Origin of the sequence: Flavobacterium sp. 3HN19-14, from assembly GCF_051373205.1 — a bacterium.
In the GTDB taxonomy this organism is placed as follows: domain Bacteria; phylum Bacteroidota; class Bacteroidia; order Flavobacteriales; family Flavobacteriaceae; genus Flavobacterium.
In genome coordinates this window covers 922,744-980,414 of record NZ_JBPPZT010000001.1, presented here as the reverse complement: position 1 = coordinate 980,414, position 57,671 = coordinate 922,744, and the positions used below count along the sequence as shown (strand labels likewise).

Genomic DNA, 57,671 nt, shown 5'->3' with positions numbered 1-57,671 from the left:
GTACAATCGGCCACGAACATATTTTCGTTGGCACATTGCTGCAAATAACGCTCCATTCTCGCTGATGAGTGTTCTGCACCCTGGCCTTCGTAACCGTGTGGCAATAGCATCACGAGTCCGTTTTGATTATTCCATTTGTCTTCGGCGGCAGAAATGTACTGGTCGATCATGATTTGTGCCCCGTTGGAGAAATCCCCAAATTGTGCTTCCCAGATCGTTAGTGTTTTCGGACTCGCCAAAGCATATCCGTAGTCGAAACCAACTACGCCGTATTCTGATAAAAGTGAATTATAGATATGGAATTTCCCTTTCGCTTCCGGCAATTGTTGTAATAAAATCACTTCTTCTTCTGAATCTTCGACTTTTACAACGGCGTGGCGGTGCGAGAAAGTACCTCTTTCAACGTCCTGTCCTGAAATCCTGACATCATAACCTTCGGTCAGGAGTGAGCCGTACGCCAGCAATTCGGCCATAGCCCAATCCAGTTTATCGGTATCGAAATACATCGTCTTCCTGTCATTGATCAGCTTTTCGATTTTGCTGATGAATTTTTTGTCGGAAGGCAATTTTGTGATGACTTCGGCGATTTTTGTCAAGCCATCTTTCGGAAAAGTTGTGTTGACTTTTTCAAGCATTTCTGCCTGATTTGCCTGTTTGAAACCTTGCCATTCATTTTGCATGAACGGCGTGATGATGGTCAGATCTTTCTTGCGCGACGCTTCAAGGTTATGCTCTAAATCGGCTTTATATTTTTCTTCGAGGCTTTTCACGAAAGTGTTGTCGATGATGCCTTCTGCGAGTAATTTCTCGGCATAAATATCTCTCGGATTTTTATGCTTCGCGATGAGTTTATATAATTTCGGCTGTGTAAAACGCGGTTCGTCACCTTCGTTGTGCCCGTATTTTCTGTAACCTAACAAGTCGATGAAAACGTCGCTTCCGAATTGCATCCTGAAATCGAGTGCGAATAACATCGCGTGAACGACTGCTTCTGTATCATCAGCGTTGACGTGCAATACCGGAGAAAGCGTCACTTTTGCAACATCTGTACAATAAGTTGATGAGCGTGCATCGAGGTAATTCGTCGTAAATCCAACCTGATTGTTGATGACGATATGAATCGTCCCACCGGTTCTGTAACCGTCAAGCTGCGCCATTTGCACAATCTCGTAAACGATTCCCTGTCCGGCCACGGCCGCATCTCCGTGAAGCGCAATCGGTAAAACTTTAGAAAAATCGTCCGGGAAATAGCGGTCTTGTTTGGCGCGTGTAATGCCTTCGATAACAGCTCCGACAGTTTCAAGGTGAGAAGGGTTCGGGGCTAAATTGATATTGATGCTTTTTCCTGATTTCGTCTGCCTGTCGGAAGTCAATCCCAGGTGATATTTCACGTCGCCATCGAATAAGGCATCGTCATCGTAATCTTTTCCGTCAAATTCGGAAAAAATATCCTGCGTTGATTTCTTGAAGATGTTCGCCAAAACGTTGAGACGACCACGATGCGCCATTCCCATTACGAATTGCTCTACGCCTTTCTCGGCTGCGGCTTCAATCAACGCGTCTAGCCCGGGGATAATAGATTCGCCGCCTTCAAGTGAGAAACGTTTTTGGCCGACATATTTGGTGTGAAGGAAGTTCTCGAAAGAAACCGCTTCGTTTAACTTTTCAAGGATGTTTTTCTTTTGTTCCGGATTGAATTTCGGGATGTTGTCGTTGTAGCCGATTTTGTCCTGAATCCACTGTATTACTTCGGGTTTACGGATGTACATATACTCTACTCCGATGGATTCGCAGTAAATTTTATCTAAGTGCCCTAAAATTTCCTGAAGCGTGCAAGGCGCAATTTTAATCGCTTTTGCCGCATCAAAAACCGTCGTTAAATCTTCTTTGGTAAGGCCGTAATTCTCGATATCGAGTGTCGGCGTATAAGTCCTTCTGTCGCGAACCGGATTGGTTTTGGTGAACAGATGCCCGCGCGTGCGATAGGCATCGATGAGTTTCAGGACGTTGAATTCCTTTTGCAGTTTTTCTGAAATCTTGCTGAAATCCTGGTTTGAAGTTGCGGCACCGGCCAATTGTGCTGCCTGATTTCCGTAACCATTCTCTTCATTATAAGTGGTCATTCCGAAGTCGAAACCCTGGAAAAAGCTTCTCCAGCTTGGTTCTACGCTATCGGGATTTTGTAAATATTGATCGTATAATTCGGCAAAAAATTCAGTGTGGGCTGCGTTTAAAAAGGAAAACCTATCCATAATATTGTTGAATGTCCTAATTTGTTAAAAATATTTTTGCAAAAGTACGACAATTACAACAATCTCGTAAATATTTTCTGCAATTATGACTTAAACTTATCATAAAATCAAGGGATTCAAAAATCAATGGCAAATTCAAAAATCAATCTCAATTGTAAAATTACAGAGGCCTAAAGTGTTCTATTTGACATTGAATTTTGAAATTGAAGTTGATTTTCAAAACTTGTTCCGAAACCACACTTTCTGCCATTCTCTTTTCAAAATCAAAAACGACACTTGGCCTGCCAATTCTGAGATATCGGAGCCGTCCAGTTTTTTGATTTCGTTTTCATTCACGTCAATGATGTAAAGCAAATTGAGGTATTCGGCAAATTTATACTGAATCAGGCGGTAAATTTTCTCATGCAATTGTACTTTCAGCTCTTCCGGATTGGTGCTCATCGGAAAGTCGACACCTTCGTTGGCCAGGTTGAAATCTTTGTTGAGCTGTTCGATGAGCTTGAGGTACAGGTTTTCGCTTTCGGCTTCGGAAAGTAGGTTGTCGGCGTTAAGTGGCGCGATGTAATTCATAGTAAGTTCAAAAAATCAATGGCAAAAATCAAGCTCAATTTCAAAATTCAACACAATTCATTTGATATTGATTTTTGAAATTGACATTGAAATTTCACACTTTTCTTCCCATCAGATTTTCCCCAAAAGACTTCAAGACAGCTTTCTTTTCATTGTCAATTCCAATTTTCTGAAGCGTCTCAAAAGCTTTAAAAGTGTAATCATGAATCGCCTGTTGTGTCTCATCAGACGCTCCGGTAGCATCAAAAATCTGTTTTACCATGTTGATTTTTTCAGTGTTGTCGTCAGGGCGGATGGAAAATAAATGCGTGAGTTGTTCTGCCTGCGTTTTATCGGCAAATTCAAAAGCCTTTAAATAAAGATACGTTTTTTTATTTTCGATGATGTCGCCGCCGACCTGTTTTCCGAAAGTAAGCGGATCCCCGAATGCATCAAGAAAATCATCCTGGAGCTGGAACGCGATGCCGAGATTCAATCCGAAATCATAAATCAACTTGCAATTCTCTTCGGAAGTTTCGGCAATAATGGCGCCCATTTTCATCGCTGCGGCTACCAAAACTGCCGTTTTATATTCAATCATTTTAAGGTATTCGGGAATCGTAACGTCGTCGCGATTTTCAAAATCAACATCCCATTGCTGGCCTTCGCAGACTTCGAGCGCGGTTTTACTGAAGACTTTCGCAAGGTCGCGGAAGACTTTCGGTTCGTATTGCTCAAAATATCTATATGCCAAAATCAGCATGGCGTCGCCTGACAGAATTCCGGTGTTGATGCTCCATTTTTCATGAACGGTTTCTTTGCCGCGGCGCAATGGTGCATCATCCATGATATCGTCGTGAACGAGTGAAAAGTTGTGAAAAACCTCAACCGCCAATGCTGCGGGAAGCGCTTTTTGGTAATCGGCATCGAAGATTTCTGCAGTCATCAGCGTTAGTGTCGGCCGCAATCTTTTTCCGCCATCCGACAAAACATAGTGGATCGGCTCGTAAAGATTTTTCGGTTCAGCAACTAAAATCTGCTCGTTAAGATAATTGGAAATCAGTTCCTGGTATCGATAAATAGACTGCATGAAAGTATTTTTCGGCTAAATTAAGTTAATTAGTCGAAAGTTTAAAGCCGAAAGGAAAAGCTATACCGCTTGATTATTACAAACTGCAGTCTTTCGACTTTTGACTTTCGCCTTTCGACTTCACCCAAATGTTAAATAAATGTAAATACTTTGGAAACTATTTTTGTATTCAAAGTTTCCAAAGTACTTTTGCAATGAAATTTTTAACATTTCGGAGATTACAACACAATGAAAGACAAAATTATAGCAAAAGCGACAGAGATGTTTTTAAAACTTGGTTTTAAGAGCATTACCATGGATGATATTGCCGGTGAAATGTGCATTTCGAAAAAAACGATTTACAAATATTTCATCAACAAAGAAGTTCTGATTGAGGAAAGCACTGAAACTTTGCATAAAACGGTTTACCAGATTATTGAAGAAATCATTAGCAAAGATTACAATGCGATAGAAGAAAATTTCGAAATCAAGAAGATGTTTAAAGGCGTATTCCAATCGGCAGAAACGTCACCGCTTTACCAATTGAAAAAGCATTATCCGGAAATTTACCAAAAAGTAATCAGCCAGGAATACGAGGAATGCAGCCGTTACATGAAGCACAATATCCAAAAGGGTATCGATCAGGGTTTGTTCAGAAAAAACATTGACATCGAAATGTACAGTCAGTTTCATTACATCCTGACTTTCAGCATTAATGAAAATACAAGGCTTGAAAAAGAAGCAGAGCGCCTTGAACTCGGCGCTATCGAATACCACATGCTGGGCCATGGGAACGCCCGAAGGCATTATAGAATTAGAGAAACAATTACTTAAAACCATCATATAATCCAACAATCAAATGAAACAGTTATTTTTAATCACATTGCTTGTCGCCGCAGTAACTGCGCGGTCTCAGGACACCAAGCAAAGCTATTCGATGAGCCTCAATGAAGCCATCAGCTATGCTTTGGAACACAATTATTCGGCAGTCAATTCGACGCGTGACATCGATATTGCAAAAGCCAAAAAATGGGAAACTACTGCTGCTGGTTTGCCACAAATTAACGGCGCTGTAGATTATACTTACAATTTTGTAATTCCGAAATCGGTTGTTCCGGCACAATTTGTAGACAGTACGGCTGCCCTGGCGAATTTGCGGCGGTTGAATTCAGTCCGAAGCAAAGCCTTGGCATCCGCGGGACTTTAAGCCAGCTCATTTTTGACGGTTCGTATTTAGTCGCTTTGAAAGCTTCTAAAACTTATCTTCAGTACTATCAGAATGCCAAAAGAAAAAACGCAGTCGAAGTGCGCGAAATGGTCATCAATGCTTATGGCAATGTTTTACTGACCGAAGAAAGCATCGCGATTCTCAAAAAAACAAAAGCGTTTTAGAAAAGACTTTATCCGACACGAACAAAACTTTTAAAAACGGTTTGATCGAAGAAGAAAATGTTGAGCAGCTTCAGATTACACTTGGAACAGTCAACATCAATCTTGCCAATTCCAGGAGATTACTCGACATCAATTACAAAATGCTGAAACTTACGCTGGGTTTAGAGATAGAATCGGATTTAAAACTTAATGACAAACTCGATGCACTTACAGTGAGCAATCTTGATGCGGCATTTTCGCAAAGCACCTTCAATGTCACAGAAAATATCGATTATCAGATGGCTGTGAATTTTACGGAACAACGCACTTTAGAGTACAAATTGCAAAGAAGCAAAGCACTTCCGACACTTTCTGCAAGCTTGAATATGGGAACGAATTCATTCGGCAAAGACTTCACTTTTTTTAACAGCACACAGAAGTATTATTACAATTCTGGTGTTGGTGTAAGTCTTAATATCCCAATCTTCAGCAGTTTCGGAAAGGCCGCCAAAACGCAACAAGCTAAAATTGCCATCGACCAGGCAAAAACCCAATTGACAGAAACCGAGCAAATGCTCAAACTGCAATATGAAAAAGCCAAAAGCGAATATGATTTCAGCATCGAGCAATTCGAAACAACAAAAAACAACCTGAATCTTGCCGAACGCATCGAAAGAAAGCAGCAGACCAAGTTTACCGAAGGTCTTTCGTCAAGTTTTGATTTCAGTGAAGCACAACGCCAACTTTACACTGCACAGCAGGATTACCTGCAATCGATGGTCAACATCATCAACAAAAAAGCCGCATTAGAAAAAATAATCAACACCAAATAATCACAATCAAATGAAGAAGATACTTTTATTATCCGCATTTTCACTGCTTTTGCTTTCGTGTTCGAAGGAAAAAAGCGTTGACGAATTAATCGCGTCGAAAGACCAAAAAGCCATGCAGGAAAAAAGAACCGCACTGCAGGCCGACATCGCAAAACTTGACGGAGCACTTGGCGCCGCCGACAACAAAAAACCGGAAGCATTGGTTTCAATCGCTGCCGTAAAAGACACGACCTTCAGCCATTATCTTGAAATTCAGGGGAATGTTGACACGAAAGACAACCTGATCATTTATCCGCAGTTCTCAGGAATCCTGACCACTTTGAACGTAAAAGCCGGTCAAAGTGTTACAAAAGGCCAGGTTTTAGGCAGAATTGACGATGGCGGATTGAGCCAGCAGGTTGCACAACTGGAAACCCAGGCGGCTTTGGCAAAAACGACTTTCGAACGCCAAAAAAGATTATGCGAACCAGAAAATTGGTTCTGAAATCCAGTATCTACAGGCACAAACCAATATGGTGAGCCAGCAGAAAGCCGTTTCACAACTGAAAGCGCAATTGGCAAAAACTGTCGTTACGGCTCCGATTTCAGGCGTAATTGATGAAGTTTTGACAGAACGTGGCGAAGTGGTTGCTCCGGGACAAGGTTTGATGAGAATCGTCAACCTTAATAATATGTACATTTCGACTTCTGTTCCTGAAACGTATATCGGAAAACTGAAAGTAGGCACAACTGTCGATGTTGAACTGGCTGCTTTAGGTAAAAATTATGTTGGAAAAGTACGCCAGGTGGGTAATAACATCAATCCGGCGAACAGGACTTTCTCCATAGAAGTCGCAGTTCCTAATCCTGACAATTTGTTGCGTCCGAATCAGGTAGCAAAACTGAAAGTAATCGATTACACCAGTAAAAATGCTGTAGTAGTTCCAACAAATGTAATCCAGGAAGACGGTGCCGGAAACAAATTTGTTTTCGTCGCTTCTCAAATCTCAGGAAAAACCGGAGTCGCTAAAAAAGCAGTTATAAAACCGGGACAATCATCAGGAAACGTAACTGAAATTTTAAGCGGATTGACGGATAAGGACATGATCGTTATTGAAGGCGCCAACGCGATTTCAGAAGGCATGAAACTGAATTTCTAAAATTATTTATGGTTAAGGTTCAGCACAAATCCTGAACCTTATACCCTAAACCCAATACCAAATAATATGAGTGAGAAAAAACAACACGAATTCAGTATCTCAAGCTGGGCGGTCGACAATCGCGTCACCGTTTACATATTCACAGTACTGATTGTCATCACGGGACTCATCGCCTACGTTACCATGCCGCGCGAGGATTTCCCTGAGGTCATCGAAAATAAAATTTACATCTCGTCGGTTTTCCCTGGAAACTCTGCCGAAGATGTTGAGAAACTGATTGTCAAGCCGCTTGAAAAGGAAATCAAGAACATTTCCGGCGTAGAAAAATCAGTTCGAGTTCCTTCCAGGATTACGGAATGATTGTCGTCGAATTTTCAGACGATGTAACGATTGAACAGGCGAAAGAGAAAACCAAAGATAAAGTCGATATCGTAAAAGCCGATACCGACTGGCCAAATCTTGACAACGGCGGAAAAGTAGAACCGAGCGTTTTCGAATTGAATATTTCGGAAGAAGTGCCGATCCTGAACATCAACCTGCAGGGAAATTACACCACACAGCAATTAAATGATTACGGAAAACTCATCGAAGACGACTTGGAGGAAATCCCGGAAGTCAAAGATGTGGTGATTTTGGGTGTCGATGATAAAGAAGTTGAAATCGCTGTCGATATCTTCAAAATGACCGCGGCACAAGTCACTTTCGACGACATTCAAAATGCCGTGAAATACGAAAACATGACGCTTTCGGGCGGAAATCTAATTTCGCAAGGCTCAAGAAATAACATCAGAATCATCGGTGAAATCAAAGACCCGAAAGAACTCGAAAATGTAATCGTGAAATCTTACGGCGGAACCGTTTACCTCAAAGACATCGCCACTGTAAGCTTTAAGGAAAAGGAAAAAACGACTTACGCCCGTGAAAGCGGCAAGGAAGTCGTGATGCTGAACGTAAAAAAACGTTCCAATACGAACATGATTTCGGCAATTGAACAGGTGAAGGAAAAACTCGAAAAAGCAAAACTGGCGTACCTTCCTGCCGATTTACAGATGAAACTGACCAACGACCAATCGTCGCGCGTCGAGCACCAGGTGGATGAATTATCAAACCACATCATCTTCGGGATTATCCTCGTAATGATCGTATTGATGTTTACGATGGGATTGCGAAATTCACTTTTCGTGGGCGCTGCGATTCCATTATCGATGATGATTGCATTTACAATTCTTTCAGCGTCGGGACTTACCTTAAATACAATGGTGCTTTTCGGACTTGTAATGGGTCTTGGGATGCTCGTCGATGACGGAATCGTGGTCGTCGATAACGTGTTTGCCAACATGAAAAAAGGCATAGACCGATACCACGCCTCGAAAATCGGTATTGGTGAAATCGCCTGGCCGGTAATTTCGTCGACAGCGACAACTTTGATGGCGTTCCTTCCGTTCCTGCTTTGGCCGGGAACAATGGGTAAATTCATGCGTTATTTCCCAATTACACTTACCGTAACCCTGACCGGTTCGTTATTTGTGGCGATGATTATCAACGCGGCGATGACGGGCGGTTCGATGGATATCGAAGACAAAAATGTGACCAAAAGATCAGCGAAACGCTATTCGATTATTTTTACGATAATTGCCGTGATTTTTGTAATTCTCGGAAACGTTTACGATTCAAAACTCATGCGCGCCATCGGGCATTTGGCCATCATTTCATTTGTATTTATGTGGGCTTACCGATTCAGAATATTCAAATGGACACAGGATTTCCAACACGGTTTCTTCCCGAGAATGGAACAACGTTACATGCGCTTCCTTTCAAGAATCCTTACCGGAAGAAATGCGTGGTTTGCATTGGTGGGCATTATCGGAATGTTGATATTCTCGTTTGTATTGCTCGGAATCTTCCCGAGAAAAGTCTGGTTCTTCCCGGATAATATCCCAACCAGGTAATCACTTACATCGAATATCCGCAAGGAACCGATATCAGCAAAACCAATAATGCGACTTCATTCGTTGAAAAACAAGTGATTGACATCATGAAAAAATATGTCGATCCGAAAACCAACGAAAATTTCATTGCCGAAAGTGTCGTTTCACAAGTTGGTGTAGGCGCTGGTAATCCTAACGTTGACGCTGGTTCTCAGGCCGAAACGCCATACAAAGGAAAAGTCACGGTGAACTTCCGTGAATTCAAATTCAGGCGCGGTATCAATACGGCCGACATTCTGGAAGAAATCCGCGGTAAAGTAAAAGGAATTCCGGGCGCGCTCGTAACCGTTGAAAAAGACGCAGCCGGGCCACCTTCAGGTTATCCGATTTCGGTACAGCTTACCGGTCTGGATTATGAGGCGATGTTAAAAGAAGCCGATAAAATGATTGCGTTTATCAATTCGAAAAACATTCCAGGAATCGAGCGTTTGCAAGTTGACGTGAATAAGGAAAGTCCGGAATTGGAAGTAAAAGTAGACCGCGTTAACGCCGGAAGTTTAGGCGTTTCGACAGGGCAACTCGGATTTAATCTGCGCCGTTCGGTTTACGGACAGGAAATTTCGACTTATAAAGAAGGCGACGACGATTACAACATCGTAGTGCGCATGCAGGACGACCAGCGCAAGAACGAAAGCGTGTTATTCAACCAATCACTTACTTTCCGCAACCAGAATAACGGGCAAATTGTGCAGGTGCCAATTTCGGTGTTTCGACAACACAAAAAACCGAGACCTATAACATGATCAAACGTAAAAACCAAAAACGCGTCATGACGGTTTACTCGAATGTGATTACCGGGTTCAACGCAGATGAAATCTCGAAACGCATCGCTACCGAACTTACGAGTTATAGAATGCCGAAAGACATTTCCTACTCATTTTCGGGTGAACAGGAAGAACAAGGAAAAAACCGAAAGTTTCCTGATGTATGCTTTGTTCCTTGCGCTTGCGGGCATCATGATCATCATCGTATTGCAATTCAACTCGGTTTCGAAAACGCTGGTGATTTTGTTCACGGTACTTTTAAGTTTCAGTGGTGTATTTTACGGATATGTCATTGCCGGAATGGATTTCGTTGTCCTCATGACGATGATGGGAATCATTTCGCTCGCGGGAATTGTAGTGAAGAACGGTATCGTATTGATGGACTTCTTCGTACTCCTACTCGATGAAAAAGTACATGAAAAAGGTGTAAAAACGCACGATGATCTAACTTTAGACGAAATCAAAGACGTCATCATCGAATCAGGAAAATCGCGTTTGCGCCCCGTATTGCTGACGGCATTGACAGCGGTTCTCGGATTGATTCCGCTTGCTATCGGTTTGAACTTCGACTTCTTCTCATTGATAACCGATTTGAATCCGCACGTATTTATCGGTGGTGACAACGTAATTTTCTGGGGACCTTTGGCATGGACAATCATCTTCGGATTGACTTATGCAACCGTATTGACGCTTGTCATGGTTCCGGTGATGTTCTTCCTTGTGAAACGCACCAAACACTGGCTTCGTGACAGAAGGAATGCAAGAGCGGAAGCTGAAATCGCTGAATAAATAATTAAATCTGGATATTTAAGCCGTTTCGTCATTTGGTTGACGGGACGGCTTTTTTTATATTGCAGAAAATTTCATTCGTATGAAAAAAAGCTTACTACTTTTAATTTTTTTAAGCATCATTTCGTGTCAGAACGACAAGGAATACCATACCGTCGTTACACAAAACCGGTTTTCGCTTGAAATTCCGTCAGATATGGTACGTGCTGAACACCTCAATGATTCGGCGTCATTGCAATATCAGAATGGTCGCAAAGAAATTTATGTTATTGTGATGGACAAAACGAAGAAAGAATTTAAAAAGGCGGCCACAAATCTAAATGTCAATGCTGACCTTGACGGTTTTATGAAAACGATGCGCGTAAATATTGAGAGCGCTGTTTCCTATCCTGACTTTTCTGCTGTTGAAAATGCAAAAATCAATGGCTTTAAAGCGCGGCAATTTTCTGTTTCGGGACAGGTGGATAATTTTAGCCTTTATTACAAATTTGCTTTTGTTGAAGGCAAGAATCATTACTACGAAATCGTGGTTTGGACTGAAAAAAGCAGAAAACAGGAAGCAAATGATAAGATGCAGCGTATCATTGATTCATTTAAAGAACTCAGGAAACGCGGGTGATTTATCTGTTGGCCCAAAGGCACGAAGTCACCAAGACACCAAGAAAATTTAAGCCCTGAAACTTAATAATCTTAATGGTTTAAAATAAGAAAGCTCCCGGATTGGGAGCTTTTTATTAAAAATCTAAAAAATTCTAATTCCTGTTTACAATGGCATCTTCTTTCCATGTTTTTACAGCAGCGACGCGGCTGTCAGAATAATCAACTTCGCTTAATTTAGCGTTGTTCCAGAAAAACCATTTGCCGGTTTTCATACCGTTGTTATATTCGCCGATAGCGGTTTTGTTGCCGTTTTGGTCGTAAGAGGTTCCATTGTCCGTGCACTTTGCCGTCTTTGTAGAAACCTTCCTGACTTACTTTACCATTTTCGTAGTAATAAGTCGACTTTACAAGATTACCAACAACTTCGTGTTTTGGCGCTATATTTTGGGCAGAAATGACTCCTGAAATTAGAACAGCTGCAATGAATAGGTACTTTTTCATGGTGCGGGGTGTTAATGATTAATAATTATATAACAAATGTATATAAATATTTACACTAAACAAACTTTCGCTTAACAATTTGGTAACATTGAATGAAAACTTAACATTGGAAGTTTTTTGAAAAGAAAAAAGCCACTGATTTCTCAATGGCTTTAACTGCAATGTTTTACGGTTTTATTTCAGTAAGCTATCAAATAAAGTTTGTAATGATGGGTCTGAAGGTCTTGCTGCATCTGCGTTTACTATTGTTCCTTTAGGGTCAATAAGGATAAATCTCGGAATTGAATTGATGCCATAAGCTGTTACAAAACTTGACATCCAGTTATTATCAGCGATAAGCTGAATACCGCCTAAAGATTTGTCAGTTATCATTTTTCTCCATTTTTCGTAATCTTTTTTCTCATCTACGGAAAGGCTTACGAATTCAATATTCTTTCCTTTGTATTTTTCCTCCACTGCCTGAAGATGCGGGATTTCGGCACGACATTGCCCGCGCCAGGTAGCCCATACATCGATATAAACATATTTACCGCGCAAATCTTCGAGTTTGGTTTTTCCGCCTTTAAAGTTTTCAAAATCAAAAGAAGGCGAAGCGCTGCCGTTCATTTTTTGCTTTTGCTTGTCGGCTTCTGCTTGTGCTGCAATGGCTTCTGCCTCTTCTTTCATTGATTGCTGGATAGCGGCTTTGAAATCAGGATCAAGGCCTTTTGCGTTGAGCTTTTCAACAACTTTTGCGTTGTGTGCAGCAACCGCTTTATTGAAATCGTCCTGCTTTTGATATTCACCATTCCATTCTGGAATTCTTCTTCCATCAATGTTTTTTGCGCAAGGAAATTATTTTCCTGTTCTCCTTTACCTTTATATACGATTGATTCGTCGAATTGCCTGGCATCCATGGTAAGGGTGAGGTCGTAGCCCGGTTTCAGGTAAAGCGATGTGAACTCGGTGCCGTCGGTCATTTCGTAGAGTCCGGCCGGAGCAGCGAAAGTCGCGGTGAAGACATTATCTTTATTGATGGCGATTTCCTGTTTGAATTTCTTCGGCCCGGAAATGGTTAATTTATCGCCGTTGCGGTTGGCAATTTTTGCCGCGAATTTCACATCCTGTGCGGAAACGCCGCAAAAAACAAGGAGTAAGAGCAAGCTTAGTTTTTTCATTGTTTTGATTTTTAGTTATTGTAAATGTAAAATTATAAACGATACCATTGTTTAATTTGAAGTAAATATTTGTCTATTGCCATGGTTTCTGAAACAGAAAGCTTTGCGTCTTTGCGTGGTAGTCGCTCGCAAAGACGCTAAGACGCAAAGCCATGTGTTTTTCAATATTTAAAAATAAATGTTGTCGGACTACTTCTTCCGCGTTAGCGATGGAGGCGGTATCCTTTTTGCCTCGTTTTTTAACGAGACGAAAAGATTGAGCCGAGAGCGCGACCCGCAGGGAAACGCCCAATTGAATAAAACATCATTTATATTTCGGTGAAAATTGACAATTATGATTAAATTTGCAGCTTAAATTTTTGATATGTACAGAAGTCACAATTGCGGCGAGCTCAACGCCTCGCACATCAATTCGGAAGTAACCCTGGCCGGCTGGGCTCAGAAATCACGCGATAAAGGTTTTATGAACTGGGTCGATCTGCGCGACCGCTATGGCATCACGCAGTTGGTTTTTGACGAAAGCCGCACCGATAAAGCCGTTTTTGAACTGGCGAAAACCCTCGGGCGCGAATTTGTGATCCAGGCGAAAGGCACCGTAATTGAGCGTGAAGCCAAGAATAAGAACATCTCTACAGGCGACATTGAGATTCTGGTGACGGAACTGACGATTCTGAACGCTGCGCTGACGCCTCCGTTTACGATTGAAGATGAGACTGACGGCGGAGAAGACATCAGGATGAAATACCGTTATCTCGATATCAGGAGAAATCCCGTAAAAAATTCACTTTTGTTCCGTCATAAAGTAGCGATGGAAGTGAGGAAATACCTTTCTGATCAGGATTTTTGTGAAATAGAAACGCCGGTTCTGATCAAATCTACTCCGGAAGGCGCGCGCGATTTTGTCGTGCCAAGCCGTATGAATCCCGGACAGTTTTATGCGTTGCCGCAATCACCTCAGACCTTCAAGCAATTGCTGATGGTGGGCGGAATGGATAAATATTTCCAGATTGTGAAATGTTTCCGAGATGAGGATTTGAGGGCTGACCGTCAACCGGAATTTACGCAAATCGATTGCGAAATGGCATTTGTGGAGCAGGAAGATATCCTGAATGTTTTTGAAGGACTGACGCGTCATTTGCTGAAAGAAATTAAAGGCATTGAAGTCGATAAATTCCCAAGAATGACTTACGACCATGCGATGAAAACGTATGGCAATGACAAACCGGACATTCGTTTCGGGATGGAATTTGGCGAACTGAACGCTGTGGCGCAACATAAAGATTTCGGTGTATTCAACTCAGCAGAATTGATTGTTGCGATTGCAGCCCCGAAATGCGGCGACTATACGCGTAAGGAAATCGATGCGTTGATTGACTGGGTAAAACGCCGCAAAGTCGGCGCCAGCGGCATGGTATACGTGAAATGCAATGAAGACGGGACTTATAAATCGTCTGTAGATAAATTTTACGATCAGGAAGATTTGAAAAAATGGGCTGATGCTACAGGCGCAAAAGCCGGCGATATGATTTTTGTACTTTCGGTTCGGAACACAAGACGAGAACGCAATTGAGTGCGCTTCGTATGGAACTCGCCACAAGATTAGGCTTGAGAAATCCTGCGGAATTCGCACCGCTTTGGGTGGTTGATTTCCCGTTATTGGAACTCGATGAAGAATCAGGAAGATGGCACGCAATGCACCACCCGTTTACTTCGCCGAAGCCGGAAGATATGGCTTTATTGGCGAGTGATCCGGGAAAAGTGCGCGCGAATGCTTATGATATGGTTTTGAATGGTAATGAAATCGGCGGCGGTTCGATTCGTATACACGATAAGGAAACACAGCAGCTGATGTTTAAATATTTAGGTTTTTCGGAAGAAGAAGCGAGAAACCAATTTGGATTTTTGATGGATGCATTCCAGTTTGGCGCGCCTCCGCATGGCGGATTGGCATTTGGTCTTGACCGCCTCGTAGCGATTTTGGGCGGACAGGAAACGATTCGTGATTTTATTGCTTTCCCGAAAATAATTCGGGCCGTGATGTGATGATTGATGCGCCTTCGGTGATTGATGAGAAGCAATTGGAGGAGTTGAGTATTAAATTGAGATAAAACATTTATTTTTAGATATCGGATCCCCGAATGTATTTGCGTTCGGGGATTTTTTGTTCAACTACACATCCCCAACATTCCGTCATTTGAAGTTTTGAAAATTATTATGTTAGCTTTGTTTATGGATTTGAAAACAGCACCCTTGATTTCCGTGGAAGCGTTACTAAAAAAACGCCACGATGAAAACTTGATCATAATAAATGCCGGCAATGGGAAAAGCGCTCGCGAAAACTACGTCAAAAAACATCTCGACAAAGCCCTGTTTGTTGATTTAAATACACAATTGGCCGATATAAAAGAAGATGCAGCAAACGGTGGCCGTCATCCTTTACCGAAAATCCCGGAATTTGCGCAGACTTTAGGAAATCTTGGCATTTCGAAAAACAGCCACATCGTAATCTATGATGATAAAAACGGCGCCAATGCCGCTGCAAGATTTTGGTGGATGCTGAGGGCAATCGGGCACGAAAATGTTCAGGTGCTTGATGGCGGATTGCAACAGGCAGAGCAAATCGGGTTTCCAATGAACGATAAGATTGAAACTCCGATTGCTACCAAATTCTATCCATTTGACAGCTGGAAATTACCGACTGCAGACATCAACGAAGTTGAAGAAAATTCTCTCAGTGAAAATTATGTCGTGGTTGATGTAAGGGAAAACAGCCGTTACCGTGGCATAAACGAACCAATAGATTTGACTGCCGGGCATATTCCGGGCGCTGTCAATATCCCTTTTTCGACAAATCTGGATGGCGTCGGAAAATTTTTACATCCTGATATATTAAGGTCAAAATATGAAACGGCCATTTCCAATCACAATCCTGAAAACATCATCGTACACTGCGGCTCTGGTGTAACAGCCTGCCACACTATTTTAGCAATGGATTATGCGGGATTATCCATTCCGAAACTATATGTAGGTTCGTGGAGTGAATGGTCAAGGAATAATAAAACCATTGCGACGGAAATTTAAAGGATTTTAAACTTCAAAAGTTGATGTTTCCCGTGTATCCTTCATCAATCCGTAAACAATTAACGACACAAAAATGCATGCGGTCACATACCAGTAAAACCAGTTTTCATGACCGGCTTCTTTGAACCAAAGCGCAATATATTCTGCTGTGCCTCCGAAAATGGCAACGGTAATCGAATACGGAAATCCAACACCCAGTGCGCGGATTGCCGTCGGGAATAATTCTGCTTTCACAACTGCATTGATGGATGTGTAGCCGCTTACAATCAGCAATGCCACCATGATCAATCCGAACGCTTCCCATTTTCCCGATGCGCTGGAAACGGCGGTTAGTAGTGGATAAGTGCCGACAGTTCCCAAAATCCCGAATGCCATTAATAGTGGTTTTCTTCCGATTTTATCAGACAACAATCCGAAAAGCGGCTGAACGCATGCAAAAATCAATAATGATAAAAACGTAATTAATGTCGATTCGTCTTTAGTTAATTTCACAGTATTGACAAGGAATTTCTGCATATAAGTGCTGTAAGTATAAAATGCCAACGTCCCGCCCATTGTGAGTCCGACGACAGTTGCCAACGCTTTCGGATGCCGAAATAATTCTTTTAAAGAACCGCTTTTCTTTTTGCAACTCCGTTATATTCTGCTTTTTTAAAATCTGCCGTTTCATCCATGTGACTCCTTAAATACAAGGCCACAATCGACAATGCCGCACCGATAAAAAACGGAACCCGCCAACCCCATTGATGCATTTGTTCATCAGTCAGGAATAATTTTTGCATGGCCAATTGTATTCCCAACGCAATGAGCTGTCCTCCGATAAGCGTGACATATTGAAAACTCGAGAAGAATCCGCGGCGTTTGTCAGTTGCCATTTCGCTCAGATAAGTTGCCGATGTGCCGTATTCGCCGCCAACGCTTAATCCCTGGAGCAATCGCGCAACCAATAATAAAACCGGGGCCAGGACACCAATGGAATTGTAGGACGGCGTCAGCGCAATCAATAATGAACCTAATGACATCAACAGGACAGACAACGTCATCGAGAATTTTCTTCCGGAACGATCGGCCAAACTTCCGAAAAGCCAACCACCAATTGGGCGCATCAGAAAACCTACAGCGAAGATTCCGGCGGTGTTGAGCAATTGCGCAGTGCTGTTGCTTTTCGGAAAACACAGGAGCAAAATAAATCGAAAACGCCGAATAAGCATACCAATCGTACCATTCGACGAGATTCCCGATGGAGCCACTTGTGATGGCTTTTAAACGACGTTGGAGTGATAATTGTTCGGGAGTGATGCGTTCAGGCATATTGCTTTTTGATTTCGGTTGAAAGGCAGGCTTTCAAAGATAATTTTTTATTTAATCGGTTCTTCCCGATTTTTCGACAACAAATTTTACAAACATTATAAATAAAGGCGTCTTCAAAAACCGTAACTTTATAAAAATGGCTTTTTATGAACAGAAATACGGGACTTCGACGGTTTATCATATTCGGATTGCTTGTAATCGCGTCATTCGTGGCTGCCAATTTATATTTTGATTTTCGGGAAACTTCAAAAACAAAAATCGAAAAACAGAAAATCGAAACACCAAAAACTCCGGTTTCCGTAAAAACGCAGCTAAACGACAGCATCGTCGCCTACGGAATGCAATTTTTAGGAACACCTTACACAGCCGGCGGTTGTTCACAAGATGGTTTCGATTGCTCCGGATTCGTCTATTATGTTTTCAAACATTTTAAGATTGAAGTGCCTAGAAGCTCTGCCGCTTTCGAGCATTTCGGGAAAGAAATCCCGATTGAAGAAGTTCAAAAAGGAGACATATTGTTGTTTTTAAGTCCGACGCAAAACGTCATCGGGCATATCGGAATCGTCTCAAAAGCCAACGGCACCTCAAGCGATTTTATTCATTCTTCATCAGGTAACGAGATGAAAGTCATGATTTCAAGCCTTATAAACGAAGGCTACAAACGCCGATTTGTAAAAGCCCTGCGCGTTATCGAATGATTTTAATTGAATCAGGCAACAACGAAATCGTTTGATTAATTCACATTATCGGCAAGAAATACAAGCATTTATCCATTTTCGAAACAGGAAATTCCGAATGAACTACTTGTAAATCAATAAATTTTATAAAAAAATTAACATAATTTGCGCATCGTATTATTTTAAAGTTTACATTTGCCCATTATAAATTTATTATTTCATTTACAATGCGTACAGGTACAGTTAAATTTTTCAATGAGTCTAAAGGTTACGGATTCATTACAGACGAAGAAACAGGAAAAGACATTTTCGTTCATGCTTCAGGAATCAGAGCGGAAGAGCTTCGCGAAGGTGACAGAGTATCATACGAAGAAGAAGAAGGAAGAAAAGGTAAAGTAGCTGCACAAGTTGCAGTTCTTGAAGACTAATATATAAGCATTTATTTTTAGTTACCTCAAAGGTTTCAAGACGTTCCGGTTTCCGGGGCGTTTTTTTTGTTTTTAACGCAAGTTTTTTTACCGCAAAGGACACAAAGGTTTACGCAAAGGTCGCTAAGCTTTATGTAAAGATTTTTGCGTTTGGCTTTGCGTTACTTTGCGTAGATCTTAGCGAACTTTGCGGTTAATTTTTTATCCAGGATTTTTAAAAACGGCTATTCGCAACTTTACGGTTAAAAATCTAAATTTGCCAAATGAAATTCCCTGAAAACCTCAAAGCAAAAATCGACGCACGAAAGCAAACCAATGCCTTTCGGCAATTGCCTTCAGAAAAAAATCTTATCGATTTTGCTTCCAATGATTACATCGGTTTTTCAAAATCAGAAAGTATTTTCACCCAAACCCATCAATATTTAATTGAAAACGGCATTCTTCAAAATGGCGCTACCGGTTCAAGACTAATTTCAGGAAATCACAACCTGTACGAAATCGCCGAAAATTATATTGCCAGTTTCCATCAGTCGGAAAGTGCGCTGATTTTTAATTCCGGTTACGATGCGAATGTTGGCTTTTTCAGCGCAGTCCCACAAAAAGAAGATATCATTTTATATGATGAATTGTGCCATGCTTCGATTCGTGACGGCATCCGGCTTTCGACCGCAAAATCCTATAAATTCGGGCATAATGATTTTGAGGATCTGGAAAGGCTGATCAATTTCAATGACAATTTCAAAAAATCAGTTTACATAGTTACAGAAAGCGTCTTTTCAATGGATGGCGACACGCCTGACTCCGAAACGTTAATTGCGGTTTCAGAAAAATACAACTGTTATCTGGTTATTGATGAAGCGCACGCGCTGGGTGTTTTCGGCAATCCCGGAACGGCAAAAGGCGAAGGATTAATCCAGGAATATGGTTTGCAGGATAAAGTCTTCGCCCGCATCATGACTTTCGGAAAAGGATTGGGTTGCCACGGCGCGGCAATTTTGGGTTCGTCGGAACTCAGAAATTATCTGGTGAATTTCGCGCGCAGTTTCATCTACACAACCGGACTTTCCCCACATTCAGTCGCCACTATCCTGACGGCTTATCAGCACCTCGAAAAAGACAAAAACGCAATTCAAAAACTTCGCGAAAATATCGTTCATTTTAACCGCCAGAAAAACCTGCTGAGCCTGAAGCCAATTTTCGTCAGAAGCAAATCGGCGATACAATGCGCCATTATTCCCGGCAATGAAAAGGTAAAATCCATTGCAACACAATTGCAGCAAAACGGTTTTGATGTAAAAGCCATATTGTCACCAACAGTTCCCGAAGGGCAGGAACGACTGCGTATTTGTTTGCATTCGTACAATTCTGAAGCAGAAATCTCGAAAGTGTTGGAGTTGTTGCGTAACTTTGCATAATGGGAAATGACGTTTTCAAAAAAGTAGCCACTTTTCAATATTCTTCCGAAGCTTTTATCGTAAAAGGAAAACTCGAAACTGCGGGCATCGACGTTTTTATGTTCGACAATCACACTATCGATACCGACCCGATGATCAGCAATGCCATTGGCGGCGTAAAATTATTGGTAAAAACAGCAGATTACGAAAAAGCAGTGGCCGAACTCGGCGACATCAGCCGTTATTCAATCGATGACGACGGAAAACTCATGATTTGCCCGAACTGTGGCAGCGATAAAATCGATTTGCTTTCTACTATAAAAGACGTGAAATCTTTCTTGTCATTTGTCTTTTCGGCAATAATCACAGTCGCTTTGCCATTTTACACCAAGTACAAATACAAATGCGATAATTGCGGATTTGAATTTTCAGAAAAATGAAACTATTTATCACAGGAATATCTACTGATGTGGGCAAAACCATCGCATCAGCAATTATAACAGAAGCACTTCAAGCCGATTACTGGAAACCCATACAGGCCGGGATTTAGACAATTCCGACAGCCATAAACTCCAATCGCTTGTATCGAACAGAAAAACGGTGATTCATCCGAATAGCTATGCGCTGCATACGCCTGCAAGTCCGCATTTGGCGGCAAGTATTGATGGTATTACAATCGATTTGAAAAAAATCACAGCACCAAAAACTGACAATCATCTCGTTATTGAAGGCGCAGGCGGGATTTTGTTCCGTTGAATGACAACGAAACTGTTGCCGATTTGATTTTGCCCGATTACAAAGTGATTGTCGTTTCACGTCATTATCTTGGCAGCATCAACCACACTTTATTGACGATTGAAGCGCTTCAAAACCGAAAAATCAATATCGCAGGAATTATTTTCAGTGGTGATGAAAACCAAGCTACCGAAAGTATAATCTTAAACAAAACCGGAATTAATTTTATTGGGAGAATTGAAAATGAACCCTACTTCGACCAAAACGTCATCCGTGAATATGCCGATTTATTCCGCGAAAAATTACAGCAGTTGTAATGGAAAATACCAATGAAAATCTCGTCGAAAAAGACCAAAAATACCTTTGGCACCCGTATACACAACACAAGACAGCGGCGCTTCCAATTGCCATAACCAAAGGCAAAGGCGCATTACTCTGGGATGAAAACGGAAAAGAATATATCGATGCGATTGCGTCGTGGTGGGTGAATCCTTTCGGGCATTCAAACAAATTTATTGCCGATGCGATTTACAGGCAACTTATCACATTAGAACACGTCCTATTTGGGGATTTACGCACGAACCTGCGGTTTTAGTAGCCGAAAAATTGATGAAAATCCTGCCGGAAAACCAGCAGAAGATATTTTTTTCAGACAATGGTTCGACGGCTGTTGAAGTGGCCATAAAAGTGGCTCTGCAATATTTCTTCAACAAAAGCGAAAAACGTACAACAATCATCGCTTTTGAAAACGCTTTTCACGGCGATACTTTTGCGGCGATGGCGGCGAGCGGAATTTCATTTTATACTCAGGCTTTTGAAGGTATGTTCATTGATGTTGTACGGATTCCTGTTCCGGTTGAAGGCCGTGAGAATGAAAGTTTTGACGCTTTACGCAAAGTCATAAAAAATCACAATTGCGCCGGATTTATTTTCGAACCATTGGTACAGGGCGCTGCCGGAATGGTGATGTATGCTCCTGAAAATCTTGATGCACTCATTTCAATCTGCAGGGAAAATGACATTATTGCAATTGCCGATGAAGTCATGACAGGATTCGGGAAAACCGGAAAAAATTTCGCCTGCGATTACCTGCAACAACAACCTGACATAATGTGTCTTTCGAAAGCACTGACCGGCGGAACGATTCCGATGGCAATTACCACTTTTACACAGGAATTATTCGACGGATTTTACAGCGACGATATTAATAAAGCACTTTTCCACGGGCATACTTTTACGGCAAACCCTACTGGTTGTGCAGCGGCTTTGGCGAGTTTTGAATTGCTTGAAACTGATGCAATGCAGGAAAATCTCATTCGGGTCAATCAATCGCATCTGGTATTTCAGGAGCATATTAAAAAGCATCCAAAAGTTACAACTACAAGAGTGCTTGGCGTGATTTTCGCTTTGGAAATAAGGATTGAAAGCGAAGAAAGTTATTATGGCAGCATGCGTACAAAACTTTATAATTTCTTCATTGAAAAAGGCGTGATCCTGCGGCCGGTCGGGAATATTGTTTATATTCTTCCTCCTTATATTATTACGGATGAGCAGTTGCAAAAAGTATATGCGATTGTTGAAGAAGCTTTGGAAATAGTTTAATTTTGTATTTCCCGCAAAGGCGCAAAGTTTACGCGAAGTTCGCTAAGCTTTATTTTTTCTTTGCGTAGAACTTAGCGCATTTTGCGTTAAAAAAATTTACAGTGTCAGAAAAAATTGCCATAACCGCCATCGCCTCAGTTTCCCCATTGGGAAACACTCCTGAAACTATCTGGGAAAATTACCTTTCCCAACAACACTGCTTTACTGAAAAAGATTTCGGTAATCAAAAATTTCTCGCCGCTGGATTGGATTCAGCTTCAAAAGAATTGGTTTCAGAATTGAAAAAATCCGATCAGAAATACAAATCACTTGATGATTCGGTTTTGTTTGCCATTGCCGCCTCGCGTGAAGCGGTAAAAAAAGCAGGCTGGAAAAGCGATAGCTCTTTTGGCATCAACATTGGTTCTTCTCGTGGCGCGACCAAATTGTTTGAAAAGCATTATGACAGTTTTTTGGCTTCCGGGAAAGCGCCGACACTCGCCTCGCCTACCACTACTTTGGGTAATATTTCGTCGTGGGTTGCGCATGATTTGCAAAGTAGCGGGCCTGAAATTTCGCATTCCATAACATGTTCAACGGCATTGCATGCATTGTTGAACGGTGTTGCCTGGCTGCGTGCCGGAATGGCAGACAAGTTTCTGGTTGGAGGAAGTGAAGCGCCGCTCACGCATTTTACGATTGCACAAATGCAGGCGATGAAAATTTATGCTAAAGAAAATACTGTCTATCCAAATCTTGCGATGGATTTGGAGAAAACCAAAAATACGATGATTCTGGGAGAAGGCGCATCTGTATGCTGCCTTGAAATTGGCGAAAAAGAAAACGCTTTAGCTTATATTGAAGCTATCGGTTATGCAACAGAAATCCTTCGAGCACAACACGTCGATTTCAGCCGAAGCCGATTGCTTTAAAAAATCGATGCAGATGGCTTTGCAGGATTTTCCTTTAGCACAAGTTGATGTTATTGTCATGCATGCGCCGGGGACAATTAAAGGCGACTTATCTGAACATAAGGCCATCCAAAATGTCTTCGGTCAAAATCTTCCGTCACTGACTACAAACAAATGGAAAATCGGCCACACTTTTGGCGCTTCGGGAATGCTGGGCATTGAAATGGCGCTGCTTATGATGCAACATGATGTTTTTATCGGAGTGCCTTTCACGAAAGTGCAAAACCAAAAAAAAGCAATCAGAAATGTATTGGTAAATGCCGTTGGTTTTGGTGGAAATGCGGTGAGCATCTTACTTAAAAAAGCATAAAAAACCCGCCAAAAAGACGGGTTCTTCACTATTATAATTGTGTAAGAGAATTAATTCATAATCACTTTCTTAACCATTTCGAGGTTATTCGAGGTTTTGACTTTTACAATTACTACCTGATTGTTGACAGATAAATTGTCTGTGGTAAAATCGGTTTTTTCGATGTTGTTTTTCCCGAAAATCATTCTTCCCAACAAATCATAAACCATTACAGAAGCGATGCTTTCTTTGTTTGATTTGATCTGGATCTGGTTACCATTTCTGATAACGCCAATGTCGTTTTTATCTAAGACCGGAATGTCAGTTCCCAAAGTATTGATGAAGCGCAATTCAAAACGGTCGTCAAAAGTGCCGGTAGCAGTTGTAAAAGTGTACCCGCCTTCTTTGAGATTCGTCATCACATCATTGGATTTGTCTAAAAGGTAAACGTCTTGTTCTCCAAAAAAACCGTCGAGGTTTTCGATGCCGATTGTAAAACTGCCTTCGATACTGCTGCTGTAACCAATCGGGATGATTTCATTTTTGTCGAAATTAATGTCCCTTCCCTGGGTTGACAATTTGTTTTCTCCAAGAATTGAATAGATGGTAATGTAATTGCCACCATCAAACATTGTTCCGTCATAACCATAATCGATATCGTTCGTAGCGCCTGTGACATATCCTAACAAAGTTTCATAATAAGCGCCGTCAGTATTGGAAAGGCTCAGCCAAAGGCGGTTTTTCTGGATTTGGCCTTCAGATTGCTGATCGTCGCTTGAAGTTTGCTGCGGGTTGGCGCTTCTGAAGAATTGTCCATTGTTTGATGCCGTTTTCACACGCATTGCGTTATTAAAGACCAAAGCTTTTGTTCCGTTAGAAAGTGTCGATTTTAATTCGACAAAAAAGCCCTGACCTGATGCTATTTTTCCGCTAGGCACGACACCTCCTGATGCTGCTGCAACTCCTTTCGTCGGACCTGTAAGATTGTAAGTAGCATAATCATTAGCTGTGTAAGCATAAGCTCCTGAACCTGGATTTGGTGTGTTGGCCGCAATGGCAGTATTATGTGTCCAGAAGTAAAGCGTTCCGGTTAAGAACGAAGCGTTAGTTGTATTGCTTAAGAAAGAATCGGCGTCAATTGCAGACGGATACGGATTACCAATCAGGTTGCCCGTACCTACAGCGCTTTTAATCACATCAACAGAGATGGTTCCTGTATTTGGCAAGCCCGTAAAAGTTGCGGTATACGAAGCTGTCGGATTGAAATTCAGGTTTTCGGGTGCTCTTGAAATATATCCTTTTCCTTTAGTCATTACCGTAGCAGAAGTTTCAGCCGAATAATCATTAACTGAAGTATTGAATGAATAAAACACTGAATTTCCACCATTGGCGAGCGCACCCAGTTTTTCGCCGATGACAGGTGAACACCAATAAGTGTAATCAAATTGTTTCAAAGCAGCCGTTGTTCGGCTTATTGTCAATACATTCCCTGTGAAGGTTCCCGCATCATCATTCTGCACAAGGCTTCCGCCACTTTCGATATTAATGGCTCCTGAGTTGACAACATTATTGACTACTTCGACTACATTTCCTGTCTTAATAGTTACAGTATAATTTTGATTTACAGTAAGCTCGCAAGCTACAAAACTGCCATTTGTGCTCGTATTATAATTTCCGTTGATTGCTGCCTTAATGGTAGATGTCGGTTCGGAAGCGTTGCTCCATGCTGAACCATTCCATGTTGCCGTACCACCGCTGCATTTAGAATATTCGTCGGCACCTACGGTTGATGGCGTGCTGCGCGTATCAGCGTCGATATCGGTTGTGATTCCTGTAATGGCCGTACCAATATTCAGTGCACTTTGAACCGCACTCAGGTGAAGGTCTGTTGCTGAAGTATATAAAGGTGCAGTGAGGATTGAATGAGAATCTTTACCGGTTACACCAGCCCATGTTGCTACGGTACTTTTATAGTTCGCGCTGTAAAAACTTCCCCATGTTCCTAAATAAGAAGTTGCAGATGATACAAAATAATAATCGTTATAATCAATATTCGTGTAGTTGGAAGCTGTAGTCGTATTGGAATAAACCGTGAATTTTATGCAAGTCCCGGAGGTTTGTAAATTGGCAAAAATATTATTCCTGATATCCATTTGTGTCGTTGCATTCACAAACAATGCTGCCGATGCACCGTAAGCCTGATTGGTCTCCATCCTCACTGAATTGTAATACACTTTGACATCACTACCACTGTTAAGGTAAATTCCGTAACCGCCTTGTGTGGCAGGATCGCCACCACCTTGCGAGGCTACGTTGCTTACCATATTGTTGTAAATCAGTTGCGTGTTTCCACTGGTATAGATTCCGCTGATTAGTTTTTGATCGCTCGCAATTACGGTGTAGACTTTGTTGGATCCAATCGTAATACTATTTCCTGTTACCGAAATGGCAGCGTTTCCGTTATCAGATGAATTGGTTGTAACGCCTGTTATTGTGTTTCCTGTTATATTGGTTGTATTTCCATTTACGAAAATACCATAACAAGTATTATTACCTGTCGCGTTTTCTACATTTGAAATGACGTTACTGCTGATTGTTCCCGTTGAACCATTTACATAAACTGCGGCGTTATTTGCAGATCCTCCCAAACCGCTTGGACGTTTGATACCATTGATTGTATTTCCGGAAATCGTATAAGTTGTAACACCGTTCATGTAAATTCCGGTATATGGCTTATTGGCATCTGTTGCAGATCCTAAGGTAGAATTCGAAACTGTCCAGTTTGTAGCACTGTTTGCATTAACGTAAACTGCCTGCTTAACATCTGTAAACAACACATTATCAACTGTATTTCCGGAATTATCACCAGCGTTTCCGATAACTGTACCTCCGGCATAGACTCCGGTAGAAAAGGTTCCGTTGGTAATCCCGACGATATTAAGTCGCAATGTAAGATTCTGGATCTTGTTATTCGCCGCTGTATTGTACATCCAGGTGGCGGCACGCACGGTGTAGCTGTTACCCGAATCGTTGAAAGTATTGTAAATGGTAAGCTGCTTATTGCTTGATCCGTTATTTCCGTCAATGATAATATTGTCGGCACCATTAAACTGGATTACCGCACCATTTCCTATAGCACCCTGAACCGTTAATCCGATAAAACCTGTGTTGGGTTTTATGGTGAGTGTATTGGTTGTACTGGTGCCGGTAAATTGATTGATTACAATAGCAGATGACACTGTTTCTGTGGTATTTTCAAGCAAAAAAACCACCGGAGCACTTACGCCCACAGCATTAACACGCGTTACGGCACTTGCCAGTGTTCTGAAATTGGCATCAGGATTGGCAGTGTAGATTCGGTAGTTACCAGACAATTGGGAGAATCCAATAAACGGCAATAAAAGCAAAAAGTAAATAATTTTATTCATAATATGCAGGTTTAGTATGCAGGCATACTTTATTTGGGTCACACAAAACTACCTGTAGATACGTTAAATAAGATGTTAAAGGATGCTAAAATTTCAATGTTTTCGATATGATGCGGTTTATATCGATAAAATACATCATTTACGCAAACGTTTTCGTTACTTTGTAAGTTTTTACGTTGTAATTATAATGATAAAATATTGAAATTTAACATTTTAACATTGACGATGTTAAGCAAGTTATGATTAAAAACACCAAAAAATATGAGGCGGTTTTTATAATTTTATTTTTCCGTTTCGCTGCCAAAATCTGTAATTTCCAGTTCTATAACTTTTTCATAAATCAGCTGGCTTTCAAAACCTTTACGCAGTAAGTAATCACAAAACTTTTTTCGCTTTTTTAATACGTTTTTTTCATGGATTAACGACCATTGGCTTTCTGCTGTTTTATGAAAAGTTTCGAGGTATTCTTCGGGAGAAATTTCTTTCAAAGCTTTATCGATATTGAAACGCGAAATATTGCGGTATTTTAATTCATTGACGATACGGATTTTCCCCCAGGATTTGATACGGTGTTTTCCTCTCGCAAAACTGCATGCAAACCTTTCTTCGTTAAGAAAATTATTGTTTATCAGGTGTACGATAATCAAGTCTGAAGCTTCTGGAATCATACCCAGTGAACGAAGTTTCGCCACAACTTCATCATGGCAACGCTCTTGATAAGAACAGAAATATTCGAGTTTTTGTGTGGCTTCGATAACGGTGAGAGTCTTGTTCATGACGGATATAATTTCATGGCAAATATACTAAACCTAGGTCACGAATTCGGCAATAATTTTCACGCTTGCACTATACGTATTAAGCTATTGATCTGAAGGTGGAAAAGACATTTTTTAAACAAAAAAATTTTCGCTTGCCACATAATTTCAGCACTTTATCGATGAAAAATGCATTTTAACAGTAAGTTAAAAAATTCCTAATGCTAAGTAGCAATGGATGAGAATTTTGTGTTTATTTTTGAGTCCCCCAATCTGACGTTTTCATAAGCAAATAGGAAACTATTTAGGGGATATTATTTCAAAATATTGCCTCAAAAATATTTTTTATGAAAATTAGGATTACACATACTATTTTGATTTCTTTTAATGTCAAGCATTTTATTTCGAAGACATCAGCAAGTTCGAGATTTAATCTTTTGATTGCTCTTGCTTCACTTTTGCTTGGAATTAATGCACAAGCACAATACTCTCACACAATCAGCGCAAATACCTGGAGCAGTTATGGCTCCCAAACCTTAAGTGGCGTGTCTTGGACTGCAGCTGCAACAGGAGGTGCATTTTGGGCTTACGACGCCACGAAAGGTCAACAGTTTGGATCCGCGGCTAGTCCTGCTACTTCGTTAACTTTGAGCACAACGGGAATATCAGGAACAATAACATCAGTGAAGGTCACAACATCTGGAGCTGCATCGGTTGTCGGTACGGTTGCCGTGTCTGTCGGAGGAACAGCTTTTAGTCCATCTACAAATGCGCTCACTGCAACAAGCACTCAATACACTTTTACAGGTACTGGGAGTGGTCAAATCATTATAACTTGGAGTCAATCTTCAGCTAAAGCATTATATCTAAAGGCGCTAGACATAACATATTCTACAATTGTCAACCCAACAGTAACCACTACAGCAGTTTCATCAATAAATACAACTACAGCAGCCTCTGGTGGTAACGTAACATCTGATGGAGGTGCAACAGTAAGCGCAAGAGGTGTCGTTTGGAATACAAGTGCAGCGCCAACAGTCGCATTATCTACAAAAACCACAGACGGTACGGGAACCGGAACATTTACAAGCAGCATCGCTTCATTAACCGCGAATACAAAATATTTCTATAGAGCCTATGCCACCAACAGCGCAGGAACGGGTTATGGTTCGGAAAGCAATTTCACCACACTGCATAATGCGCCTGTAATCGGTTGGGGAAGTAACGCAACGGCTGTATCGATTGATGCGAACTGGACAGCACCTGCAACTGCCGGGGGAGAAGCATTTACTTACGAAGTAGAAATTGCCAATAATACAGGTTTTACAGGAAGTACTGTAGCCAGTGGCATCGCTTCAGGCACATTAACCAAAAACTTTACCGGATTGACCTCAAATACGCCTTATTATTTCAGGGTACGTGCCGTAAATGCAGGTGGAAATTCTGCATGGTCATCAACAAGCACCGCTTATGCGACTCTGCCTGCGCCTAAAGTTACCGCGCAGGACTGGTCCTGGACGACCGGGAGCACATGGGTTGGCGGTTTTGCACCAGCCGATGGCGATGATGTGACGATTTTACACAATGTAACTGCCGGTGCGGTCACGCGTAATTTCGGAACCATAACAACAATTTCTTCAACAGGAAAGCTTACCGTTTCAGGAACATTCGCCAATGGTGGTACTACAACTGTCAACGGAACATTCCAACTGGATTCAGGCGGATATGCATCAGGCAATAATTTTGTGTATGGCAGCACAGGCTCATTGAATTTTAATGCCAATTATGGCGTCGATAATTCACATTCTTATTGGCCGACATCTAACGGCCCTTTTAATGTAAATGTATTAAGCGGAATATTAACTCTGAATACGGGTACGAACAGGATTGTCAACGGAACTTTCCAAACTGCCGGCGGTGTAGCTTTTTCAGGAACGCTGACGCTCAATGGCACCGCAAAAATTAACTCTGGCGGATATTTCAGCAATTCACCGACTTACGGAAGTGCATCGACATTGGTTTACAATCTGGGATATAATTTTTTCAGAGGCAATGAATGGAACTCGGCGTCTGGCGCCGGATATCCGAATAATGTACAACTTTCCAATCCGGGTAGCACTACAACCGTAACTATGGGTTCAACCGCCGCACAATGTGCCGGAAACCTTACGATTGATCCATCTACCGTACTTAGTACACCTCCTGCTACTTTGACCATAATCGGAAATGTGACCATAAATGGAACGATCAACTTTGCCGGTGACGTTAAAACAAACGGCAACTGGATCGTTGGCGCGTCAGGAAATCAACTTAATAATAATAAGGCGGTATTTTTTACAGGAACGACTACGCAAACCGTTATAAAAACTGGTGGTGGCGTAGTTGGTTTCGATTATCTTATTATTGACAAAACCGGCACACTTGCGTTCGATGTTTCACCAAATGCCACAGATGTAACCGTTAATTCGGGCTCGGGAGGTACGCTACAATTGCTTAATGGTACGCTTAACCTTAATGGTCGTGAACTTAAAATGCAAAACGGAAGCGGTAACATACTTGTAAAAGACGGCAGAACCATTACGTCTTCAGTGGCTAATGGGAAATTGACTTTTTTAACGGGCAAGAACATTGTTTCAAACAGTTCATCGGCAGCTGACACTTTGTTAATTGATGCTAACGTAAACGTTTTTGTGGGTTCATCAGTAAATTTTGGTCATAACGGTACCAATACAATGACAACGATCAACGGCCTACTTCAAATTGATTCTGGAGGTTCAGTTGTATTCAACTCGCCTGTTTATGGGCCAGCCTCGACACTGCGATTTGCAACCGGAGGCACTTATGGCAACTCTAAGGAATGGACTGCTGATGCCGCCGTGGTTAGTTTTCCATCGTCAGGTTATCCGAATAATGTTGAAATCACGAATTCGACTACACTTGACTTAGGTGCAAACAGTAATTCTGCAACCGCAAAAGCTACAAACGGCTACCTTACCATTGCAGATGGTTCAAAATTAGACATGGCCGGATCGAGCGCGATGACTAAATCATTGACAGTAAAAGGAGATTTCACACTTGGTTCTGCAGGTACTGCTACAGTAGCACTTTCAACCAATGCGAATACCGATTTGTATTTAGGAGGCGATTTATATTTTAATGGTACCTACCAGTTTTATCCAAATAATAAAGCTGTATTTTTTACTAAAAATGGCACACAGAAGATAACCGCATCAAGTACGCCAACTATTCCTTATATTGTGTTTCAGCCAATGAGCGGCACCACTACTCTGCAACTCAGCGGCACAGACCTTATCGTAAGCGCTCCGAACGGCGGAAACGCGATTTCTTTCAGCGGCAGCGCAGGCGATGTATTCGACCTTAACGGCAGGACACTGACTATCGGGACTGCCAGTGTAGGTAATACTGTTACCGGCTCAACCGGAAGTTTCAAAGGTTCTGCGTCTTCAAATATGACTTTGCTGGGATCGGGAAGTATCGGGACGATTAATTTTACTTCAGGTGCTGATAATTTAGGCACACTGACCTTGAACCGCCAACCGGGCAGCAATGCTTTGACTTTAGGAACAAACCTTACGATTAATACTTCTTTGGTGCTGACCAACGGATTGTTGAGTCTTGGTACGAGTGTACTTACAATAGCTGGTTCAGCCACAACATCTGGCGCATCTTTCAACAGTTATGTAATTGCAGATTTGTCGGGAACATCAGGCACAATAAGGAAGAGCATTACAGGAACAGGATCTTTTACTTTTCCAATTGGTGATAAGGTTACTTCTTTTGACGGAAGCCAATATAGCCCGGCCACCGTTAATTTTACTTCAGGAACGTTTTCGTCAGCTTATATAACTGTTGGCGTTAATGATATCAAGCATCCGAACAATGATGCCACAATTGATTTTTTGACCAGATATTGGTCTGTTACATCTTCAGGAACATTTACATCGCCGGTTTATTCTTTTACCGGAACTTATCTTAATGGAATTACCGACAGAATTTCAGGAAGTGCGGCTTATCCGGGAAGATGGGATGGCACAACCTGGTCTGATGTAGATTACACACCAATCAGCGGCAGTTCGTTCACGCTTTCCGGATTGACAACAACCTCGGGAACCAATGAATTTTCGGCGGGTAATCCGTTATTGAATACAGAAATAGATGTAAGAGGGAACGCAACTTCAATTGTAAGCGGTAGTTCAACGCCAGCAACTGCTGACCATACTGATTTCGGGTCGGTAGCTTTTGGCGGTACTGTTACAAGAACATTTACGATTTACAACCTTGGCGGTGCGCCGCTTAATCTGGCTTCGAATCCGTCGTCACAGGTGACACTCTCAGGTTCGTCTGCGTTTGCGGTTACAGCACAACCTTCGAGCGATGTTATTATTCATGGTGGTTCGCTTACTTTCCAAATTACTTACACTGCAAGTGCATTTACGGCACAAAATGCGATTGTAAGTATTGTCAATAATGATGCTAATGAAAATCCGTATACTTTTGCCATTACCGGGGTTGCATTAGCAAGTGCTGCCAGTGACATAATTGCCAATGCTGCTTATGTTTATAACAGTAATTTTCCTTATGCAACCTACCAATCGGCTACAATTACCAATACAGGTTCGAGTACTAATGGCTCGCTTGACTTGTTTAAATTTGACATTCGTGACGGAGGCGGGCACGTCAGATGTCGATACACTTCCGACAATCCTGAACAGCATTACCTTTAATGTTACTAATACTTCGATGATACGCTCGGCGGCTTTGTTCAACGGAAACGCTTTGGTGAGTAATGTGGCTACAATTAACACCGGCTCAAATACAATTGCATTCTCCGAACTCTTGCCGCAGCGAATGCGCATACGACGCCCAACCCCCAAGATGTCACTGCCGTTGATAATGGCAGTAATGGATTAACGCTCAGGGTCACTTTTACTTCGACAGTTACTGACAATACACAATTTCAAGTAACGATTGCCAACGCAAATGTGGCCGCTACCGGCAGCAATACTTCATCCTTGTTCAGTGCCTTTACAAGTGTAGTGTCAAATACCACATTAGACAGGAACAGACTTGAGGTTACAGCTGATCGTTTAAGATTTATCCAGCAGCCAAGCAACGGTACAATTGCTGCTACAATGTCACCGTCTCCAACAGTTGCTGCGATTGACGTTAATCAGAACAGGGCACCTTGATTATACTGCCAACATCAGTATTACGAACCCGACCGGAACCATGACTGGCGATCCGATAAGTGCAGCAGCAGCAGCCGGACTGGCGACTTTTAGCACTGTCATACACACATCAGCAGGAACTTATACCCTTAATGCCAGTAGCGGTGCTTTAGTCGGAACTACAAGTGCAAGTTTTATCATCTCCTCTTTTGCAGTGGGAACCTATTTTACAAAAACTGACGGCGTATGGAGTAGCAGTCCCGGAAACAACACGGCAACCTGGCAGATACAAACATCGGGCCGAACCGGTAGACCTTGGTATTGGAGTGTATCCATCGACAGGGACTTCAAATGTCGTATACATCACAAAAAACATCACGTTAAACGGAACCAATAACGCTGACAATGTAGTTATCGACAACGGAGGTACGCTGAGCACGAGTACTGTTACGCCAACTTTCACCAACCTTACAGTAAAAACAGGAGGTACTTTTAACAAGGAAAGCAACGGTATGATTGTTAATGGTATATTAGAGGTTGAAGACAATGCTACTTTCACCTTCAAGCATACGAATGGAAATGCAATATCTGTCTGGAATGGTACCGAAAAATTCCATGCGAATTCGAATTTCTATATCAAAGTAGTAGACAATACCAGCAATTCACTTTTCATGGACAGCAAGGACGACGTCAGCGAATATAATGGCGCCTGTTTTGGAAACGTGATTGTAGATGTATCGGCAGGGAAATTACAATTGCTTCCGAAGAACTTCACGAAAACATTGGCCGCCGGGAACCTGATTTTCAAGAGCAATACTGACAATATGCGCATTTGCGAAGGTAACTATTCTACTACCATCAAAGGAAACCTGATTATCGAGCCCGGTTATGGCAGCAACAGCATTACAGAACTTACTACTGCCGGCACGAGTTCAATTACTGTAAATGGCGATTTCACCAATAGCGGAACAAGTGCATTCCGTCTTACAAATAGTAATACCGAAGTATTGAATGCGACCTTAAATGTTTTAGGAAATATAACAATAAGCGGTACTGGCGCAAATATTGATATGGATGGCAATGCTACCACCACTTTACATGCCAGTACTTCTACCATAAATATTGGTGGTGACCTGACTGTCGGCGCGTCGTCTCTTCTGAGAAGTTCAAACACCGTAAATCAGGGAATCTTTAATTTTAATGGAACCGGCGATGGACTTACTGCCGCTACAACGCAGACTATCAGCATTGCATCTGCAGGTACAACCAGAAATCAATACATAGATTTTTATGCAAAAGCAGGCTCTTATGTGCAATTGATCAACCAAAACCTGGAATTAGGGAAAAATGCCACCTTTACTGTTAACGGTAGCGGAAGCACTGGTGGTGTGCTTGATTTTAACTTTAATGGCAGTACGCCGCTAAATATCACAAGTTATTCGACAGGTTCTAAATTTACGGCGGAACAGGCTGCAACTTTAAAGATTTCATCGCCTGACGGAATCTCAGCAACATCCGGAACAACCGGAAACGTTCAGACAACTAATGCTCCTGTTTATAATTCTGTTGCAAAATACCATTACATCGGAAAAACCAATCAGGTTCCCGGAACCGGATTACCTGCAGCTTCATCAGCCAAATTTGTAATCATAGAATTGGGAGATAATACAAAAACATTTACGCTTTCCGGTAATGTTGGTATTTCTTCAGCAACTACGCTGGACGCTCAAGGCGGAAGACTGGAGATTCGCAAGGGAATTGTCATGGGAACGAGTACCGCAGATTTTACAGGAACCGGACGCCTGGTTATGTCTGACGGCGAATATAATATCGCATCGATAACCGCAGCTCCATTGACCAATTACCTGCCGCAACTGGCAGCCTACAGCAGGTATTCGCTGACTGGCGGGACGATAAACCTCAGTGGTAATAATGCCATGCAAATCCTTTCCGGAACACCTGCTTATTACAACCTGACAACTTCAGGAAGCAATACGCTGGGTACAGATTATAAAGCGGTAAGTAACGGAACTACGGTTAACGGCACTATAAAAGTTACTGAAAATTCTATTCTTAATGCCAGAACGTATGCGATAGGAGGTACTGCCACTAACTTCAGCATGACAGGCAACAGCCGCTATATAACCGATGGCGCAGGAGACAAACCCGATGCGGGTGGCACTTACAGCCTTGCCCCTACCTCAACGATTGAATTTGCAAATTCATCAGGCGCAGGAGTTGTAAGGCTGCGAACAGACATTGGCTCCGATAAATTATGCCAAGATAATTGTCAATGGCACGAATGTCTCCAACGGATCATCAACAAGTGGTATTAAGTTCCAATCAGGAGGCAGTTTTACAGTGAATAATAATGCTGTCTTTAAACTCAAAAACAATGCAGGCTTCACGGGAAGTACTACGACAGGTATCGATACTGTAACAAATGGCGGGCCGTCAATTACGCTTGCGACAGGTTCTAAAATTGAATACACAGCCGTTAATCCTAATATCCAAACCATCACACCATTTGCTTCATACAGCGACGTTGGTATTTCTGGTACCGGAAAGAAAATATTAGGGACGCCAGACGAAGTGCTTGTCGGACGTGATTTGTCAATAACAGCGGGAACTTTAGAAATCGCCGCCAACAGGTTACTGACAGTTACCAACGCTATTGCTTCTGTAGATGATGCCATTACCGTAAAAGACAGTGGAAGCCTTGTACAAATCAACGATGGTGTTACAGACACCGGATTGATAACTGCGATAAGAACAAGCCGTTCAATGGCTGCAAACGATTATATTTATTGGGGATCGCCGGTTGTAGAAGATGTTTTTTCGCAGATACCGTCGAGCTTTGATTACACTTATACATGGCAGACTGGCGGCGCATATGACGGGGCCTGGGTTGGTTTGGAAAGCACAACAGCCGGAAAAGGTTTTATTACAAGAATAAACGATAATGGTGCCGGATCTGCAAGCTTTTATTTTAACGGAACACCTAATAACGGTACTATTAATGTGGCCGCTCAAAGTTATGATTCAGGCGGAACACCTCAAGCTTCAGGAAATACAGTCCTGCTTGCAAACCCGTATCCATGTGCGTTGGATGCCACGACTTTTGTAAACACCAATTCGTCAAGTATTGAAGGAACGTTGTATTTCTGGACATCTACAACGCCACTTACCAATTGGGTTTACACCGCGAATGATTATGCCAGCTGGAACAAAACCGGCGGTACTACTACAGGAGGAAGCGCACTGACACCAACAGGAAAAATCGGATGCGGCCAGGGATTTTTGCCACCCTGAAATCAAATGACGGGATTGTATTCAACAACCTGATGAGATACCGCACTGATGCAGCAAGCAACAATCAATTCTTCAGAAGTAGTAACAGCGAACCGGCTGAATCTGGAGAAAACAGGATATGGCTCAACATTACAAACACTGACAATATGTTCAGGCAAACACTTGTCGGATATGTTCCGGAAGCCACGAATGGTTATGATTCAGGTTTTGACGGTTACAATTTTACCGATAATCCACTTAACATTTCTTCTATAGTGAACACGCAAAATATGGTTATCCAGGGCCGTGCATTGCCATTTGACGTGAATGATATTGTTCCGCTCAGCGTGACAATTCCGACTACAGGTGCTAATACAATTACTATTGACCACACTGACGGGTTGTTTTCATTCAGACCAGGATATTTATCTTCAGGATAATGTATTGAATGTAATTCATGACCTTAAAGCATCGGCTTATACTTTCGAATCAGCACCAGGAACTTATAACGACCGTTTTGTATTGCGTTACACGAATGGAAACCTGGGCACAGGTGAAGTTGATTATGCCAACAGCGTCATCATTGCTAAAGACAAAAACCAACTCAAGATAAAATCTCAAACCGAAGCCATTGATAAAATTGTTGTGTTTGACCTTCTGGGAAGAAAAGTTTTTGAGAAAAACCAGATTAATAACAATACTTATTTTGCTTCAGACATTGTATTGAACCAGCAAACGCTTATTGTAAAAGTTACTTTAGCAAATGGCGTAGTCGTTACGCGCAAACTAATATTCTGATGCATGACTTTATAAATCAATGATATGAATAGCCAATCTCTTACAGAAAAATGAAATTCTCAGGATTGGCTATCATCGTGTCGTTGGTTATGAATGCCGGCTTCGCCCAAAATACTTATCCAGGCGCGACAGGCGGCAACCAGAAAAGTGATTCTATCATTTAATTAGAATGAGGCACTAAAACCTTATTTTTCAATTTTTCCAGATTTCTGTTGGTACGGATAATTGCCTGTTCATTTTTGTAATCTATCCATTGTTGTCCTTTCAGCTTGCGCATCGTATTATCGAAATAACGCATAATAAAAACATTGTACGCCGCTTTCGAAAGGTTAGTGATATTTCTCGGAAAAGCTCTTAGGCTCATCGAAAAACCCGGTGTCAGGTATTTCATATAATGCCAATAACCTTCAGGCATGTAAAGCATTTCGCCGTGTTTCAGATTACATACAAAGCCTTTTGCATTTCCAAGGGCTGGCCATTTATCATAATCCGGATTGTCAAAATCGATGTCTTCCCGGGCAATTAAGGCATGTGGTACTTTGTACAAAAATGGTGTTTGGTCGGGCGGAAAAATCATGCAGCGCTTTTCTCCGTGAAAATGAAAATGAAGTATATTCGGGTAATCGATGTCATAATGCATGAACACACGTGAATTTTCTCCACCGAAAAATAACATCGGCAACTGTTTTATCAATCTTAATCCAATATCCGGAAATTTGAAATCCGCTTTCAATCCCGGGACTTCTTTAATCAGGTTATAAAGGAATATGCGATAATTTGTTGGCTTCGATTTCAGCAAATCAATATAATCAGCCATTTTCATTTTGGCATGTGCCTGATTGAAGCCTTCCTTATGTGTAACCGGACGGTCGTCATACAGCGGAACCGTCTGGTCACCTGCAATGTTTTTAATATATTCTAGATTCCATTTGGAATAAGCCGGCCAGTCGGAAATCAATTGTTCGACAACGACGGGCTTTTGTTTTTTCACGTAATTGTTATAGAAATCTTCTTTCGAAATGGTTTTTACGCGTTCAATCTGGGTTAGTTCTAAACTCATTTTTTGGTTGTTTCTGGTAATAAAAAAAGCTCTTAGTAAAGCACTAAGAGCTAAGTTAAGAAACGATTATTTTTTTAGGAATCGATTTAACAATCCTTCAACATAAAGAAATGCTAAACTTTTGCTTTTTGTGAAGCCTCCAGATTGCGTTCAATTGAATGTCCCGGACGCGACCATTTTGGTTTTTCGCCTAAAGCGGCAAATTGAGAATCTTCAGCCTCAACGGTTTCCGGCTGCGCCATTTTCACGAAAGGTTTTTGTGGTTTCAAACCGAGCATATCGAACATTTTCATGTCTTCATCTACATTCGGGTTTGGCGTCGTGAGTAATTTATCGCCTGCAAAAATCGAGTTGGCGCCGGCAAAGAAACACATCGCCTGTCCTTCTCTGCTCATGTTCATCCTCCCGGCAGAAAGACGCACCTGCGTTTGCGGCATTACGATTCTTGTCGTGGCAACCATTCGTATCATTTCCCAGATTTCGACTGGTTTTTCGTCTTCCATCGGTGTTCCGTCGACCGCGACCAATGCGTTGATTGGCACTGATTCCGGTTGGGGGTCTAGTGTTGAAAGCGCTACGAGCATTCCTGCACGGTCATCGATGCTTTCACCCATCCCGATGATACCGCCACTACAAACTGTTACGTTGGTTTTGCGGACGTTTTCTATCGTCTGCAAACGGTCTTCGAAACCGCGTGTCGAAATGACTTCCTTATAATATTCTTCTGAAGTGTCTAAATTGTGGTTGTATGCATACAATCCGGCTTCAGCAAGACGTTGTGCCTGGTTTTCGGTAATCATTCCGAGCGTACAGCAAACTTCCATATCGAGTTTGTTGATGGTGCGTACCATTTCAAGCACCTGGTCGAATTCAGGTCCGTCTTTCACGTTTCTCCAAGCTGCACCCATGCAAACCCGTGAAGAACCACCTGCTTTGGCACGCAAAGCCTGTGCTTTTACCTGCGAAACCGACATCAAATCATTTCCCTGAATGTCTGTGTGGTAACGTGCCGCCTGCGGGCAATAGCCGCAATCCTCAGGGCAGCCGCCGGTTTTGATTGATAATAAGGTAGAAACCTGCACGACGTTCGGGTCGTGGTATTCGCGATGGATGGCGGCGGCTTCGAAAAGCAAATCCATCATCGGTTTGTTGTATATATCGAGAATTTCTTCTTTGGTCAGTTATGTTTTGTTGTACTCATGCCTGCATATTTTGGTTGGTTCAAAAGTAGGGAATTCCTGTTTAAGAAAAAGAAGCAAGAGCCAAGAATCAAGAATTATGCAGTTTGCGTAATTTCTTGCCCTTAGCCCTTGATTTTTTGATTTTTGTCTTGATTCTTTTCTCTTCTTAATCGACTTTATTGATGACTTCTACTTTATCTTTCCAATATTGCATCAGGCAGAAAGATACCATTAATGATGCCGCAACCGATTCGAATAAAAGACCGATTGAATATTGCCAGATGGAGATTTCGCCGCCTCCGAAAATATAACTGTCGGAAAGATTCTTAATATACGATTCTCCACCGTGAGCGTAAATATAGGCCAATAGTGCACCAACACTCAGGATCGCACCAATCATCGAAGTGATGACAGCCGCGAGAAAATTGGTATTGTAACCGCGAACGCCAGCTTCCTTATTGCCTTTGATAGTCCTGTTTACGCCATAAATCACGAAAATAATATTGAAAATCCGCAGTGCGGGATATTGTGAAAGTCCGAGGAATTCAAGCGCCAAAAAGTAAATCCCGATTCCTAAAAAAATGATGATTCCGTTGGTAACTTCTCTTGTAAATTTCATAACAGTTGGTTTTGGGTTTTCTTATTACAAGGTAATTCGTAATAAAATTAGTTAAACATTTATCTACTAAAATTACGCAATAATGCTTAATAATTTATCTTTTTAACGAAAAAATAGAACAATTTTAATATTGCCTTGGGAATTGATGAAATCAAATTTTAAGAAGATTTTGCCTACGGAATCAGATTCCCGTTATCATCATAAAGCAGAATCCATTCATTATGAAACCAGTAATCCCATTTTGCCGAAGCCAAATCTGTTTCCGGATTGATGAACGTCATGAAGGCGTCGTCATTGAGTGCCACTTTACAATTTACAAAAACGCGCACTGATTGTCCTTTAGCTTCATACTCTTTTTTGATGTATTGTGCCATTTGCCAGATGCCGTCTGGTTTGGATTGTACGAAAACGCATTGTTTCGGCGTCAGTACTTTGTGATAATTGTAGATTTCTTCAACATTGGTTTTTTTGTCGACTACTTTAAATTGCACCATTCCGTGCCGCATCCGCAACATCATGCGCCAGCTCAGGCGGTGGCCTTCTTCCGTCCAAAGCACATCGCCTTTGATAAAATAATGCCGAACAGGAAGTGCCAATTGTATTATGAAATACGGAATGAAGCAATATTTCAGAACGTTTGCATGCCGCGAAACAACCGCGTCATCTTGCAGGATTGGTTTCTTCGGGAAAAATATTTTTCTGATACTTTCCGGTGGATAAAAGAATACCACGAAACTCAGTGCCAGAAACGGGAAAATTCCAATCTGGAAAAAAATCGAATTGAACAGGTGAAATATCAGGCAGCCGATGAAAGCAGTAGTTCTTGTTTTCCTCCACAATAATAACGGAACAATCAGCAAATCAAACCCAAATCCGGAATAAGCGATGAAAAGCTGGAACCAGTGCGCGCCCAAAACCGAAGCCGCATGTTTAAAATAAGGCGAACCGTGAAAAGCAAGATTGATAAAACTGCCGTCCATCCAGCCTGGATATAATTTTGAAATCGCTGCAAAAAAATAAACAATCGCCACCTGAAAAATCATCATGAACGAGCACCAATAAGGCATCGCAGTATTTTTTATTTTCGGATTTCGTTTTGCATCAAGTGAAAACCAGGCATTTGCCGGAAGAAAAATCATAATAACACAAATCAGCAAAACCAGATAATAGTGATTGTTATAGGAAGATTTCTGCATCAGATAAGCGCCCGTCCATAACAAAGTATAAAGCGACATGCTCAACCGATAACGATATCCCAACATTACTAAAATGCCGAAAATTCCCATAAAGGCGAAGTAAATATACATGCCGTTTCCCGGAAGTGGTTGCACCCATTCGAACCCTATATAAGAAAAAGTGAATTTGGGGATGATGAAATTGTTTTTCACCCAACCCGTCAAAATCGCACCGAAAGCCTCACAGGCCAGCAATAAACCGAAACAAATCCGGAAGAGAATCAGCGGGGCATTATCAATCGGTGAAAGTAACTTCTTCGTCATTGCTGCCCTTTTTGATAAATTCCAACGAAATGATTTTGTCGCGATGCAATTGTTCTTTCAACGCTTCAATCGAATTGAATTTCTCTTCATCGCGGATACGGCTTAAAATCGAAACCGAAATCGTGCGTCCGTAAAGATCTTCATCCAAATCGAAATAATTGATTTCGATGGTTTCACTTTCCCCGCCTACAGTCGGATTGGTGCCGATGCTCATCATTCCGTAAACCAATTTTCCATCGATTTCACTGCTCACAACATAAATGCCATGTTGCGGGACAAGTTTGTAAGTTTCAGGAATATGGATGTTCGCCGTTGGATAGCCGAGTGTTCGTCCGAGTTGTTTTCCTTTTACGACGGTTCCGGTCAGCATATAATGGTAACCCAGATATTTATTGGCCAAAGTAATATTTCCGTCCTTGAGGGCATTGCGGATTTTGGTGGAACTGACGGCAACTTCGTTGATTTCCTGTGGTGATATCTGTTCGACCTCAAATCCGTATAAATCGCCAAAAACAACCAGATCATCAATACTTGCGGTGCGATTTCTGCCAAAACGGTGATCATGTCCGATGATTATTTTACTGATGTTGAATTGGTCAACGAGAATATTTTTCACAAATTCTTCTGCCGTAAGTCTCGAAAAAACCTTGTCGAAAGGATGAATGACGAGATTGTCAAGCCCGGTTTTTTCGAGCAGCATTGATTTTTCGCCGATGGTATTGAGCAGTTTAATCTCTGATTGGTCTTGTAAAACCATCCGCGGATGCGGGAAAAATGTGAGCAAAAGTGTTTCACAGCCGGAATCTGAAGCGTTTTGCAAAAGCCTTTCAATGATTTTGGTGTGTCCGATATGGACGCCATCAAAAGTCCCTAACGTTACAATTGTTTTGGCATCGGAGCTGAAATCGGTAATCGAATGAAAAATCTTCAAGGCATCAGTTTTAACTTTACAAATTTAGGCTATCCGCAGAAAAAAATACTGCTTCGCCCGTAAATATTAATCAAAACGCGGATGCTTTTCGGAAAAATAAATCTATTCTGCAAAAAAGTGTATAATAAAGAGATGTTTATCAAAGATTTGTGCAAAAAAAGAAATGATGTAATGCATATTTTACGCAAAATTCGTTAATTTTGACTCCTAAAATAAATTTTCTGATCATGAAAAAAATTCTACTCTTATCGTTTGCTTTTGGTTTTTTCCTTTCCGGAAATGCACAGGACAAGAAACTGTGAACCAGAATCGATGGCAACACTATCAGTAACATCCAAAAAAGCGATAGAAAACATACGCCTTCGGATTTTCTGGTTTACAGCCTGAACCTTGAGGCGATGAAAACGCAGTTAGCGGCAGCGCCTTCAAGAAACAGTCATATCACTTCAAATGTATTGATGTCATTCCCAACACCCGAAGGTGGTTTTGAAACTTTCAGAATTTACGAAGCTTCGATTATGGCTTCGGATTTGGCTGCGCGTTATCCTGAAATCCAGGCATATATTGGTGTAGGCGTAGACAACCGCTATGCTTCCATTCGTTTTACGACGACCATTTTTGGTTTGCACGTGATGCGTTATGCTGCTGAAGGGACGAGTTATATCGACACTTATACGAAAGATTTAAAAAATTATATCGTTTATTCAAGGGAAAGTCTTCCTGATCCTGAAGGTTTTAGTTGTCAGGTTATCGGTGAATCTGACGAAGATCATACTGAGGGCAAAAACGCCAACAGCACACAGTCAAACACAGGATTGTTCAGGACTTACAGACTGGCACTTTCTACTACGATAGAATATTCTACCTACCATATTAATGCTGCCGGTTTGAGCGGAGGAACTGTACAACAAAAAAGGGCAGCCGTTCTTGCTGCTATGAACGTAACAATGGTGAGGGTTAATGGTGTATTTGAAAGAGACATGTCACTCACTATGGTATTGATATCCAATACTGATATCCTGATTTCTTTGACCACAGATGATGGTTTCACTAATGACGATGGTCGAACATTATTGGGTGAAAACCAAGCATTCGTAACGTCTAATATTGGCAGCGCTAATTATGATATCGGACATATTTTTCTACCGGTGGTGGTGGTATTGCTGCATTGGGTTCAATCTGTAATTCAACGCAAAAAGCAAGAGGTGTTACAGGATCTCCTGTCCGGTTGGTGACGCCTACGATATTGATTATGTTGCGCACGAAATGGGTCACCAATACGGCGCCAACCATACTTTCAATAGTGAAACGGGTTCATGCAGCGGTAACAGAAATGCCTCAACTGCAGTTGAGCCGGGAAGCGGAACAACTATTATGGCTTATGCCGGAATTTGTGCACCACAAAACGTTGCTAACCATTCTGAAGCGCATTTTAGCTATAGAAGTATGATGGAAATGGACTTAAAAGTAAGTGGAAGCGGAACCTGTTCTGTAAACACTGTCAACCCTAATCAGCACCCCGTTATTGCAACACTCACCAATTATACAATTCCAATCAGTACAGCTTTTGTATTGAAAGGAAATGGCACTGACCCTGAAAATGATGCTCTAACTTATTGCTGGGAACAATCTGATGCAGGTACAGCTTCCTCTGTTCCTAATGCTGCTACTTCAGTAAGCCCTAATTTCAGGTCACGGACTCCAAGTACTTCACCTGACAGGTATATGCCTATATTATCGAGTATTATTGCCAATAACCTTACACCAACTTATGAAAAAGTGCCTTCAATTGAAAGAGTAATGCATTTTGTACTTACTGTAAGAGACAACAATACTGTTAATGGTGGACAAACCGACCGTAAAACAATGACTTTGACATTCTCAGGATCGACCCCGTTTACTGTAACTGCTCCAACAACTAATGTTTCATGGCCGGCATTTACAACCCAAACCGTAACATGGAATGTTGCCAGTACCGATGTAGCTCCAATCAGCACACCTCTTGTTGATATTTATATTTCAACTAATGGCGGTCTGACCTTCCCTACATTGCTGGCTTCAGCTGTACCAAACAATGGCTCAGCAAACATCATTGTTCCGAACAATGTTGGATCAACCAACAGGATAATGGTTATGGGCCATGATAATATATTCTTTGACGTTTCAAATACCAACTTTACAATCACATCTGCACCTTTGGGGGTTAACGGGCCATCATTATTTGATTTCTCAGTTTATCCGAATCCAAACAAAGGTATTTTCAATGTGAAATCTGACAAATTCACTTCAGATAAAATTGAAATGCAGGTTTATGATGTAAGAGGAAGAATCATTTTCAGTAAAGAGTTTGCGGGAAGCAATGATTTTAATGAAACCATTTCGCTCCAGAATGCTGAAGCCGGTATTTATATGTTGTCGGTTTCAGACGGAAAAAACAAAGACGTGAAAAGAATTGTAATTCAATAATTATAAATTTCTATATAAAAAAAGCGCTTCCGGAAACAGAAGCGCTTTTTTTATTTAATCTTAAATTCGATACTTCGAAGGATTTGAGGCACCTCATCAACTTTAAACTCAAAAAGGAATTGTTGCTTCCCTTCATTTTCCGAAACGGTTAAAGTCCCATTTCTGATTTTGTAATATCCGGTAGCGCCTTTACAATAACAGAAGCGACCGAAAACTGCCGGCAAGTCAGTATATTTTCATTGGTTTGATATTATTGTCAAATTCAACAGTTATTTCTTCACGCAAACCGGCATCCATAACGCCTTTTGGCACATCCTTAGAATATTCGAAAACAACAGTGTTTTTAGTTGTATTTTCAACCATTTCGTAATGAAAATTCTCATTATTTTCATCTGATTTCGTTGTAATGGATTTATTATTGAAAATTTTTATGGAACAAGTACCATCTTTCGGACAATCTGAGCCAGAAATTTCAACTTCGCCTTTATTAGCCAAAGGCTTGCATCCGGACAATAAAACGACTATAACGATAGCGTAGATTTTTTTCATAACTTCTTAATATTTAACGGTTTCGACAGATTAATTTTAACAGATTTTAATAAAAGTTTTAATGTTGTTTGGCATAAATTTCGGCATTTTTTTCAATACATTTGTCAACTTTTTGAATTTTTGACTAAAAACCCCCTTATTAAAATGAAAAACGCATTACTTTTATTTTTTGCTTTTGTATCGTTTGCCGCTTCTGCCCAAAAAGGCATTTGGCAAAAGGTCGATAAGCAGTCTTTTGCCAGTTTGGAGAAAAAGAGAAACACTTCTTATTCTGAAAACGAGCAATTTTTTCAACTGGACGTAACCGCGCTTAAAAATGCACTTGCAAATGTTACCGACAGGTCTTCGGGACAAAAAGGAATCGTTATCAGCATTCCGAATGCTTCCGGTGAAACAGAACAATTTTCCGTTTGGGAAAAATCAAATTTCGTTCCTGAATTACAGGCACGATTCCCTGAAATCAGGTCTTACATCGGAAAAGGTATCACCGACAGAACGGCTACATTATTTTTCAGCCTTTCGCCAAAAGGTATTGAGACGATGATTTTAAGAGCCGATAAAGGATCAGAATTTATCGAGCCCTACACTAAGGACAATAGTGTTTACGTGCTGTTTGACTCGAAAACCAGAACCGCCTCTTCTTTACCATTGGTTTGTAAGACTGAGGATATTGCCATCAATAAAGAGTTAAATACTTCCGTTAACAGATCCAGCGCAGGTAATTTTAAGACCATGCGCCTGGCATTATCCTGTACAGGTGAATATACCACTTATCACGGCGGCACGGCTGCATTGGCATTAGCGGCGATGAATGCAACTATGACAAGAGTAAACGGTGTTTACAACATTGACCTTGCTGTGCAATTGAACCTTATTGCCAACGAAACTGACATCATTTATACCAACGCTGTATCAGATCCTTATTCTGATGCTGATGAGATAACCAATTGGAATGACGAATTACAGGCCAACCTGACAGCAACAATAGGAAACGCTAACTACGACATCGGCCATTTATTTGGCGCATCTGGTGGTGGTGGTGATGCCGGTTGTATCGGTTGCGTTTGTGTAGCGGGACAGAAAGGAAGCGGAATTACCTCTCCGGCCGACGATGTTCCCGAAGGAGACACATTCGACATCGATTATGTAGCGCATGAAATGGGCCATCAATTGGGCGCTACGCACTCATTTTCTATGAATTACGAGGGAAGCGGCACCAATTTAGAACCGGGAAGCGGCTCGACCATTATGGGCTATGCCGGAATTACAGGTACAACCACTGATGTTCAGGCGCATTCTGACGATTATTTCTTGTTTGCCAATATCGTTCAGATTCAGGATAACCTTGCTACAAAATCATGTCCGGTTACCACACCAATCGCTAACAGCACGCCTATTGCAGAAGCAGGTAACAATTATACAATTCCAAAATCAACACCATTTATTTTAACAGGCGCAGGCACTGATAGCAATGCAGGAGACGCCCTTACTTATACTTGGGAAGAAAACGACGACTCTTCGCTTGCACTTACTGGAAATGCGAGCAGGGCTTCTGCAACAAAAGCTTCAGGTCCGAATTTCAGGTCTTTTGCTCCAACCGCAGAACCGGTGCGTTATTTTCCTGCGCTTACCAAAATCCTTGCTAATCAGCCAGCATCTGCATTTGAAGCGCTTCCGTCAATCACAAGAGATTTAAATTTTATGCTTACCGTAAGGGATAATGCCGTTGCAGGAGGCCAGACCAATCAGGATGGGATGACAGTTCACGTTACCAGCGCGGCAGGACCGTTTGCCATAACGGCACCCAATACAAATGTCTCCCTTGCAGGCGGTTCCAACCTGACGGTTAACTGGAACGTTGCCGGTACGACTGCAAACGGAATCGACACACCTTACGTAGACATTTACTACACCAGCAATGCTACAACTTTAGGCTTCCAAACTTTATTGGCAAGTATGGTACCTAACGATGGGTCAGAAGTTGTCACTGTGCCAAATACCGTCGGAACAACAAACAGAATTATGGTAAAAGGACACAACAATATTTTCTTTGATGTGTGTAATACCAATTTTTCTACAACTACTGCGCCTTCAACCCAGGCGATTGCGTTTTCAGGTGTGGCGGGAGAACAAAATAAAATAAGCTGTTCAGACAATCAGGTGACTTATACTTTTGATTATATCGCTTATAATGGGTTTAACACCGAGGCTACTTTCTCTGCTGCTGGTGTTCCTGATGGCGCGACAGTTGCATTTTCGCCAGCTTCTGCTACGGCTTCAGGCCCAGGTGACCATGACTGTAAATAATCTTAATGCCGTAACTACAGGATCTTATACTATTGCCGTAACTTCAACTGCAGGAGATGTTATTAAAACTGCTAATTTTTACCTTGGACTCGGACTTTCGCCTGTCATTCTGACGACTCCGGCCAACAATACTGAAAATTTGCCGGTTGACGTAAACCTTGTATGGGCTTCAGCTGTTAATGCGGTTTCTTATGATGTTGAAGTGGCTACAGACATTGATTTTACTAATCTGGTTTCAACTACCCAAACAACATCAACAAATTTCACCGCTGGCGGATTGACAGAACTGACCGATTATTACTGGAGGGTAAAACCTAAAAATACTGCTTGCGATGGCGTTTACAGTGCTCCAAATAAATTCAGGACTGGACATATCGTTTGTACGACTACAGCGGCTACCAACGTTCCGGTTACCATTTCGGCAAACACGGCAGCTACCGTAACTTCGACGCTTAATATTCCTGCTGGCGTAACAATTTCTGACATTAACGCTTATGTTAAAATCAATCATAGTTATGTATCAGATTTGGTTGTAACGCTCGTAAGTCCGGCCGGAACGCAAGTACAGTTATTCTCAGGGTTATGCGACGACAAGAACAATGTCAATGCTACTTTTGATGATGCCGGGGGCGCATTAGTCTGCGGTACTTCAAGTCCTGTTATTTCAGGAACGGTAAGACCATTGCAGCCATTAAGCGCGCTAATCGGGCAATCTTCTACAGGAACATGGACATTGAAAGTACAAGACACACAACAAGGAGATGGTGGCTCACTGACCAACTGGAGCCTTAACATTTGTGCCGTCGAGATGCCTTTAGGCGTTACAGGCAACAATTTGTTTAATTTTGCCGTATATCCGAATCCGAATAACGGGACTTTCAATATCCAGTCTGATAAATTGGCGTCAGACAAGATCAATGTTGCGGTTTATGATATGAGAGGAAGAATAATTTTCGAGAATAATTACGCCGGAAGTGGCAATTTCAACGAAAATATCAAATTGCAAAACGCTCAGGCCGGAATTTACATGCTGTCGGTTTCTGATGGCGAAAACAAGGAAGTAAAAAGAATTGTGGTGCAATAATCACAATTTTCTTATCGCTAAAAGGGAAGACATAATGTCTTCCCTTTTTATTTTCCGTTGAAGGTATTCATAGTATTTTCGAGTCCGGCAGTACCGAAAAACTGGATGATTTCAGCTGAAAGCTTTAATCTTTCAGGGAGTTTTGCTTTTTCATTTTCGTCCCATTCGCCAAGCACATAATTAACCTGCTGCCCTTTTTTAAATTCGTCGCTGATTCCGAAACGGAAGCGCGCGTAATTTTGCGTATTCAGAATCAGGTTGATATTTTTCAATCCGTTGTGGCCGCCGTCACTGCCTTTTGGTTTGATGCGAATGGAGCCAAACGGTAAATTCAAATCATCTGTAATCACAAGTACATTTTCAAGTGGAATATTCTCCTTGTCCATCCAGAATTTGACGGCTTTTCCGGAAAGGTTCATGTAAGTGTTGGGTTTCAGAAGAAAAAGTTCGTGCCTTTGAACTTATATTCAGCCAAAGCGCCGAGCTTCGCGGTTTCAAATGAAATTGATTCCTGGTTGGCCAGAAAATCTAAGATTTTAAATCCGATATTGTGGCGTGTATTGACGTATTCTGCGCCGATGTTGCCGAGGCCGACGATAAGGAATTTCTTCATGGGATCGATGGTTTCTTTGGGTTGTGATTTGAATAAATTGGAAATCCAGTTCATTTTACAAATGTAAATCAATTAGTGAATTTGACAATTAGCGAATTAGCGAATGTCATGCGAACGTTCTATCATTGCCGATTATAGCCCGGATAGGAATGGCAAATCCTTTTTGTTTTTTCTTTAAAAACAAAAAGATTGGAATGGATAGCCGGAATAGCTTCTAAAAACAAACACGAATTGCACAAATTTTCACAAATTTAGGTTTTTTGTAAGCTGTGGGAATTTGTGCAATTCGTGTTATCACTGAATAAAAAAAGCACCGGCATAAACCGATGCTTTTCTGGAAATATCTTGAAAAAAATTATTTTTTCTTTCCTTTTGCAGGTGCTTTTGCTGCTTTTGCTGCTTCCTGAGCTGCTTTCATAGCCGCACGAGAAATACGAACCTGAGCTACCACAGTGTTATCCGGGTGCATCAATTTGTATTTGTCAGAAACCAGTTTGGTAACGTATAATTTGTTACCCATTTCAAGCGGTGTGATGTCTGCCTCTACGAAATCCGGAAGGTTTTTCGGCAAAGCTTTCACTTTCAAACGACGTTGGTTCAAACGCAAAACACCACCTAAAAGTACACCAGGAGAAGTTCCTGTTACTTTTACCGGCACTTCCATAACGATTTCTTTGTCGTCTTTCAACTGGAAGAAGTCGATGTGCAAAATTTTGTCAGACACAGGGTGTACCTGTATATCCTGCAAAACTGCGTCGAATTTTTTACCGCCAAGGTCGATCACAACAGTGTGCGCGTTTGGAGTGTAAACCAAATTTTTGAATTCTTTCTCTTCAGCTGAGAAATGAACTGGTTGACCTCCTCCGTATAACACGCAAGGAACCGCTCCAGCATTACGTACCGCTTTGGTTGCTACCTTGCCCACGCTTTCTCTTTCTGATCCTTTAATTGTAATCGATTTCATTTTAAAAATATATAGTTAATAATAAAAACTCTTGTTTGGGCGTTGCCTTCGGCTCAATCTTTTTATCGGAACTTTCCGTTGCGCCGGAACTTCTCATTAGATAAAAAGAATACCGCCTCTATCCCTAACGCAATCCTCATTAAACTTGACTTTTTGATTTTTCATCAAGTCTTGATTCTTGTTTCTTGCTTCTTTTCTCTGATTTACATCAAAAACTTCCCGCTGATCGAATTGTTATTCTGCACCATCTGCATCACTTCTGCAAAAAGTGGCGCACAACTTACAACCCTTATTTTCGGCGATTGCTTCTTCAACGGAATCGAATCAGTCACAATCAGCTCGCTTAATTTTGAATTCTCTATTTTTTCGTAGGCTTCTCCTGACAAAATCGCGTGCGTACAAATTGCGCGAACGCTCAGGGCGCCTTTTTCAATCATTAAATCGGCGGCTTTCGCCAATGTGCCTCCGGTGTCGATCATATCGTCTACCAGGATTACATTTCTGCCTTTCACCTCACCAATCAACTCCATCGTATCGATGACGTTGGCGGCTTTTCTTTGTTTGTAACAAATCACGACGTCGGATTCTAAGAATTTAGAATAAGCGTAGGCCCTTTCAGAACCGCCCATATCCGGCGATGCGATGGTCAAGTTGTCTAAATTCAGGCTTCTTACATAAGGCAAAAAGATGGTCGAGGCAAACAGGTGGTCTACCGGTTTTTCGAAAAATCCCTGAATCTGGTCGGCGTGTAAATCCATTGTCATGACGCGGGTTGCCCCTGCGGCCTGCAATAAATTCGCAACCAGTTTCGCCCCTATCGGAACCCTTGGTTTGTCTTTCCTGTCCTGTCTCGCCCATCCGAAATACGGGATTACGGCGGTGACGTGTCTTGCTGAAGCCCTTTTGGCGGCGTCAATCATCAGCAGTAATTCCATCAGGTTATCGGCTGAAGGGAATGTCGAGCAAACGATAAAAACGCGCAAACCTCTTATAGACTCTTCGTAAGAAGGCTGGAATTCACCATCACTATATTTAGAGAACGTCACTTTACCCAGCGGAACGCCATACTTTTCAGCAATCTGTTCTGCGAGGTATACACTTTGGGAACAGGCAAATATCTTTGCTTCGGGTTCTTGATGTGTCATTGTATTGTATTGTTTTTGTTCCGTTTCGGCTATACAATCTGACTTTATTTTTATCTAAAGCCTGCCTGTATAAACGCCTCGGATGTAGTTAGTTAGTTGTGTGTCGCGTTAACGAGGTGCAAATTTAGGAATAAAATCGGAGTAGGAAAGGAAAATTTCAGGTATTTTTTTAGAATTTGCCAGAATATTTTTTACATTTGCACCGTGTTAAACAAACAGCACTGTTGTAAGTGTAGTTTGTCAATGCGTTGGATGGCTGTTGTCATTCTTCGTCTCTCAAGCCCGGATGATAATATTACCATTATTTTTCTAAAATAATTATCATTCACAAAGGCACAATTCGCCCGGATGGCGGAATTGGTAGACGCGCTGGTCTCAAACACCTGTGGGAAACCGTGCCGGTTCGACTCCGGCTCCGGGTACATTAAGAAACCGTAATTAGTTTATTTATAAACTTTTACGGTTTTTTTCTTTTGCAACTGCCCAACCATTGCCCAACATTTCTAATTCGAGGTATTTATTTGCCTACATAAGGTAAAAGCTTTTGGTTCACTCTATCAATTGAAGCATCCAATTCTTTTAATACAAATATTTGTAAAGAAGTATCTTTTGAATCCGCTAAATATGATTTCAGCTTTTTGGAAACCGCATTTAAAAATCTATAATCTCCATTTAAATATTCGCCAATATTTGTAGAGTTATATCGGTCGTCTAATAATTGATATAATTCTTTTATAGTTTTATTATCAACTTTCAAAACAGTATCGAAAAAGCTATCGGGATCTAAATGTTCAAACAATTCTGTTTTTAATGAGTACTCGGCAAAAACCTCGTTAATTGCCTCGATATTGTTATCGTTTAGATGAGTAAATAATTTATTGATTTTTTTACTATCCTTTTTGTTTTCAATTTCTTTGTGTGCCTCAATAATCGCATCTATGATTATTTGATCTTCACGCTTTGTCATAAAGTGGGTTAATGTCTGATATGCTCTAAAATCGGTGTCCTTTTGCTTTGCGACGGAAATTCCGGTTAACAAAATTTCGTTCAACTGATCGATTGTAATATCTATAAGTTTGCTTGCAATGAAATAATAATAAAATTCGGATATTTTCGCGTATTCGTAAATTGTATATTTTCCCTGTTTAGCAAACTCCAAAACCTTTTTAGTCAAATCTGAAAATTCTTCATTTGACAAATCCCTAAAACCGAAATTCATTAAAGCCCTAAAGGAAGAATCTTCCTCCGGTATCGCGGGCGGTGTTCTAAGCTTTAATTCCGACGTTAGCATTTCTTTGTCAAGAAAGCCCGTTAAAATGAAAATATAAACAGAATTATAAAAATGGTATTGATTGATATTGTTAACTAAATATGTGTCATATAATTTTTCTATATCACTTTTTTCTTTCGGCTCAACTTTATTTTCATTGTCCCAGTTTTTAAATGCCGTTGAGAAATTAAAAGTTACATATGCCGGATTTAAGTCATCATAACCGCGAGAATTGATATAATCGGATGAAGTAAGCTTTCCCAACTTAAACTCGATTGATATTATGAGGGCAAACAAAAGCACTTCATCAATAAATTCTTTATCAAAGGCGTTTATTTCAGGATAAAGACTTTCAAGAGCCTGGATATAAAAAGTTATTATCCTTAAATTGTCTTGCTTATATTCTATCAAAAGGTCTAAAATAAAAGTTTCTCGGGATTTGAGAAAATTATAGAAGTCATTGTTATCTGCTTCGTATTGTGAAAACAACAATGGTAAAGTTTTTGAAAGGTCGTTTTTGAAATTCAATATTCTGCCAATGACTTTTTCTTTGATATTATTATAAGCCTCGTTTTCTTTGATTTTGCTTTCGTCTGATAAAATAACGACTTTAAGATTTTTGTGTTCTACGTAGTTATTTATAAAACCTAATATTTCAGGCAAAGGGATTTTGCAACGTTCCAAATCATCAAAGCAAATCACATATTTGGATAATGTTGCCAAATCTAATTCAACGTCTTTCAGAATATCCTCAACCTTTGCACCTATAAATTTGTTCGACAAAAAGGAAATAACGTTTTTTCCCAACTTCATAACATTACTTGCTTTTTTACCGTCAAGCCGGTTGAGATATGGTATTAATCGCACTAAGAATTGATATTCGAGTGTTTCGATTTTACTAATACCATTGAGGGATAAATAGACCGGTTCATAGCCTTTTTCAGTACAAATTTTAATTAGATCGGATTTCCAAAAATAAGTTTTACCGCTTCCCCAAGAGCCGTTTATCAATATTGCATAGCTTGTATTTTTAGCAACTAAATAATTGCTGAAAATCTCCTTTACATACGATGGTTCCATATTTTTTTGTGTTTTAAGCTGAAAAGAAAGGTAATTATAAATATGGAAAATTCTTATTCTAAATTAATTTATTATCAAAACGGTTTATTTAATGCATATGCAGTATTCAACAAATTATAAGAATCTATAAGTGCCTTAAAATGTTTCTGCAATTTCTCGGTTCCGTTTGGGACTTCAATATCGACATATTGATTTTTATGGGTGTTTAAATATCTTACGTTTAAGCCGGTTTTATTTTCCAACACATATTTGATAAAGGCAATTGCACTATCGCCCGCGATGACATCGGAAAACTCACTCACTCCCCTATTAACATCCCTGTTTGTATCATCATCAGTAATTTTAAAGGTCACTCCTTTGCCTTGTCGAATTTCTTTTCCACTACCAAGCAAATAACTAACCTCATCAAAGAAAATCCAATCGCTGCTTTTGTAATTATTTACAATGTGAATTGGCGTCATAGTTTGTTTACCATCAACTACCTTTAAACCAAAGTATATTTGAATGAACGTTACCTCCAACGCATTAACGGTAAAATCTTTTCTCACTAATGGAATTGGTTTTGATTTTATCCAAGTGATATTTTCGTGGAAATCGTTTTCGATAATTACGCCTTTGAGTTTGATCGGTTCCGGCTTTTCATCCTGGGCGTGAATTGAACTTATGCAAAAGATCGTTGCTATAAAAAATAATGCTTTTTTCATTGTTTAAGATTTATTGATTAGAAGTTAGGTTATTCGTTGGGCTTTCGCCGACTTTATACATCCCAACCGGGAATGGTGTATCAATTATTTGCACTTTAAAATAATCCTTATTGATCGCTTCATCCAGGATAATCAAAAACGCACTAAATTTTTTGTCGCCGTTGCCTTTGATGTAAAGCGTGTCATTTTTGATTTGATATTGGAACCGTTGGGTTTCAATCATTTTCTTAGTCATATACTCATATTTCCCGTTATCGAGAAACCCAACGCCGTTTCCGTCGCCGTAATATGTCATATCTAAGTTGAGGTTATTAATAACTGATTGTTTGACAATGTTGGAACGACCGTTTTTGTTTGGATCGCTTTTATCTTCCATTGTCAAATCAAACTTAAATTGCCCATTCAATTTTGCCTCAATGACTGGCTTTAGTTGCCGTGTCGATTTTGTGGGTGTGTTACTTTGACCGGAGATAGGTTTTTCGGGGTGTTTGCAATTTGTCAAAAGACAACTGACTATTGCAATTGTAATAATCTTACTGGAGCCGTAAATACTTTTTTTCATATTAAAAAATTAGTCTACTTGTCCCGAGTAAGGTTTATCCGAAAAAAAAGAGCGTGGGACATTGGAGTATCTGCAAAAGAGGTACTGGTATACCCGCATACAAAACAAACCAAGCCCACGCCGTAACGTGAGCGTTCAGTTTGTTACACTTGTATGCTTTAAAAATTACCAGTTTTCTTTTGCAAGGATAACAACAAACGCTATGTCAATATTTTAGTCTTTTCTATTCCATTTTATCTTATTTATACGCAAATATAGGTGGATTTTAACAACTTTCCGATTTTCGTCGATGATACATTTTCCCGAAAACGTTGAGGTTTTCAAATTAAAAAGTTACAAACTATACACTAAAAAGGTTTTTATCCTGGGAAAAGTGTCGGAAGTGTCGGGAAGTTTATTTATAGAAACTTTACAAACTTTACACGTATGGAAGTTTAAGCCTGGTATAAAGTGTCCGATTTGTCCGTTTGAAGTTTTACAAATTGCATAGTTCTAAATATTTTAAGGAAATGTTTTTTATGCCAAAGTATGCGAGTGGGTGCGAATCGCTCCGACTGGCAGATCAGAAAATGTTGAATTTGAAAAATGTTTTTTATGGAGTGTTGCAATTGACCTTATAATTTAAGTGTCAATTCCTACACCCTTTTTCAAAACAGCATCCATTGAAAATTGATTTCTACCTAACTTTACACATACCAACTTTACACAAAATGAATAACCGTTATAAAAAATCTATAAAAAGTTTAATAGATCAATTGCTTATAATTCGTGTTGATCCTTACGTTGACACGAACAAATGGTTAAAGTTTCAAATTGCTTTAATGAAAAAGACATTCTATATAGAAAGTCAATATCGATTGCAGAAAAACGAAATCAAAGAACTTAATATATATCGTAAAAATCCAACCTCGAAAATTGACAAAGTTGAATCCCTTAAAATCAAAGAAGTAATTAAGCGAAAAGAAAGTAGGATTGAGGACTATAAATTAATCCTGGAAATATATAAAAGTATTGGCGACTGCATCCCTTTTACATTCATTAGTAAGTGGGATTTAAAGCCTCAAAATTTCAAAGAATCACCTGGTTTTATGTCGCAGAAAACCGGCATCGTTAACGAAATGAAAAGTTTAAGATTTGCCTATAAAAATAATATTATTGGGATTTTAAATGACTTGACATCCGTTTTAAAATATAGCGACATTACATTAGTCCGGGAACATTGCACACCGATAGCGTTAGAAATTAAGTCAAGTAGTTTTGAAAATCAAAGAATATTAAGACAACAGGAAAAGACCCATAAATTGTTTCAATACCTTTCGGATGACAAAACAAATCAACTTTATGGAAAGGAATTAAATTTCGTTAGAATAGACCTTGAAACTCCCGAATTAAATTACATAGATAAAATTAATAGTCTTGTTAGCGAGGCTAAAGAAAACGGAACGTCGCACATCCTAATTGAGGATGGGTTAATTTATGTAATATCGTACAATAAATTTTCAGAAGAAACATATAACACAATATTCCAGGAGCATAAATTTAAAAACCCCATTACGTGTTTTTTACTGAAAGAAGATATATTTCACAAAGCCTACCATCCACTAATTTTGATTTTAAATAACTCACAATATTTTTGGGATTTTATGTCGGGTAAAATTTCAATTATGGTTATGTACGATCTCGATTTAATAAAAGACATAGCACTAAAAAACAATTACGACTTTGAACTTATTGATGACGCTGAATATATAATGCAATTTAACCGAACAAATGAAGTAGAGTATTTTGAAGGATTTAAAATGTCTTATCACTATTTCGGACGCATTTTTTATGAATTTATTTCGCCAAAATGGCTTTTAGAAAATAATTTTAAAATGATGAGGGGATTCAAAGATGAGGTTGGGAATGATGAAAAAGTTAAAAGTGATAACTACTTTATAAAGAAATATTAGTTAATGGTCAATTCCTACACCCTTATTTAAAATTTGAAGTTTTTGAACAAGGATTTCTTTTACCTCGTTTTGAATATTATTAGAATGTTCGACAATCAATTTCCTTAATAAGCCTCGATGCTTATGAAAATTACTCTTGCTTTTTTTTAGTAAATCAGTCCAATAACGCGGGTTACAGTAGTTCGATAATCTTTTGGTTTTCGATTGAATTGTAGAATCAAAAAACAATACGTTTTCCCATTCGCCAACTAAATCTTTATTAAAGCTTTCAAACCCTTTATCTATCAAATCAGAAAGTGTTTTAATCCCAATTTTATTAAACTTTTCCATTTTGACAAACTTAATTTCAAATCGCAAAAGTTCGCCGGACACAAAATGTCCCATCGATCTACTGTGTAAAGCTTTATTGTAAATCTTGACAATATATTGCGAGTGTACAACTTGTATTAATTTTCCTTTCGGTGAATTTTTTAAATTTTCAAACGGCATCGTTTTATGTAAAAAACAATTTTCTATAATATGGTTACTCGGGATTGGAGGAATGATATTTACGCCTAACTCTAAAGACCTCAAAGTACAATGTTGAGGTAATACGCCGAACTTTTCTTTTAAGTCATTTAAAACCCAAATAAGCGCGTTTAAATCAAAATCGTTATGATTATGCGCTCCCGCATTCCAATATTTGTGCAAGCTTCCCGATAAAAACGTTATGGTTTCGTAAACTCTAAATTCTAAGCCATTGTAA

48 protein-coding genes, 1 tRNA gene and 7 pseudogenes (2 of these 56 only partly in view) are annotated in these 57,671 nt (G+C 40.6%); 33 read left to right on the top strand and 23 right to left on the bottom strand.

All coding sequences use genetic code 11. The features are described from left to right. From ACSLFW_RS05090 to ACSLFW_RS05080, 3 genes are all read right to left on the bottom strand, one after another. Positions 1-2,252, bottom strand: partial view of a 2-oxoglutarate dehydrogenase E1 component gene (locus tag ACSLFW_RS05090; RefSeq protein WP_436554899.1) — the 5' portion only. 538 nt of this gene lie to the left of the window's left edge; the window shows 2,252 of its 2,790 coding nt (coding positions 1-2,252); the start codon lies at positions 2,250-2,252; its stop codon lies beyond the left edge, outside the window. A gap of 216 nt (positions 2,253-2,468) precedes the next feature. Beyond that, positions 2,469-2,822 carry a hypothetical protein gene (locus ACSLFW_RS05085; RefSeq protein WP_436554898.1) on the bottom strand — a complete coding sequence of 118 codons (354 nt, stop codon included), beginning with the start codon at positions 2,820-2,822 and terminating at the stop codon, positions 2,469-2,471. A 94-nt stretch (positions 2,823-2,916) separates the two neighbouring features. Further along, complete coding sequence (locus ACSLFW_RS05080; RefSeq protein ID WP_436554897.1) at positions 2,917-3,891, bottom strand: polyprenyl synthetase family protein; 975 nt, start codon at positions 3,889-3,891, stop codon at positions 2,917-2,919. Positions 3,892-4,119: 228 nt separating this feature from the next. Here ACSLFW_RS05080 and ACSLFW_RS05075 point away from each other — a divergent pair, with 228 nt between their 5' ends. The 10 genes and pseudogenes from ACSLFW_RS05075 to ACSLFW_RS05030 all read left to right on the top strand — a co-directional run bounded on the left by ACSLFW_RS05075 (position 4,120) and on the right by ACSLFW_RS05030 (position 11,373). Beyond that, positions 4,120-4,704: a TetR/AcrR family transcriptional regulator gene (locus tag ACSLFW_RS05075; RefSeq protein WP_436554896.1), complete on the top strand. Its 585-nt coding sequence runs from the start codon at positions 4,120-4,122 to the stop codon at positions 4,702-4,704. A gap of 25 nt (positions 4,705-4,729) precedes the next feature. Continuing rightward, positions 4,730-5,077, top strand: coding sequence for a hypothetical protein (locus ACSLFW_RS05070; protein ID WP_436554895.1), 348 nt, complete (start codon positions 4,730-4,732; stop codon positions 5,075-5,077). 35 nt (positions 5,078-5,112) lie between these two features. After that, positions 5,113-5,262 (top strand): hypothetical protein, encoded by a 150-nt coding sequence (locus tag ACSLFW_RS05065; protein WP_436554894.1) that lies wholly within the window; start codon positions 5,113-5,115, stop codon positions 5,260-5,262. Between the two features lie 41 nt (positions 5,263-5,303). After that, positions 5,304-6,074: a TolC family protein gene (locus ACSLFW_RS05060; protein ID WP_436554893.1), complete on the top strand. Its 771-nt coding sequence runs from the start codon at positions 5,304-5,306 to the stop codon at positions 6,072-6,074. A 10-nt stretch (positions 6,075-6,084) separates the two neighbouring features. Then, complete coding sequence (locus ACSLFW_RS05055) at positions 6,085-6,558, top strand: biotin/lipoyl-binding protein (protein ID WP_436554892.1); 474 nt, start codon at positions 6,085-6,087, stop codon at positions 6,556-6,558. Then, positions 6,473-7,213 (top strand): efflux RND transporter periplasmic adaptor subunit, encoded by a 741-nt coding sequence (locus ACSLFW_RS05050; RefSeq protein ID WP_436554891.1) that lies wholly within the window; start codon positions 6,473-6,475, stop codon positions 7,211-7,213. The genes ACSLFW_RS05055 and ACSLFW_RS05050 overlap by 86 nt, the downstream gene beginning before the upstream one ends. A 66-nt stretch (positions 7,214-7,279) precedes the next feature. After that, positions 7,280-9,162: pseudogene (locus ACSLFW_RS05045) on the top strand (efflux RND transporter permease subunit). Between the two features lie 86 nt (positions 9,163-9,248). Beyond that, complete coding sequence (locus ACSLFW_RS05040) at positions 9,249-9,944, top strand: efflux RND transporter permease subunit (RefSeq protein ID WP_436554890.1); 696 nt, start codon at positions 9,249-9,251, stop codon at positions 9,942-9,944. A gap of 141 nt (positions 9,945-10,085) precedes the next feature. Next, on the top strand, positions 10,086-10,754 hold the full coding sequence (locus tag ACSLFW_RS05035) for an efflux RND transporter permease subunit (protein ID WP_436554889.1): 669 nt from the start codon (positions 10,086-10,088) through the stop codon (positions 10,752-10,754). A gap of 82 nt (positions 10,755-10,836) precedes the next feature. Beyond that, positions 10,837-11,373 (top strand): hypothetical protein, encoded by a 537-nt coding sequence (locus tag ACSLFW_RS05030; RefSeq protein WP_436554888.1) that lies wholly within the window; start codon positions 10,837-10,839, stop codon positions 11,371-11,373. Between the two features lie 260 nt (positions 11,374-11,633). Here ACSLFW_RS05030 and ACSLFW_RS05025 read toward each other — a convergent pair whose 3' ends face one another. The 3 genes from ACSLFW_RS05025 to ACSLFW_RS05015 all read right to left on the bottom strand — a co-directional run bounded on the left by ACSLFW_RS05025 (position 11,634) and on the right by ACSLFW_RS05015 (position 13,012). Beyond that, positions 11,634-11,855, bottom strand: a complete 222-nt coding sequence (locus ACSLFW_RS05025; protein WP_436554887.1) for a hypothetical protein — start codon at positions 11,853-11,855, stop codon at positions 11,634-11,636. 174 nt (positions 11,856-12,029) lie between these two features. Continuing rightward, entirely contained in the window at positions 12,030-12,521 is a 492-nt protein-coding gene (locus ACSLFW_RS05020; protein WP_436554886.1) for a TlpA family protein disulfide reductase, read from the bottom strand. Then, positions 12,518-13,012, bottom strand: coding sequence for a hypothetical protein (locus tag ACSLFW_RS05015; RefSeq protein ID WP_436554885.1), 495 nt, complete (start codon positions 13,010-13,012; stop codon positions 12,518-12,520). Before ACSLFW_RS05015 ends, ACSLFW_RS05020 begins: the two co-directional genes overlap by 4 nt. A gap of 364 nt (positions 13,013-13,376) precedes the next feature. Between ACSLFW_RS05015 and aspS the strand changes: the two are divergent. Both aspS and ACSLFW_RS05005 read left to right on the top strand, forming a co-directional pair. Then, positions 13,377-15,120: pseudogene (aspS, locus tag ACSLFW_RS05010) on the top strand (aspartate--tRNA ligase). A 121-nt stretch (positions 15,121-15,241) separates the two neighbouring features. Further along, positions 15,242-16,093 (top strand): sulfurtransferase, encoded by an 852-nt coding sequence (locus tag ACSLFW_RS05005; protein ID WP_436557374.1) that lies wholly within the window; start codon positions 15,242-15,244, stop codon positions 16,091-16,093. Between the two features lie 6 nt (positions 16,094-16,099). On the opposite strand, the gene ACSLFW_RS05000 is transcribed toward ACSLFW_RS05005, so the two are convergent. Both ACSLFW_RS05000 and ACSLFW_RS04995 read right to left on the bottom strand, forming a co-directional pair. Continuing rightward, positions 16,100-16,672, bottom strand: coding sequence for an MFS transporter (locus tag ACSLFW_RS05000; protein WP_436554884.1), 573 nt, complete (start codon positions 16,670-16,672; stop codon positions 16,100-16,102). Between the two features lie 26 nt (positions 16,673-16,698). After that, on the bottom strand, positions 16,699-17,343 hold the full coding sequence (locus ACSLFW_RS04995) for an MFS transporter (RefSeq protein ID WP_436554883.1): 645 nt from the start codon (positions 17,341-17,343) through the stop codon (positions 16,699-16,701). 207 nt (positions 17,344-17,550) lie between these two features. Between ACSLFW_RS04995 and ACSLFW_RS04990 the strand changes: the two genes are divergently transcribed. From ACSLFW_RS04990 to ACSLFW_RS04960, 7 genes and pseudogenes are all read left to right on the top strand, one after another. Continuing rightward, positions 17,551-18,102, top strand: coding sequence for a C40 family peptidase (locus ACSLFW_RS04990; protein ID WP_436554882.1), 552 nt, complete (start codon positions 17,551-17,553; stop codon positions 18,100-18,102). 206 nt (positions 18,103-18,308) lie between these two features. Then, positions 18,309-18,509: a cold-shock protein gene (locus tag ACSLFW_RS04985; protein ID WP_027310289.1), complete on the top strand. Its 201-nt coding sequence runs from the start codon at positions 18,309-18,311 to the stop codon at positions 18,507-18,509. 263 nt (positions 18,510-18,772) lie between these two features. After that, positions 18,773-19,924 carry an aminotransferase class I/II-fold pyridoxal phosphate-dependent enzyme gene (locus tag ACSLFW_RS04980; RefSeq protein WP_436554881.1) on the top strand — a complete coding sequence of 384 codons (1,152 nt, stop codon included), beginning with the start codon at positions 18,773-18,775 and terminating at the stop codon, positions 19,922-19,924. Then, complete coding sequence (locus tag ACSLFW_RS04975; protein WP_436554880.1) at positions 19,924-20,343, top strand: DUF2007 domain-containing protein; 420 nt, start codon at positions 19,924-19,926, stop codon at positions 20,341-20,343. Before ACSLFW_RS04980 ends, ACSLFW_RS04975 begins: the two co-directional genes overlap by 1 nt. Further along, positions 20,340-20,955: pseudogene (gene bioD, locus ACSLFW_RS04970) on the top strand (dethiobiotin synthase). The gene ACSLFW_RS04975 and the pseudogene bioD overlap by 4 nt, the downstream one beginning before the upstream one ends. After that, positions 20,955-22,240 (top strand): annotated as a pseudogene (gene bioA, locus ACSLFW_RS04965) (adenosylmethionine--8-amino-7-oxononanoate transaminase). The pseudogenes bioD and bioA overlap by 1 nt, the downstream one beginning before the upstream one ends. Before the next feature lie 101 nt (positions 22,241-22,341). Continuing rightward, positions 22,342-23,500 (top strand): annotated as a pseudogene (locus ACSLFW_RS04960) (beta-ketoacyl synthase N-terminal-like domain-containing protein). Positions 23,501-23,550: 50 nt separating this feature from the next. On the opposite strand, the gene ACSLFW_RS04955 reads toward ACSLFW_RS04960, so the two are convergent. Next, complete coding sequence (locus ACSLFW_RS04955; RefSeq protein WP_436554879.1) at positions 23,551-26,907, bottom strand: T9SS sorting signal type C domain-containing protein; 3,357 nt, start codon at positions 26,905-26,907, stop codon at positions 23,551-23,553. Positions 26,908-27,188: 281 nt separating this feature from the next. Beyond that, the gene (locus tag ACSLFW_RS04950) at positions 27,189-27,683 is read right to left on the bottom strand and encodes a regulatory protein RecX (RefSeq protein WP_436554878.1); all 495 of its coding nucleotides are present in this window, start codon (positions 27,681-27,683) and stop codon (positions 27,189-27,191) included. Positions 27,684-28,009: 326 nt separating this feature from the next. On the opposite strand from ACSLFW_RS04950, the gene ACSLFW_RS04945 reads away from it, so the two are divergent. From ACSLFW_RS04945 to ACSLFW_RS04910, 8 genes are all read left to right on the top strand, one after another. After that, positions 28,010-32,407, top strand: a complete 4,398-nt coding sequence (locus tag ACSLFW_RS04945) for a beta strand repeat-containing protein (RefSeq protein ID WP_436554877.1) — start codon at positions 28,010-28,012, stop codon at positions 32,405-32,407. Beyond that, positions 32,343-32,594: a hypothetical protein gene (locus ACSLFW_RS04940; protein ID WP_436554876.1), complete on the top strand. Its 252-nt coding sequence runs from the start codon at positions 32,343-32,345 to the stop codon at positions 32,592-32,594. Before ACSLFW_RS04945 ends, ACSLFW_RS04940 begins: the two co-directional genes overlap by 65 nt. 71 nt (positions 32,595-32,665) lie before the next feature. Further along, entirely contained in the window at positions 32,666-32,872 is a 207-nt protein-coding gene (locus ACSLFW_RS04935) for a hypothetical protein (protein ID WP_436554875.1), read from the top strand. Next, the gene (locus ACSLFW_RS04930; RefSeq protein WP_436554874.1) at positions 32,844-33,248 is read left to right on the top strand and encodes a hypothetical protein; all 405 of its coding nucleotides are present in this window, start codon (positions 32,844-32,846) and stop codon (positions 33,246-33,248) included. Before ACSLFW_RS04935 ends, ACSLFW_RS04930 begins: the two co-directional genes overlap by 29 nt. Next, positions 33,178-35,187 (top strand): hypothetical protein, encoded by a 2,010-nt coding sequence (locus ACSLFW_RS04925; protein WP_436554873.1) that lies wholly within the window; start codon positions 33,178-33,180, stop codon positions 35,185-35,187. Before ACSLFW_RS04930 ends, ACSLFW_RS04925 begins: the two co-directional genes overlap by 71 nt. Continuing rightward, positions 35,111-36,163 (top strand): hypothetical protein, encoded by a 1,053-nt coding sequence (locus ACSLFW_RS04920; protein ID WP_436554872.1) that lies wholly within the window; start codon positions 35,111-35,113, stop codon positions 36,161-36,163. Before ACSLFW_RS04925 ends, ACSLFW_RS04920 begins: the two co-directional genes overlap by 77 nt. Before the next feature lie 32 nt (positions 36,164-36,195). Beyond that, positions 36,196-36,582 carry a hypothetical protein gene (locus ACSLFW_RS04915; RefSeq protein WP_436554871.1) on the top strand — a complete coding sequence of 129 codons (387 nt, stop codon included), beginning with the start codon at positions 36,196-36,198 and terminating at the stop codon, positions 36,580-36,582. Continuing rightward, complete coding sequence (locus tag ACSLFW_RS04910) at positions 36,527-36,940, top strand: T9SS sorting signal type C domain-containing protein (RefSeq protein WP_436554870.1); 414 nt, start codon at positions 36,527-36,529, stop codon at positions 36,938-36,940. The genes ACSLFW_RS04915 and ACSLFW_RS04910 overlap by 56 nt, the downstream gene beginning before the upstream one ends. Positions 36,941-37,100: 160 nt before the next feature. On the opposite strand, the gene ACSLFW_RS04905 is transcribed toward ACSLFW_RS04910, so the two are convergent. From ACSLFW_RS04905 to ACSLFW_RS04885, 5 genes and pseudogenes are all read right to left on the bottom strand, one after another. After that, the gene (locus ACSLFW_RS04905) at positions 37,101-38,000 is read right to left on the bottom strand and encodes a cupin-like domain-containing protein (protein ID WP_436554869.1); all 900 of its coding nucleotides are present in this window, start codon (positions 37,998-38,000) and stop codon (positions 37,101-37,103) included. A 113-nt stretch (positions 38,001-38,113) separates the two neighbouring features. Next, positions 38,114-39,201: pseudogene (gene bioB / locus ACSLFW_RS04900) on the bottom strand (biotin synthase BioB). A gap of 146 nt (positions 39,202-39,347) precedes the next feature. Beyond that, positions 39,348-39,800, bottom strand: a complete 453-nt coding sequence (locus ACSLFW_RS04895; RefSeq protein WP_436554868.1) for a hypothetical protein — start codon at positions 39,798-39,800, stop codon at positions 39,348-39,350. A 173-nt stretch (positions 39,801-39,973) separates the two neighbouring features. Then, positions 39,974-41,299, bottom strand: coding sequence for an HTTM domain-containing protein (locus ACSLFW_RS04890; protein WP_436554867.1), 1,326 nt, complete (start codon positions 41,297-41,299; stop codon positions 39,974-39,976). Further along, complete coding sequence (locus ACSLFW_RS04885; RefSeq protein ID WP_436554866.1) at positions 41,271-42,230, bottom strand: bifunctional riboflavin kinase/FAD synthetase; 960 nt, start codon at positions 42,228-42,230, stop codon at positions 41,271-41,273. Before ACSLFW_RS04885 ends, ACSLFW_RS04890 begins: the two co-directional genes overlap by 29 nt. A 398-nt stretch (positions 42,231-42,628) precedes the next feature. Here ACSLFW_RS04885 and ACSLFW_RS04880 point away from each other — a divergent pair, with 398 nt between their 5' ends. Then, entirely contained in the window at positions 42,629-43,465 is an 837-nt protein-coding gene (locus ACSLFW_RS04880) for a reprolysin-like metallopeptidase (RefSeq protein ID WP_436554865.1), read from the top strand. Further along, the gene (locus ACSLFW_RS04875; RefSeq protein ID WP_436557373.1) at positions 43,446-44,696 is read left to right on the top strand and encodes a T9SS type A sorting domain-containing protein; all 1,251 of its coding nucleotides are present in this window, start codon (positions 43,446-43,448) and stop codon (positions 44,694-44,696) included. The genes ACSLFW_RS04880 and ACSLFW_RS04875 overlap by 20 nt, the downstream gene beginning before the upstream one ends. A gap of 225 nt (positions 44,697-44,921) precedes the next feature. Here the strand turns inward: ACSLFW_RS04875 and ACSLFW_RS04870 are convergent, their stop codons facing one another. Then, positions 44,922-45,245, bottom strand: a complete 324-nt coding sequence (locus tag ACSLFW_RS04870; protein ID WP_436554864.1) for a hypothetical protein — start codon at positions 45,243-45,245, stop codon at positions 44,922-44,924. Positions 45,246-45,389: 144 nt separating this feature from the next. Here ACSLFW_RS04870 and ACSLFW_RS04865 point away from each other — a divergent pair, with 144 nt between their 5' ends. Continuing rightward, complete coding sequence (locus ACSLFW_RS04865) at positions 45,390-47,552, top strand: reprolysin-like metallopeptidase (protein ID WP_436554863.1); 2,163 nt, start codon at positions 45,390-45,392, stop codon at positions 47,550-47,552. Continuing rightward, the gene (locus ACSLFW_RS04860; protein ID WP_436554862.1) at positions 47,539-48,636 is read left to right on the top strand and encodes a proprotein convertase P-domain-containing protein; all 1,098 of its coding nucleotides are present in this window, start codon (positions 47,539-47,541) and stop codon (positions 48,634-48,636) included. Before ACSLFW_RS04865 ends, ACSLFW_RS04860 begins: the two co-directional genes overlap by 14 nt. 47 nt (positions 48,637-48,683) lie before the next feature. Here the strand turns inward: ACSLFW_RS04860 and pth are convergent. The 3 genes and pseudogenes from pth to ACSLFW_RS04845 form a co-directional block, all read right to left on the bottom strand. After that, positions 48,684-49,249, bottom strand: a pseudogene (gene pth, locus ACSLFW_RS04855) (aminoacyl-tRNA hydrolase). A 355-nt stretch (positions 49,250-49,604) separates the two neighbouring features. Beyond that, on the bottom strand, positions 49,605-50,213 hold the full coding sequence (locus ACSLFW_RS04850; protein WP_436554861.1) for a 50S ribosomal protein L25/general stress protein Ctc: 609 nt from the start codon (positions 50,211-50,213) through the stop codon (positions 49,605-49,607). A gap of 203 nt (positions 50,214-50,416) precedes the next feature. Beyond that, positions 50,417-51,358, bottom strand: a complete 942-nt coding sequence (locus ACSLFW_RS04845; protein ID WP_436554860.1) for a ribose-phosphate pyrophosphokinase — start codon at positions 51,356-51,358, stop codon at positions 50,417-50,419. Positions 51,359-51,700: 342 nt separating this feature from the next. On the opposite strand from ACSLFW_RS04845, the gene ACSLFW_RS04840 reads away from it, so the two are divergent. Beyond that, positions 51,701-51,780, top strand: a tRNA-Leu gene (locus tag ACSLFW_RS04840). Positions 51,781-51,875: 95 nt separating this feature from the next. Here ACSLFW_RS04840 and ACSLFW_RS04835 read toward each other — a convergent pair. From ACSLFW_RS04835 to ACSLFW_RS04825, 3 genes are all read right to left on the bottom strand, one after another. After that, positions 51,876-53,708, bottom strand: a complete 1,833-nt coding sequence (locus ACSLFW_RS04835) for a P-loop NTPase fold protein (protein WP_436554859.1) — start codon at positions 53,706-53,708, stop codon at positions 51,876-51,878. A 74-nt stretch (positions 53,709-53,782) separates the two neighbouring features. Continuing rightward, positions 53,783-54,412 carry a hypothetical protein gene (locus ACSLFW_RS04830; protein ID WP_436554858.1) on the bottom strand — a complete coding sequence of 210 codons (630 nt, stop codon included), beginning with the start codon at positions 54,410-54,412 and terminating at the stop codon, positions 53,783-53,785. Between the two features lie 10 nt (positions 54,413-54,422). Then, positions 54,423-54,818, bottom strand: a complete 396-nt coding sequence (locus ACSLFW_RS04825) for a hypothetical protein (protein ID WP_436554857.1) — start codon at positions 54,816-54,818, stop codon at positions 54,423-54,425. 818 nt (positions 54,819-55,636) lie between these two features. Here ACSLFW_RS04825 and ACSLFW_RS04820 point away from each other — a divergent pair. Further along, positions 55,637-56,926, top strand: coding sequence for a hypothetical protein (locus tag ACSLFW_RS04820; RefSeq protein ID WP_436554856.1), 1,290 nt, complete (start codon positions 55,637-55,639; stop codon positions 56,924-56,926). Here the strand turns inward: ACSLFW_RS04820 and ACSLFW_RS04815 are convergent, their stop codons facing one another. Next, positions 56,927-57,671 carry the 3' portion of a hypothetical protein gene (locus ACSLFW_RS04815; RefSeq protein ID WP_436554855.1) on the bottom strand. 290 nt of this gene lie beyond the right edge of the window, so only the last 745 of its 1,035 coding nucleotides appear in the window; its start codon lies beyond the right edge, outside the window — the gene reads right to left on this strand; its stop codon occupies positions 56,927-56,929.

Bases quoted from the DNA above. Each gene is read 5' to 3' on its own strand.
- ACSLFW_RS04860 (WP_436554862.1), top strand. From the start codon at position 47,539: ATGACTGTAAATAATCTTAATGCCGTAACTACAGGATCTTATACTATT.
- ACSLFW_RS04845 (WP_436554860.1), bottom strand. From the start codon at position 51,358: ATGACACATCAAGAACCCGAAGCAAAGATATTTGCCTGTTCCCAAAGT.
- ACSLFW_RS04870 (WP_436554864.1), bottom strand. From the start codon at position 45,245: ATGAAAAAAATCTACGCTATCGTTATAGTCGTTTTATTGTCCGGATGC.
- ACSLFW_RS05080 (WP_436554897.1), bottom strand. From the start codon at position 3,891: ATGCAGTCTATTTATCGATACCAGGAACTGATTTCCAATTATCTTAAC.
- ACSLFW_RS04950 (WP_436554878.1), bottom strand. From the start codon at position 27,683: ATGAACAAGACTCTCACCGTTATCGAAGCCACACAAAAACTCGAATAT.
- ACSLFW_RS05040 (WP_436554890.1), top strand. From the start codon at position 9,249: ATGAAAAAATATGTCGATCCGAAAACCAACGAAAATTTCATTGCCGAA.
- ACSLFW_RS04915 (WP_436554871.1), top strand. From the start codon at position 36,196: ATGAGATACCGCACTGATGCAGCAAGCAACAATCAATTCTTCAGAAGT.
- ACSLFW_RS05020 (WP_436554886.1), bottom strand. From the start codon at position 12,521: ATGAAAGAAGAGGCAGAAGCCATTGCAGCACAAGCAGAAGCCGACAAG.
- ACSLFW_RS04945 (WP_436554877.1), top strand. From the start codon at position 28,010: ATGAAAATTAGGATTACACATACTATTTTGATTTCTTTTAATGTCAAG.
- ACSLFW_RS04975 (WP_436554880.1), top strand. From the start codon at position 19,924: ATGGGAAATGACGTTTTCAAAAAAGTAGCCACTTTTCAATATTCTTCC.
- ACSLFW_RS04850 (WP_436554861.1), bottom strand. From the start codon at position 50,213: ATGAAATCGATTACAATTAAAGGATCAGAAAGAGAAAGCGTGGGCAAG.
- ACSLFW_RS05085 (WP_436554898.1), bottom strand. From the start codon at position 2,822: ATGAATTACATCGCGCCACTTAACGCCGACAACCTACTTTCCGAAGCC.
- ACSLFW_RS05025 (WP_436554887.1), bottom strand. From the start codon at position 11,855: ATGAAAAAGTACCTATTCATTGCAGCTGTTCTAATTTCAGGAGTCATT.
- ACSLFW_RS05070 (WP_436554895.1), top strand. From the start codon at position 4,730: ATGAAACAGTTATTTTTAATCACATTGCTTGTCGCCGCAGTAACTGCG.
- ACSLFW_RS04985 (WP_027310289.1), top strand. From the start codon at position 18,309: ATGCGTACAGGTACAGTTAAATTTTTCAATGAGTCTAAAGGTTACGGA.
- ACSLFW_RS04895 (WP_436554868.1), bottom strand. From the start codon at position 39,800: ATGAAATTTACAAGAGAAGTTACCAACGGAATCATCATTTTTTTAGGA.
- ACSLFW_RS05005 (WP_436557374.1), top strand. From the start codon at position 15,242: ATGGATTTGAAAACAGCACCCTTGATTTCCGTGGAAGCGTTACTAAAA.
- ACSLFW_RS05055 (WP_436554892.1), top strand. From the start codon at position 6,085: ATGAAGAAGATACTTTTATTATCCGCATTTTCACTGCTTTTGCTTTCG.
- ACSLFW_RS05015 (WP_436554885.1), bottom strand. From the start codon at position 13,012: ATGAAAAAACTAAGCTTGCTCTTACTCCTTGTTTTTTGCGGCGTTTCC.
- ACSLFW_RS04890 (WP_436554867.1), bottom strand. From the start codon at position 41,299: ATGACGAAGAAGTTACTTTCACCGATTGATAATGCCCCGCTGATTCTC.
- ACSLFW_RS04880 (WP_436554865.1), top strand. From the start codon at position 42,629: ATGAAAACGCAGTTAGCGGCAGCGCCTTCAAGAAACAGTCATATCACT.
- ACSLFW_RS05075 (WP_436554896.1), top strand. From the start codon at position 4,120: ATGAAAGACAAAATTATAGCAAAAGCGACAGAGATGTTTTTAAAACTT.
- ACSLFW_RS05030 (WP_436554888.1), top strand. From the start codon at position 10,837: ATGAAAAAAAGCTTACTACTTTTAATTTTTTTAAGCATCATTTCGTGT.
- ACSLFW_RS04830 (WP_436554858.1), bottom strand. From the start codon at position 54,412: ATGAAAAAAGCATTATTTTTTATAGCAACGATCTTTTGCATAAGTTCA.
- ACSLFW_RS04990 (WP_436554882.1), top strand. From the start codon at position 17,551: ATGAACAGAAATACGGGACTTCGACGGTTTATCATATTCGGATTGCTT.
- ACSLFW_RS04905 (WP_436554869.1), bottom strand. From the start codon at position 38,000: ATGAGTTTAGAACTAACCCAGATTGAACGCGTAAAAACCATTTCGAAA.
- ACSLFW_RS04955 (WP_436554879.1), bottom strand. From the start codon at position 26,907: ATGAATAAAATTATTTACTTTTTGCTTTTATTGCCGTTTATTGGATTC.
- ACSLFW_RS04980 (WP_436554881.1), top strand. From the start codon at position 18,773: ATGAAATTCCCTGAAAACCTCAAAGCAAAAATCGACGCACGAAAGCAA.
- ACSLFW_RS04865 (WP_436554863.1), top strand. From the start codon at position 45,390: ATGAAAAACGCATTACTTTTATTTTTTGCTTTTGTATCGTTTGCCGCT.
- ACSLFW_RS04835 (WP_436554859.1), bottom strand. From the start codon at position 53,708: ATGGAACCATCGTATGTAAAGGAGATTTTCAGCAATTATTTAGTTGCT.